We start from the raw sequence: 48,064 nt of genomic DNA, 5'->3' as shown, positions 1-48,064 counted from the left end.
TTAGGTAAGGAGGTGATCCAACCGCAGGTTCCCCTACGGTTACCTTGTTACGACTTCACCCCAGTCATGAATCACAAAGTGGTAAGCGCCCTCCCGAAGGTTAAGCTACCTACTTCTTTTGCAACCCACTCCCATGGTGTGACGGGCGGTGTGTACAAGGCCCGGGAACGTATTCACCGTAGCATTCTGATCTACGATTACTAGCGATTCCGACTTCATGGAGTCGAGTTGCAGACTCCAATCCGGACTACGACAGACTTTATGAGTTCCGCTTGCTCTCGCGAGGTCGCTTCTCTTTGTATCTGCCATTGTAGCACGTGTGTAGCCCTACTCGTAAGGGCCATGATGACTTGACGTCATCCCCACCTTCCTCCGGTTTATCACCGGCAGTCTCCTTTGAGTTCCCACCATTACGTGCTGGCAACAAAGGATAAGGGTTGCGCTCGTTGCGGGACTTAACCCAACATTTCACAACACGAGCTGACGACAGCCATGCAGCACCTGTCTCAGCGTTCCCGAAGGCACTCCTCTATCTCTAAAGGATTCGCTGGATGTCAAGAGTAGGTAAGGTTCTTCGCGTTGCATCGAATTAAACCACATGCTCCACCGCTTGTGCGGGCCCCCGTCAATTCATTTGAGTTTTAACCTTGCGGCCGTACTCCCCAGGCGGTCGATTTAACGCGTTAGCTCCAGAAGCCACGGTTCAAGACCACAACCTCTAAATCGACATCGTTTACAGCGTGGACTACCAGGGTATCTAATCCTGTTTGCTCCCCACGCTTTCGCACCTGAGCGTCAGTCTTTGTCCAGGGGGCCGCCTTCGCCACCGGTATTCCTCCACATCTCTACGCATTTCACCGCTACACATGGAATTCTACCCCCCTCTACAAGACTCTAGCCAACCAGTTTCAGATGCAATTCCCAAGTTAAGCTCGGGGCTTTCACATCTGACTTAATTGACCGCCTGCGTGCGCTTTACGCCCAGTAATTCCGATTAACGCTTGCACCCTCCGTATTACCGCGGCTGCTGGCACGGAGTTAGCCGGTGCTTCTTCTGCGGGTAACGTCAATTGATAAGGGTATTAACCTTATCACCTTCCTCCCCGCTGAAAGTACTTTACAACCCTAAGGCCTTCTTCATACACGCGGCATGGCTGCATCAGGCTTGCGCCCATTGTGCAATATTCCCCACTGCTGCCTCCCGTAGGAGTCTGGGCCGTGTCTCAGTCCCAGTGTGGCTGATCATCCTCTCAGACCAGCTAGAGATCGTCGCCTAGGTGAGCCTTTACCCCACCTACTAGCTAATCCCATATGGGTTCATCCGATAGTGCAAGGTCCGAAGAGCCCCTGCTTTGGTCCGTAGACATTATGCGGTATTAGCCACCGTTTCCAGTAGTTATCCCCCTCTATCGGGCAGATCCCCATACATTACTCACCCGTCCGCCGCTCGTCAGCAAGAAAGCAAGCTTTCTCCTGTTACCGCTCGACTTGCATGTGTTAGGCCTGCCGCCAGCGTTCAATCTGAGCCATGATCAAACTCTTCAATTAAAAGTGTTTGATGCTCAAAGAAATCGAAAACTTAGCTTATTCATTATATGAATTAACTTGTTAGTCACTCTTCAAGACTTGATACATCTAATTTTTTAGAAGATATCGTCTCTGCGAGTGCCCACACAGATTGTCTGATAATTTGTTAAAGAGCAGTGCAACTGTCGCTGCCGTTTCCGGTCTTCTGCGTTGTTGCGAGGAGGCGTATATTACGCTATTCCTCTGAAGAGTCAAGAGTTTTTTCAAACTTTTTTCTTTTCTCTTCCCTTTCCGTCGTTGCTGTTGTCAGCTCATCGTCGGTCAGTGGGTGCGCATTATAGGGGCTTCTCAGATTAGCGCAAGTGTTTTTTGAAAAAAATTCACCGTTCGATTAAAACCCCAACAATACGTACAAAAAACAGGTCACAACGAACAGATATCACTCAATTTTGGAAAATTTTGTCGCAAATTCGCTAACTTTATTCCAATCAGTATATTCGATCTCTTTTGTTGGATCGGTTTCACCCTTAGTCATCTTCATAATAAGCTGGATCATCACTCTATCAATCCATTTATAACGTGGGTAAAGAAGCGCGCCTGCAAAAACACCTGTTAATCTAGGCTTCCATGGAGTCTTATCTAAAAACTTACGCATATAAGCATTGGTTTCGGGTGTACTCTTTTCAGCTTTTCTTGCCGTAAGGTTCACCCCAAAAAAGGCGGATGGCATACTATTTAATTGAGAAAGGTGTTGGGTAATAAATTTATCCAGTACTTTATTAAAATAGCCATATCTAATTGATGCCCCAACTAACACTTTATTATAAGCAGATAAATTAAGGCTATGGTGAACAGCAGTTAAATCTCTTACATCACATTCATAGCCCTGTTGTCTTAGTTCATTAGCTATGTGCGTCATTATTTTTTTAGTTTGACCATCTGTACTGCAGTACAGCAACAGCGCGCTCATACATCACTCCTTGTTTTTGGTTAATCACGCCAAAATGTTGGTGTAAATAAAACCAATAATGTGAAAACTTCTAATCGGCCAAATAACATGGTGACAACAAGTATCCACTTAGCGGCTGGATTCATTGTTGTAAAGTTATCAGCAACAATACCTAATCCTGGACCCAAATTATTAAGTGTTGTAGCAATAGCAGAAAAAGCAGAAAACTCATCAACACCTGTCGCTATTAATAGCATTAAGCTAATAATAAACACTAAAGCATATGCTGAGAAAAAGCCCCAAACCGCTTCTATAATACGCTCTGGTAATGCTCGATGTCCTAGTTTAATCGTATAAACCGCATTAGGGTGTACAAGACGTTTTAATTCACGAGAGCCTTGTAAAAATAGCAGTAAGATACGGATTACTTTTAATCCCCCCCCCGTTGAACCAGCACAGCCCCCGATAAAGGCAGAGCACAACAGTAACAGAGGTAAAAAAGTTGGCCATTGGGCAAAACTATCTGTTGCAAACCCTGCGGTTGTTGCCATTGAAACAACTTGGAAAAAAGCTTGATTAATTGTTGTCCATCCAGAGTCATATACCGAATAGAGCCATAGAATAAGGCTACAAATAATCACTAATCCGAGCTGTATAAAGATAAACATGCGAAATTCAGGATCACGCCAATAAATATTGAGGCTTCGCCCTGTTAAAACCGAAAAGTGTAAAGCAAAGTTACACCCTGAAATTAATAGAAAAACACCAATAATGACGTTAATTGTTGGACTATTAAAATAGCCAATGCTTGCATCATGGGTAGAAAATCCACCGATTGCAATGGTAGAAAAACTATGCGAGATAGCATCAAACACGTCCATACCCGCAATCCACAACGCAAGGGCACAAATAATAGTGAGTAAGACATAAATCAGCCACAATGCTTTCGCAGTTTCTGCGATCCTTGGGCGCATTTTATTGTCTTTCAAAGGCCCCGGCATTTCTGCCCGATAAAGCTGCATTCCCCCAACGCCTAACAGTGGAAGAATTGCCACCGCTAATACGATGATCCCCATTCCCCCTAACCATTGCAGCATTTGGCGATAAAATAAAATCGCTTTAGGTAAGCTATCCAACCCAACAAGTGTCGTAGCCCCTGTGGTTGTTAATCCGGAAAAAGATTCAAAAAAGGCATCGGTAATCGATAGATGAGGTTGTTCCGAAAAAATAAAAGGCAATGCCCCTACGCTACCTAACACAGTCCAAAATAAAACCACAATAAGAAAACCTTCTTTGGGTTTTAGATCACTTTTATTGTTTCGATTGGGGATCCACAACATTAGCCCAATAATAAGAGCGACAATAAATGTCTGACTAAATGCTCGTCCTGCACCATCCCGATAGATCAACGCAACGATACCGGGGATGATCATCGTGACAGAGAATAAAATAACAAGTAGCCCAACAATTCGGGTTATTGAACGAAAATGCATTTAGCGATTTCCTTGGTAGCAACGATTATTCATTCGGTTCTAAACATATTAATTGCATACTGCCACGACTGATATCGCGTAGTTTACTTTCAACTTTTTCACTCTCTACGGCTGGCAATGATAGTTCAAAAGTGACTTTATCAGTATATTCACTAGAGAGGATCTTCCCTTGATATTCTGCAACAACTTGCTCAAGTAATGACACCAAGGAATATTCACACTCCACAAGAAATCGGCGCTGAGGTACTTTGGTTTTCGTTGGCAAAAGTTTTAATGCCTGCTGTACCCCATTGCCATAAGCACGAACTAATCCGCCAGTGCCTAATTTGATCCCGCCGAAATAACGTACCACAACCGCAGTCACCTCTCCCATACCACTCCCTAACAGGGGTGCTAGAATAGGTTTTCCCGCCGTGCCTGTTGGTTCACCATCATCAGAAAAACCTAACTGTTGTGAATCATCCGGTCTTCCAGCAACAAATGCCCAACAATGATGCCGAGCATCGGGAAACTGCGCTTTAATTGATTGGATATACGCTTTGGCAGCCTCAATCCCTTCAGTATGAGCAATAAATGTAATAAAACGGCTCTTCTTTATTTCTTCACTGAATTCTACCGTTTCAGCGGGGATCAAATAAGCTTTCATCAGGCTAAATGTAAGTCTCTTGTCATATTTTCAATTTTGTTATCGTGGATAATAATATTATCTTCAATACGAATGCCACCAAAAGGCTTGAAGTGTTCAATCAAATGCCAATCAAAATGACTACGATATTTCCCTTCACGCCAAGGTGCTAATAACGAATCAATAAAATAGAATCCTGGCTCAATGGTAAGTACCATTCCCGGCTCTACAATACGTGTACAACGTAAGAAAGGATACATGGCTGGCGCAGCTAAATGAGTCCCTTTATCATCCTGCATAAATCCACCCGCATCATGAACTTGTAAACCTAGCGCATGGCCTAATCCATGTGGTAAGAAGGGAGTTGTTAATCCTTCACTCACCATCTCTTCTTCGCTAATTCCCTTAACAATACCGTATTTATGTAATAATCCGGCAATACGTTGATGCATTTGAATATGATATTCGCTGTAGCGTACTCCCGCTTTCATTGTCGCTATCAATGCCTGTTGCGCATCATTCATATCTTTGACTAAAGCAGTAAATTCATGATTTTCTTTCGCTGAATAAGTACGCGTAATATCCGCAGCATACCCATTATACTCTGCTCCCGCATCAATAAGGAAACTACGATATTCATCTGGCGATTGATGATCTAATTTGGTGTAATGCAAAACAGCAGCATGTTCATTTAATGCAACAATATTGCCATAAGGTACATCTGTGTCCCGATGTCCTGTTGCCATTAAATAAGCCATATTAATATCAAATTCACTTAACTCAGCTTGGAATGCCTCACGAGCGGCGATATGTCCATTGACTGCCATTTTCTGCGCTTCGCGCATACATGCCAGTTCATAACCCGTTTTATAAGCACGATAATAATGATAATAGTTAAGAAGAGATTGGTTATTAACATTATCAAGACTGACACCTAATGAATCAGCCCGTTGTGTATTTGGCCCAATATAAGCAGTATTTTTATTAATAAAAGGTGCTAGCTCTTTTTGAATATCATCGACATTTTTTAAATGGATCAGCTCAATTTCATGGGTCCAATAGCTACTTGGTAAAGCTTCAACACTATGCCAATAATCAACAGGTGAATAGAACCAGAGTTTTGGTTTATTGACACCATCAACCAATAACCAACAATGTGGCACATCAGTTACTGGCACCCCCGCTTTAAAGTGTGCATTCACTTTAAAAGGGTAATCACTATCATCAAGGAAAACACCAATAGGTTCACCAGAGTGAATCAAGACATTATCAAGGTGGTGTCTAGATAAAGCATCACGAGTACGATTTTGTAGTGTTTTGATATGTTCTTGATACAGAGAAAGCAATTTTTCCATTACTAATCACCTATCTTTATTTATTGTTAATTATTCAGCTTAACACGCCAACTCTTTTACAGGGTAACACCATAGCAAAAATAGCTTACCATGACTTATTACTATGTTTTTACGATCCTTAATTATGCTGATTTATTCATTTAAACCAATCATATAAAAATCAATATATTAGATAATTTCATTGTGATCAGTCCTACATTTCCTTAATCAAATATTTGCAATTAATTAACATTGTATTCACACTCTAATTATCTGGTCATACCAGTTTATACTTTAGGGAGAATACAAATGCTCTATCAAAGCGAAAATATTCAAGCCGATTGGGTGAAGCAAGGTATTGTTGAGCTCGTTTTCAATGCTAGCGGTTCTATTAATAAATTAGATACAAAAACGGTGGCAATGTTAAGCGAAGCGTTAACAGTATTAGAAAACACATCTGATCTAAAAGGGGTTATTTTACGTTCAGAAAAACCCGCCTTTATTGTTGGTGCCGATATTACCGAATTTTTATCACTTTTTGATGCACCGGTTGAAGAACTGACACAATGGCTACATTTTGCTAATCATATTTTCAATCGATTAGAAGATCTCCCCGTTCCTACAGTTTCTGCCATTAATGGCTACGCCCTAGGCGGTGGCTGTGAATGTGTATTAGCAACGGATTTTCGTATTGCATCACCGGATTTACGCATTGGTTTGCCCGAAACAAAACTTGGTATTATGCCGGGTTTTGGTGGCTCTGTTCGGCTACCTCGCCTTATTGGCGTTGATAATGCCTTAGAAATTATTACCGCAGGTAAAGATATTAATGCCGAAACAGCACTTAAGAATGGCTTAATTCAAGCTATTGTCCCTGTTGATAAGCTAAAAGAAAGTGCCATTTCACTGATAGAGCAAGCCATTGATGGCAAATTTGACTGGCAAGCTGCTCGTCAACCTAAAACTGTGGCATTAAGATTAACGGAACTTGAACATAAAATGTCATTTGCTGTGGCAAAAGGCATGGTGATGAAAGTCGCAGGCCCTCATTATCCAGCCCCAATGACCGCCGTTAATACGATAGAAAAAGCCGCATTTCTAGATAGAAAAGCGGCACTTGAATTGGAAACAGAAAACTTTGTCAAACTGACCCGCACCGATGTTGCCAAAGCATTAGTGGGTATTTTCCTTAATGATCAATATGTGAAAGGTATTACTAAAAAACGTCATGCTAGCTTACCAAAACAAGCGGCAGTATTAGGCGCGGGGATCATGGGTGGCGGAATTGCCTATCAATCTGCACTAAAAGGCATTCCTGTTACCATGAAAGATATTAATGCCAACTCCCTTGAATTGGGTATGACAGAAGCACTCAGTCTGTTACAAAAACGTCAAGAAAAAGGACGTATGAGTGCCGTTGATATGGCAAAAACCCTCGCCTCTATTCATCCTACCCTAAACTATGCCAGTGTAGCTGATGCACAAATTGTGGTCGAAGCTGTGGTTGAAAACCCTAAAGTAAAAGCCTCTGTACTTGCTGAAACCGAAGCGCTCCTTGCTGATCATGCTGTACTTGCTTCGAATACCTCAACAATCCCCATTTCGCTACTTGCCAAATCACTAACACGCCCTGAAAATTTCTGTGGAATGCACTTCTTTAATCCCGTTCACCGCATGCCTTTAGTTGAGATCATTAAAGGTGAAAAAACCAGCGAAGAGACGATTAATCGCATTGTCAGTTATGCTAGCAAAATGGGTAAAACGCCAATCATTGTTAATGACTGTCCGGGGTTCTTTGTCAATCGCGTGCTCTTCCCTTATTTCGCCGGATTTTCTCTTTTATTGAGAGATGGTGCTGATTTTCTTGCTGTAGATAAAGTGATGGAAAAAGTCTTTGGCTGGCCAATGGGTCCGGCTTATTTACTGGATGTTGTCGGTATCGATACAGCGAATCATGCTCAAGCAGTGATGGCTCAAGGTTTCCCAGACAGAATGGGCAGTATTGATAAAGACGTTATTGCGCTTTTATATCAACAACAACGCTATGGTCAGAAAAATAATCATGGTTTCTATGACTACACTATTGATAAGCGTGGTAAAAAACAAAAGCAGGTAGATAACGATATTCACAGCCTTATTGAACATCATGTCGGCAAAAAACAGGAATTTAACCAAGACACTATTATTGCTCGTATGATGATCCCAATGATCAATGAAGTTATTCGTTGCTTAGATGAAGGCATTATCGCCTCACCTGCAGAAGCCGATATTGCATTAGTGTATGGTTTAGGCTTCCCTCCTTTCCGTGGTGGTGTCTTCCGTTACCTCGATACCATTGGATTAGCACAATTTGTTGCAAATGCAGAGCAATACTCAGAATTAGGGCCACTTTACCAAATTCCTGAGAGCTTAAAACAAAAAGCATTACGTAACGAAACCTACTATCCAAAGCCTGCAAAAGTAGATGTTAACATCAGAGAACTCGCTTAAGGAGAGAAGAAATGGAAAAGGTTGTCATAATTGATGGTGTTCGCACCCCAATGGGACGTTCAAAAGGCGGGGCATTTCGCCATGTAAGAGCTGAAAATCTCTCTGCGCAATTAATGCAAGCTTTGCTTAAGCGTAACCCTGATATTGATCCCAATGATATTGGCGATGTGATTTGGGGCTGTGTGCAACAAACTTTAGAGCAAGGCTTTAATATTGCACGTAATGCCGCACTATTAGCAGAATTACCGCATAAAGTTCCGGCAGTAACCGTCAATCGTTTATGTGGCTCTTCGATGCAAGCCTTGCATGACGGTGCTCGCCAAATTATGTTAGGAGAGAGCCAAGTTGCTTTAATTGGTGGCGTTGAACATATGGGTCATGTACCGATGACCTATAATGCTGACTTTAACCCAGCATTAAATCTTTCTGTGGCAAAGGCTTCATTCTCAATGGGGTTAACTGCAGAAATGTTAGCAAAATCATTTCAAATATCTCGTGAAGAACAAGACAAATTCGCCTATCGCTCACACCATTTAGCCGCCCTCGCGACCCAAAAAGGCTATTTTGATAACGAACTTGTTGCCATTAATGGTCATGATGCAGCAGGAGATTTTATACGCGTCAGCACGGATGAAGTTATCCGTTATAACCCAAGCCTTGATGAATTAGCACAACTTAGACCCGTATTTGATCCCGCCACAGGCTCCGTCACTGCGGGGAATTCATCTGCAGTCTCTGATGGGGCATCCGCGATGTTTATCACGAGCGAAAGTTATGCTAAGCAACATCATTTAAAACCCCGTGCAATTATTCGTTCGATGGCGGTAACAGGTTGTGATCCGGCAATCATGGGGTATGGTCCCGTTCCTGCCACTGAAATAGCGCTAAAGAAAGCAGGGTTAACCCTCAGTGATATTGATATCTTTGAACTTAACGAAGCCTTTGCAGCGCAATCCTTAGCTTGCATGAAAAAAATGAATTTACTCGATAGCATTGATGACAAAATCAATCTTAATGGTGGTGCTATTGCACTTGGGCATCCATTAGGTTGTTCTGGTGCCAGAATAACCACCACGCTATTAAATATTATGGAGCGTAAAGATGCACAATTAGGATTAGCGACAATGTGTATTGGATTAGGCCAAGGGATAGCAACCATTATTGAGCGAGTTTAATCAAGATGATTTTTCATTTTGAGTAATATCACTTGGTTGACATGTTTGATTGCTTGGTTTTTTAACCATTTTCCCGCCGTCAGGGGCGGGTTTTTTTATGGTTTTTTATCGTTATTGCTTGTTAAATAAATTCAAAAGCATCACTAAATAAGCGTTCTCTATCAGCATTACGCTCATTACAAAAACGATCTCGCGCTATTTTAGCCATTTCAAAACGTCCTGCGATATAAATATCATAGGATGATAAATCGCCAAAATCTTCACTAATTGCCGTTAATACAGTCCCTTTTCTACCACGCCAAGCGTCATCAGGTTGTTCAACAACAGGTACGACTGATAATGAGGGATACTTTTCCGTTAAATCTTGCAACTCATTAAGATCATAAAGATGTACCTGCTCTCGTCCTCCCCAATAAAGCGTTATCGCACGTTGAGGATTTTCTTGTAATGCCGCTAGCAAGATAGAGTGAGTATAAGAAAATCCTGTTCCTCCTGCGATAAGCAACAAAGGACGTTGGCTCTGTTGTCTAAACCACGCATTACCATGGGGAATATCAATCTTTAATTGTTGAGTTTCTAAAATAAGATCGAGCACAGCCATTGCGTAAAGATTCAGATCTGACGCGCCAATATGAAGCTCAATAAAGTCTTTATTTTCGGGAATAGAGGCAATAGAGAATGGGCGCTTATCTCGCTCATCCATAACCGCTAAAAGGTATTGTCCAGCCTGAAAATCAAATGGGCCATCAGGTAATAATCTTACCCGATACACCGTATCTGTTATCGGCTCAACGAGTGAGACTTTACAGTTCAGTATCGCCATGTTGTTCCTCTATTATTATTTAACAATATCGAGCTGTTCCCAAATAGTATCGACCCGCTGTTTTATTTCATCCGTCATTACGATAGGTCGCCCCCACTCTCTCTCTGTTTCACCGGGCCATTTATTGGTCGCATCTAACCCCATTTTGGAGCCTAAACCTGAAACAGGTGAAGCAAAATCAAGATAATCAATTGGCGTATTTTCCATCATAATGGTATCTCTTGCGGGATCCATCCTAGTTGTGATAGCCCAAATCACATCTTTCCAATCTCTTGCATTCACATCATCATCGCAAACAATCACAAATTTAGTATACATAAATTGTCGCAAATAAGACCAAACTCCCATCATTACGCGTTTAGCGTGACCTGCATACTGCTTTTTCATGGTCACAACCGCTAAACGATAAGAGCAACCTTCAGGAGGTAAATAAAAATCGACAATCTCAGGAAATTGTTTTTGTAATATCGGTACTAATACTTCATTAAGCGCAACGCCTAATACTGCCGGCTCATCTGGTGGACGCCCTGTATAAGTAGAGTGATAGATAGCATCTTTACGACGTGTTAGATGTGTTATGGTAAATACTGGAAAAGAGTCAATCTCATTATAATAACCAGTATGATCACCATATGGCCCTTCTGGTGCAAGCTCACCGGGTTCAATATACCCTTCGAGAATAATTTCGGCACTTGCCGGGACTTCCAAGTCATTGGAAAGGCATTTAACGACTTCTGTTTTATTACCTCGCAATAATCCAGCAAAGGCATATTCAGATAATGTATCTGGTACTGGCGTTACGGCACCTAAAATTGTCGCAGGATCAGCTCCTAATGCAACAGAAACGGGAAAACGTTCTCCTGGGTGTTTTTGACACCATTCTTGGAAATCTAACGCGCCACCGCGATGAGATAACCAACGCATAATCACTTTATTTTTGCCAAGCACTTGTTGGCGATAAATACCTAAATTCTGGCGCTCTTTAAATGGCCCTCGCGTTACTGTAAGTCCCCATGTAATCAAAGGTGCTGCATCTTCAGGCCAACAATGCATCACGGGGATCTTAGTTAAATCAACATCATCGCCAGTTAACACAACCTCCTGACAAGGGGCTTTGCTCAGGCGCTTAGTTGGCATATTTAAAACTTGCTTAAATTTAGGTAACTTATCAAAAAGATCACGAAATCCTTTCGGAGGATCAGGCTCTTTTAAAAATGCTAATAGCTTACCCACTTCATGTAAGGCTTTAACATCATCTTGCCCCATCCCCATAGCAACACGCTCAGGTGTACCAAATAAATTACATAGCACTGGCATATCAAACCCTTTAGGATTTTCAAATAACAGTGCAGGCCCACCAGCACGTAATGTTCTGTCCGCTATTTCGGTCATTTCAAGGTAGGGATCTATTTCAAAGGTGATGCGTTTTAATTCACCTTTTTCTTCGAGTAATGAAAGGAAATCTCTTAAATCGCGGTATTTCATCATAATCTTACGAGCCAGTGAGTGAGAGAAAAGAGGGCAAAGCCCTCTTTGAAACACTATAAGCTAAACGCATAACTCACTAAAAAGCAATGCCTTTTATATGAGATTGCAAATTATTATTATAAACAGCGAAATGGAACCCATTTTGCCAACATTTTTGTATCAAACTGTTCTGGAAAAGTTTTTCCATGTTGGAAAATTTTAAAGCCTTCATTTTTAGCGCTGTAATAACGTAACTCTTCACCCTGAATATATAAGTAACTACCTTCACGAATGGCAACCACTATCTCGTCTGGGTTCATCGCACAAAACTCCGCAATACGCTCATCTCGAGTTTCGCCCATATGTCCACTAATGGTGGCATCAATATAGTGCGGGTTAATTTGTACAGGGAATAATCCCAGTGAAGGCATAACAACAGAACAGCGCACAGGCATATCATTTGTAGTACGGATAGTCGGAGTGGCAACATTACAACCCGCACTCCAACCGATATAAGGGATATTACGTTCACGAACTGCACGCTGGATAGGAACCACTAATCCTTTTTCATGCAGCATTTGGTTTAATAACCACGTATTCCCCCCACTAACTAAAATACACTCAGCATTGTTAATGGCTTCCACTTCTGAATCAAAATGTTCAATACAAGTCACTTCAATACCTAATACTTCTGATAATTCACGAGCACGTTGGTCGTGATCAGAACGAATAACCGCATATGCAATAAGCACGGCAGAACGAATACCACGCTTTTTAATCATGCTGTCGATATTATCTTTGGCGTAACTTAACCATTGTGGGTCCCCGGCAATCTTCCCATTACTCAATAAAAAAACTTCCATTTGAAAACCTCTTTATAATTATGGATCAGGATCTAAGATAATTATCTTGGGAGTTTTTTCTTGTTTTTGCCATCATTTTTTTGTCAACTTGTTACCTCTATCTGAGATAAGATTGAAACTTCTCAAAACCACTGCATTTATTGCGTCTGAACACGGTTTCAGTGATCATTTTCTAGTATAAAATTGCATTTCACTTGTTACATTTACCGACAGATTACTGTTACCTTTATCATAAATTTGCTATTATCCTCCTAATTAGAATCAACTAACCCTTTGTCTCTATTATGAAAAACTGGCACCTTCTGTATTGTAAACGCGGACAAATCGCTCGGGCGATCGAACACTTAGAACGTCAGCAGGTGATCTGCTTTACGCCGATGGTGACAATAGAAAAGTTAATAAGAAATAAAAGAACTTTGGTCACCGAGCCTTTGTTCCCGAATTATCTATTTATTCAATTTGATCCAGAGGTCATTCATACCACTACGATAAATTCTACCCGTGGTGTTAATGCCTTTGTGCGCTTTGGACGCTATCCTGTCACAGTGCCACAAGAGGTTATAGATACCTTACAATCGCCGACACCGTCTTCGGTTATCTACAGTGAAGAAAATGTGCCGCATAGTGGTGATTATGTATTAATTACGGAAGGTGTTTTTCAGGGGATCAAAGCGATATACCAAGAGCCAGACGGCGAAACTCGCTCTATTTTGCTATTAAAAATATTAAATAATGAAGTGAAAAAATCCGTTGATAATAAAGAGTTTAAAAAAGAGCCTTTCTAAAAAGTTAACCCAGCCTTAGCTGGGTTAATAAATTATGTTTTTAGAAAACTCACTTCCTAAAATTATTTCTGCTGTTCTGTTGCTTGCGCCTCAGCCTCTTCAGCTTCTTCTTCTGGTGTTTTTCTTCTGCCATTATTGACATAAAAACGGGACACCAAGACACCAATCTCAAACAATAAATACATCGGTATTGCTAATAATGTTTGAGAAAAAACATCAGGTGGCGTTAATACCATGCCAATAACAAAAGCACCCACTAAGATATAAGGACGTTTTTTCTTTAATGCATCAGGTGTTGTGACACCACTCCAACACAGCAAGATGATCGCAATAGGAACTTCAAATGCGGCCCCAAACGCCATAAACAGCGTCATTACGAAACTTAAATACTTACTGATATCTGGAATAAAGTTAACCCCTTCTGGGGTAGTATTCACAAAGAAACCAAATGCAAGTGGAAACACAACAAAATACGCAAACGCCATACCGAGATAAAATAATACGGTACTTGAAACCAGTAACGGTAACATTAAGCGGCGTTCATGTTTATACAGTGCTGGTGCGATAAAAGCCCATACCTGATAAAGGATCACAGGAACAGAAGCAAAAACGGATACCATAATAGTCAATTTAATTGGCGTCAAAAAAGTAGAGGCAACATCAGTCGCACTCATATTTGACCCCTGCGGCAACTTATCAAGTAAAGGTGCCGAGATTAATTGATAGATATCGTTAGAAAAATAAACCAAAGCCAGAAAAACCACTAGAACTGAAACTAAGCTGTACATTAGACGCTTACGCAGTTCTATTAAATGGCTGATCAGCGGTTGGGTATCATTTACTGCCATGTTTTAGTGCTCACCATTTGCCTGATCAGTTGTTTTCTTCTCTACTGTTACTGTTTTAGTAACAGGAACATCTGGCTTAATAACATGTTCTGTATTTTCAGTTACCGTTTTGGAACTGTGTTGAACATCGTCATTCGCTTCATTCGCTTCAGCCAGTGCCGCTAAATCAGAAGGCGTAGGTTCCGTAGAGTCGGTTTTTACAGACTGCTCTGTCTCTGTAGATCCTGGCGTTGTAGGTGCTTGATAAGTTTCTTTTAAAGACTGTGCAGCCTCTTTTAACTCATCCATCGACGCTTTTAGCTCAGGGGATAATGTTTGCAAATTCGCTTTCTCTTCCACTTTCTTCAGGCTCTCTTGAAGCTCTTGAAGTTTTAGTTCTTGAGTTAGCTCATTTTGCACATTCGCCGCCAAAGAGCGCAATGCCCTTACCCAGCCAGCAATTGTTTTTACTGCTACGGGCAATCGTTCTGGCCCCAGAAAAACAAGACCTATCACCATGACCAATAGCAGCTGACTAAAACCAATGTCAAACACGGTTTACACCTGCTCTTTATTTTTGCTCTCAGTGGTTGACTTCTCTTCTGTCGAAGTCTTCTGCGCTAAATTTTTAGTATCAAAATCTGCGTCGTTCGTGGTTTTTTCTGCGTTGTTGGTCTCTTTTTGGTTTTCGTCACCCATCGCTTTTTTAAAGCCTTTGACTGAAGCACCCAAATCTGAGCCTAAAGTGCGCAGTTTATTAGTACCAAATAATAAGACTACGATGACAGCGATGATGAGTAATTGCCAAATGCTAATACCGCCCATTTTATGTTCCTCAACTATTTTAGGAGTTATACTTTACAACAGTGCCCATTATATACATCGAATTCAATTTTCGGGAATCTCGAATTCATATTATAAATTGTTCAAAGACAAACTTTGATGTGTTTTTATTGTGCATTACCTGATTTAAACCAGCCCCAAATCCATGCGAGAAGGCCTAAGCTGATAAAAACACTAAATAATGTTTTAAAACCAGAAACAAAAAACAGGCTACCGCATAAAAATAGCGTTGTTCCCATACCCAATAAAAAATAGGACTGTCTTTGTTTGACTCTCTGTGAACTTATTTGTTCCGTCAATTTTTCTAGCGTTAACTTCATATTTTTGTGTTGTTTCAGGCTATCATAAACCAATTCAGGCAATTCAGGCATCTTTTCAATCCAGTAAGGCGCCTTACTTTTGATACCATTTACCAACGCAGTAATACCAATTTGACTATGTAGCCAATCTTCTAAGAAAGGTTTTGCCGTTTTCCAAAGGTCAAGCTGTGGATAAAGCTGACGACCTAAGCCTTCAACATACAACAAAGTTTTTTGCAGTAAAACCAATTGCGGTTGTACTTCCATATTAAAACGACGAGCCGTATTAAAAAGATTCAGTAGCACATGCCCAAAAGAAATTTCTGACAAGGGTTTTTCAAAGATTGGCTCACACACTGTGCGAATAGCAAACTCAAAATCTTCTACATTGGTATCAGCAGGTACCCAACCAGAATCAACGTGTAACTCAGCCACACGACGATAGTCACGATTAAAGAATGCTAAGAAGTTTTCCGCTAAATAACGTTTATCTTCTTTAGTCAGTGAGCCGACAATACCACAGTCAATGCCAATATAGTATGGATTTTCCGGATGATCATAACTGATAAATACATTACCCGGATGCATATCTGCATGGAAAAAACTGTCTCTAAATACTTGAGTAAAAAAGACTTTAACCCCACGCTCTGCCAATAGCTTCATATTGGTATTTTGGGCATTTAACGCATCAATATCTGAAACAGGAATACCATAAATACGCTCCATCACCATTACATTTTCATGGCAATAATCCGAATACACTTCCGGAATATAAAGCATAGAGCTATTTTCAAAGTTACGACGCAATTGAATGGCATTTGCCGCTTCACGTAATAGGTTTAGCTCATCAAGTAATGTTTTTTCATATTCGCGGATCACTTCTTTAGGCCGTAACCGACGCCCATCGGGTAAAAATGGCAATAAATTCGCTAACCGATACATCAAACGAATATCCGCTTTAATAACAGGCTGAATATCAGGACGGATCACCTTTAATACCACTTCTTTACCATTTTCTTTCAATGTAGCGGTATGGACTTGTGCAATAGACGCAGAAGCAAGAGGTGTTTCGTCAAAATCATCAAACCATTTATCGATAGGGCCACCAAATGATTTTTCAATATATTGTCGCGCTTTTTTACCATCAAAAGGAGCTACTTTATCTTGCAGTAACGCCAACTGATCAGCGATATGAGGAGGAAAAAGATCACGTCGAGTCGATAACATTTGACCCAGTTTTATCCAAACAGGCCCTAATGTTTGTAATGCAAGTCGTAAGCGCTCACCTAATGGTTTATCGGCATGCTGATTTTTGATCCAAAATAGTGCTCGGCACCCCAATCTTGCTGGCAAGGTAATTCGATGTTTAGGAATTAGCTCATCAAGCCCATAAGATAAGAAGACTTTAATAATATGATAAAGGCGCTTTAACTCACTGAGGAGCATTATTTTTTCTCCAAGGTGCTTAACCGTTTTTCTAACTCGGCTGTTTGCTGTGCCAGTTGTTCTATTTCATCATAAAAATGGACAGTCTCTAATGTTGAGGGGGCGGTTTTCCACTCTTCAATCAAAGCGTCTCTTAAATAAGCTTTTTGTCGGCCAAATAGTGTAGTGAATAATTTGAGCCCTTTACTTGCTGCAAGCGATAATCCTTCTGCAGCCAAATCACCAATATAAGGCGCTAAATATTGCGCAGGCTCCCAGGGTGCCATATCCAGCAAGGCAGACCAGTTTTGTACCACCTGCATATCGCCTTCAATGGTAATATCACCACGATTAATTAATTCAGACAACTTTTGTCGGTCAGTGAGTTTAATTAAAGTTAATAATTTAGTTTTTATCGTGCAATCAGTCTCATCATTCCATTGAGTTAACACATCAACTTGCTGTTCGCTGAAAATTAAATAGATAGATTGAGGAAACTCATTAATAGAAAGCGCCAAGACTTTGCCCGCAAGGCGATTGCGGGCAGGTTTAAGCACATTTTCCTGATATAAAACATGATTAAGTGCCGTTTCCATCGATGCAGTTATCAGTGGATAGAGCACTTGAGAAGCAATATCATGAGAAAAAGTGGCTTTTTCCATCTTAGAATTTAAACCCTTTGTGTAATGCAACTATACCTCCAGTCATATTGGTATAGGAAACCTGATCAAACCCAGCTTCTTCCATCATTCCTTTTAATGTTTCTTGGTCTGGGTGCATGCGAATGGATTCGGTTAAATAGCGATAGCTATCTGCATCATTCACAATCACTTGACCAATTCTTGGTAATATATGGAAAGAGTAAGCATCATAAATCTTACTTAGCGGATCAAGAACGGGTTTAGAGAATTCAAGGACTAATAGACGTCCACCGGGTTTTAGCACACGGAACATAGAACGTAACGCTTTGGCTTTATCAGTCACATTACGTAAACCGAACGAGATAGTGATACAGTCAAAGTAATCATCAGGGAATGGCAGCTCTTCTGCATTCGCTTGTACATAACTGACATTACCAACAATACCGTGATCACGCAGTTTCTCACGTCCCATTTTTAACATGGAGTCATTGATATCAGCTAAAACCACTTCACCATTCTCTCCTACTAAACGAGAGAATTTTGCCGTTAAATCGCCGGTTCCACCTGCCAAGTCAAGTACACGTTGATTACGTCTTACACCACTTGCCTCAATGGTATAGCGTTTCCAGACACGATGGATGCCAAAAGACATTAAGTCATTCATTAAATCGTATTTAGATGCAACAGAGTGAAAAACCTTGGCCACCATGGTTTGTTTTTCATCTTTGTCAACGGTTTGGAAACCAAAATCTGTTGTTTCCTTAGATTGTTGAGTCATATTATTTGCCCGCTAATTAATCAAAATTTAGTAAATTCAGTACATTTCTTGCCCGGAAACCGCTATTTTTATTTATGTAAATCAATCAGAAGCTGATTTTTCAACCAGATCATTATCAATGGTCTTTTTTATCTCAACCCCTAAGGATTTAAAGCCTTCTGCTTGGCTGATAAGGTTTCCACGACCTTCAGAGAGTTTTTTCATCGCTAATAGATAGCCCGATTGCGCTTTTTGAATGCTATTACCTAGCCCTTGCATATCATCAACGAAAAGTCTTAATTTGTCATACATTTTAGCCGCTCTATCAGCAATTTCTTGCGCATTTTGGCTTTGGTATTCATAACGCCACAATGCGGCTATTGTACGCAAAGCAACAAGTAAAGTAGATGGCCCAACCAACATTATATTATTTTTCAATGCTTCTTCTAATAAATCTGGAGAATGACCAATAGCAACGAGGTAAGCAGGCTCTATCGGTATAAACATTAAAACGTAGTCTAACGAAGTCACTCCCGGTAGCTTATGATAATCTTTGAGACTTAAGCCTTTAATGTGCGCTCTGATAGAGTTCACATGAGCATGCAGCGCTTGTTTTTGTTCATTTTCATCACTGCTATTAAAGTATCTTTCATAAGCAATCAGCGACATTTTAGCATCAATAATCACATCTCGACGATGCGGTAAATGCACAATCACATCGGGTTGATAACGACTGCCATTTTCATGGCGAATACTGACTTGAGTTTCAAACTCGTGCCCTTCGCGTAAACCAGATGACTCTAAGATCCGCGCTAATACCGTTTCTCCCCAGTTGCCTTGGATTTTATTATCCCCTTTTAAGGCATTAGTCAGATTAACGGCTTCTTGCGCCATTTTGACATTGAGTTGTTGCAGTTGGCGAATTTCATGTACCAGTGTATGCCTTTCTCGCGCTTCTTGTCCAAAACCTTCTTGTACCTGCCGACGAAAACTCTCTAGTTGCTCTCGAAATGGAGAAAGGAGATGGGTTAAACCTTGACGATTAAGCTCTTGCGCTTTACGTCCACTTTGCTCAAAAATGCGGTTAGCCAGATTTTCAAACTGAGTGGCTAGTCGTTGTTCACTATTAAGCAGTAAACGCTGTTTCTCTTCAGCGGATATTCGGCTCTCTTCCCAACGCGTGGTCACTTCCCTTAATTCGGCTTCTTGAGAAGTAATTATTTCACGTTGTGCACGTAACTCTTGCTCTAAGTGCGCTATCTGTTGTTGTAAAGAAGGGATCACCAATGCTTTTTGTTGTGCAACCGCAAGCTGAGTATAATTTTCACGTAATAGGTTTTCTTTTTCGGCTAAGCGTTGTTGGATAAGCCACCAAACGGCGATCCCCCCCACCAAAACACCGCCTAATAAACCAATGATCCCGTATAACAACTGAATATCCACTCAAGTAACCTTTTTATTTTCTAGCGGGCTACGTTAAAACGCATCAGTAACATTGTCTAGCAACAATTTACATCATACGCTGATTTGCGATAAAGGACGCAATTATCCTATCCATTTCGCCAGCCATTGCAGACCAAACGCCCCTGGTGCCAGAATACCAAATGCCCAGATCATCGCAGAAGCCAAATTCGCCAACTGAAAATAGCGTTGTGGCATAGCACAAATACCCGCAACTAAAGGCACTATTGCCCGAAAAGGCCCAAAAAATCGCCCAATAAATACCCCCCAAACACCCCAGCGATTAAAAAATTGATGCCCTCTTACCAAGGTCTGCGGTGAGCGAGAAATCGGCCATAAGTTTCTTACCCCCTCTTTATAGTGATAACCCACCCAATAGGAGATCCAATCACCAAAAAAAGCGCCTAGGGCGGCGGCAAGCCAAATCGGCCAAAAGAGTAGACCACTTTCACCTATTAATGCTCCTAGGCCTAATAGGATTACAGTGGCAGGTATTAATAACGAGATAAAGGCAAGTGACTCACCAAATGCGAGTAAGAACACGATAGGCACAGCCCATATTTCGTGCTCTTTTACAAACAGAGTGATGGTATGAATAATGTCTTGTACTGTCACAATAGAGACCTTAAATTCGGTTAATTTCAGTAAAAAAGCACAACATCTTTAACCGAATATAAATCACTTCACTATTCGAGAAAATAGTTTTGTAAGCTTTCTCTACTTTGCGCATCCAAGCCAATATCTTTTTCAAGCCAAGTATCGATATTGCCATAGTGTTGATTAATACTGGCAAGGGCTGTTTGCAGGAACTCTTCTTGTACTGAATAAACATACGCAAATTTATTCACCACATTTTCACTCAGTGTTTTAGCATGCTCTTCTAAAAGATAAGCGCGGAAAGGCGCTAATGTTTCATTGGTGAGTAAGTAATCTTCCATCACCACATCTAATGAGGCCCCTAAGGCAAATAGAACTAAAGCAGAGCCCACCCCCGTTCTATCTTTACCTACTGCACAATGTTGTATGACACCGCCTTTTTCTGGTTGCTTCAACAACGTTGCCAACTGTTTATAAGCCGGATTATTAATAGGTAGTAATTTATATAGCTGAAACATAAATGCTTTAGCATCAAACTGTTCCAGTATTTCTGGGGTAAGTTTTTCAAGGTTAGCTGACACTTCTTTCGATAATGGATTGGCTGGAGCATGGTAATATTGTGCCCCTTCCCATACTCGATCCGGCTTATCAACAATTTCACCTGTGTCACGATAGTCTAAGATTTGAAAAAGATTTTTATCAATAAGAAGCGCTTGATCGGTATCCGTTAATCTATCCAGTGAACCGGAGCGAAAGAGTAAGCCGGGTTTGATAATACCGCCATTACTGAGCTTTTTTCCCCCTAGATCACGAAAGTTAATCCCACCTGTTAAAGGCAACACCGAAGGATGTGTTTGTAAGATATCAGTCATAATGCCTCTTCTCATTGTTGTATTGTTAAGACCATCAAGACCTTAACAGAAATCTATGACGGTTGACATATTAACATGATGAATTACCGCACAAAAAAAGCCTTTAATACACCAATGTATTAAAGGCTTTAGTATTTCATTTAGAAAACTTATTTCATTAAAGTGCGAGCAGCTTCAATCACGATACCTAATGCATTATTTTCAGTTTTCTTCAGTAATTCAGCATCGGGGATCTCTTGTTGAGTACGGTTAACAATAACGCCTGCAACCATACCTGCACGTAAGCCTTGGCTTGCACACATGGTTAATAATGTAGCGGATTCCATTTCATAGTTCATCACACCCATTTCTTGCCACTCTTTCATAGAGCCTTTAAAACGACGAACGACTCGACCAGTATAGGTGTCGTAACGCTCTTGGCCTGGGTAGAAGGTATCAGAAGAGGCTGTAACACCAACGTGAACCGTTGAACCATTGTCTTTAGCCGCTTTATACAGTGCATTCATACATTCAAAGTCAGACACTGCAGGGAATTCCATTGGTGCAAAGTGCAAACTTGCACCATCTAAACGAACCGCTGCTGTGGTTACTAAGATGTCACCAACATTGATGTGCTCTTGAATAGCGCCCGTTGTACCAATACGTAAGAAAGTACGAATACCTAATTGTGCTAATTCTTCCACTGCAATTGAGGTTGATGGACCACCGATCCCTGTAGAACAAACGATCACTGCTTTTCCATCAATTTCACCACGCCATGAGGTGTACTCACGTAAAGAGGCCAGATGAACTGGGTTATCCATTAATTTGGCAATTTTTTCAACACGCTTAGGATCACCTGGAACAATTGCTAAAGTGGCACCCTGTAGGTCATTTTTGGTTAAACCTAAGTGAAATACATCAGACATATCGGACTCCTCAATGGGACAAAACCAATGTTCATTAAATTAAGTGTTACTTTATCAGTTTTTTAGACCTTTTTAGTGACTGACATCACCTGTCAGGTAATAAAAAAAGTAACAATTTCATAAAAACGTGATAGTTATCACAAATAACAGTGTCGAATAGCGACGCTATGGCGGCATTATCAATATCGCTTTGGCGTAATAAAATCCTGCATTCTATTCTTGCTTAGTCGGATAAATATCACTTGAGTATAGATGAAGATACTAACTTCACGTACACTACTCGCCTTTAAAATTAACATCTCAATATAACGTAATAATGCGTTGATAGTTATTGGAGCAAGCATGAGCTTATTTAACCAAATCGCAAGCCTGTTGGGCGGTGAGAAAATTAATCAATTTAAAACAGTACTCGAATGGGTAGAAACCCAAGGGGGAATTGAAGGCTTGGTTAAACAGTTTAATAGCGCAGGATTAAGTGAACTGATCCAATCTTGGATTAGCACAGGCAGTAATTTACCTATTAATGCCGAGCAAATCGTACAAGTTTTTTCATCTCCAGTGATTAATGAATTGGCGGCAAAGATCAATATGAATACCGCTGAAGCCTCTGATATGGCTGCACAATATTTGCCAAAATTGGTTGATAAACTCACGCCAGAAGGTGTTATCCCCAAAGAGTTAGATTTAATGAGCGCCGGTATGGATATGCTTAAAGCAAAAATCTTTGGTGGCTAATAAATTAAATGATGGCTATGGCGCTATTGTTTCTTAACCAATCAAGCGCAATAGCCATCTTGTTTTCTATAATCAATCGCTCTCATCACTGCATTAAAGCGTAATTAGAGAATACCTTCCTCTATTAATGCCTCATGAAAACGTTGTTTTTCTTCTTCTGTTGCTTGAATTCGAGCTAAGGGAACATCTAATACATAAGGAATATTTTGTTGTGGCTCGTACACCGCCAAAACATAAGTTTTGCCTTCCATTTCTAATGTAATAGGTGGCGTTTTCTTATTACCTGAATAAGTAATTGAAGTCTCTTTTCCGGCAACATTGGTTTTATAGGTAGCAATAAATTGTTTATTACTCACAACGACCTTAGCGGGGATAGCCGTTAATTTTAAAGGTTTGGTGCCTACTGAAAGCAATGCTTTTTTAACTTTATTGCTGATCATTTGACGATAAATAAAAAAGATCACGCAAAAAGCAAATAATGCAGTAAAAACTAATGCACTAATTAAGCGTAACCAAATATTATCAATTGCCACATCGACGGTCATTTTAGTCAGATCGTTTTCATCTGCTACGGGCTCAACCAATATATCTTTATTGCCAAAATCAAGAAAAGTAAAATTTCGTGAAACCTCGTTACCTTTATAACGTAAGTCAACACTACAATTGGTTAAAACAAATAGTTTTGAACGGCAAGAGCCATCAACATCGGCATCAATAAACACGGGGTTTTTACTAATTTGATAATCATAAACAATATTAGGAATTTGATAAGCACTAAATACTGTCATCCCTAACATTGCAATCACTAAAAATAAGGTACGGAATAAACCGCCATCCCCTTTTAATGGAGATAATGTTAAAGCTCGAGTAGGAAATGCATTTAATATTTTTTCTGACAGGTGAATACCATTTTGCACAATATCTATATCCATAAAATTAAGTTTTGTGCAGTATAGCAATATTAAAAAATATCAATAATAAGATTATCTCTTATTTTTATTTACCTATTAATAAACATTTTTGATTAATAAGAAAAAAATAGCCTATTATATTGATAACATCAAAATAACAGGCTACTAAAATGTATTATTTAAATATTATTATACGTTCTGGCGTAAATATTTAGCCGCTTCAACCATATTTGCCAATGCTGCACGGGTTTCACTCCACCCCCGCGTTTTTAAACCACAATCTGGATTTACCCATAAACGTTCCGCAGGGATACGCGATTGCGCTTTTCTTAACAATCCAACAATCCATTCTACATTCGGTACATTAGGCGAATGAATATCGTATACCCCAGGACCAATTTCATTTGGATAATCAAAATGTTCAAAGGCTTCTAATAACTCCATATCTGAGCGTGATGTTTCAATGGTGATCACATCCGCATCCAATGCAGCAATCGCCTCCATAATGTCATTAAACTCGCAATAACACATATGTGTATGAATTTGTGTCTCATCATCAGCGATAGCTGCACTGAGCTTAAAGGCATCAACAGCCCAATCTAGGTATGCTTGCCACTCATCACGACGTAACGGTAATCCTTCGCGTAATGCAGGCTCATCTATCTGAATAATACCGATACCGGCTTTTTGTAAATCATCCACCTCATCACGTAACGCTAACGCAATTTGTTTAGCGATAGTTTCACGGCTGACATCCTCACGCGGGAAAGACCAACATAAAATAGTCACCGGCCCAGTTAACATACCCTTAACTGGCTTATCGGTTAATGATTGAGCATAAGTTGCCCAATCTACCGTAATCGGTGCAGGACGGCTAATATCACCAATGATCACCGGCGGTTTTACGCAGCGGGAGCCGTAGCTTTGTACCCAGCCATTTTGAGTAAAGACATAACCTTCAAAATGCTCGCCAAAATATTCAACCATGTCATTACGCTCAGCTTCACCATGAACCAACACATCAAGCCCTAAGCGCTCTTGTTCATCTATGGCTTGCTTAATATGCTCGCTAATATTAGTGCGATAAGCAGTGGTATCAATACGCCCTTTTTTAAAGTCTAAACGTACTGTGCGGATCTCGGTAGTTTGTGGGAATGAACCTATGGTTGTCGTTGGCCACAGAGGGAGATTAAACCGGGCACGTTGCACTTTAGCTCGTTGTTGATAAGGCGATGTTCTCTCACTGTCTTGTGCATTAATCGCCTGCAAGCGTGCGGCCACTTTTGCATTATGTACACGACTAGAGTGTTCACGTTGACGAATGGGGGCACTGTATTGGGCAAGTTGTTCGTCATATTCACCTTCTGGTGCATTTAATGCTTTTGCGAGTAACGCCACTTCTGCACATTTTTGCACCGCAAAGGCAAACCAGCTTTTCACTTCATCATCAAGCTTAGTCTCCGCACTTAAATCAATTGGACTATGCAACAAAGAGCATGATGTGCCAATCCATAATGGACGCTTACCTTTTAATGCAACTACTTGTTGATAACGGGTAGTTAGATCCGCTTTCCAGACGTTGCGACCATTAATGACCCCTAACGATAACACCCAGTCTTTAGGCAATGCTTGGTGTATAACTTGCAATGCGTCCTGTCCTGCACATAGATCAATATGTAGCCCATTTACCGGTAAGTTTTTAATAATATCAAGATGATGAGTAATACCATCAAAATAGGTAGTCAATAATAGTTTAACCTGTCCAGTCAATGCTTGATAAGCAACTTGATAAGCATTTTGCCACTCAATGGGTAAATCAAGAACCAGTGCAGGCTCATCAATTTGTACCCACTCGATACCTTTTTGCTGTAACTGACTCAATACTTGCTGATAAACAGGTAAAATAGCGTCTAACAGTGACAATCTATCAAACTCAGGTCCTTTAACTTTTCCTAACCATAAGTAGGTGATCGGCCCCAAAAGTACCGGTTTCACATTATGGCCTAATGCTAAAGCCTCATCGACTTCATCCAGTAGCTGTTGCCACGCCAGTGTAAATGATTGTCCTTGCTGAAATTCTGGCACGATATAGTGATAGTTAGTATTAAACCATTTTGTCATTTCTGAGGCGGCCGCAGGTTTACCCGTTGGTGATCTGCCTCTCGCCACTCGAAATAGAGTATCAAGATCTAGGCGACCATCTTCATTACGATGGCGTGGCGGTATATTGCCTAATAGGAGACTAGTACCCAAGACTTGGTCGTACCAAGCAAAATCGCCAACGGGTAATAATTCGACTCCTGCATTAGCTTGCTGTTGCCAATGACGAGCGCGTAATTCTTTACCAACTGCCAGAAGTTCTGCCTGAGAAAGATCACCAGCCCAATAGCTCTCTTGTGCCTTTTTTAGCTCTCTATTTAAGCCAATACGTGGGAAACCTAATGTGTGATTGCGAATTGTCATAATAAAAAATCCTGTTTTTAGCCGTCTAGATGTTTACACATCCATAATCTACAGGTAGTGTATAAACCACAAGCGCAAATTTTTCATTCACAACCTGAAGGTTTCTCATGATAGAAATAAAACACTTAAAAACGATATTGGCACTTAAGCAAACAGGATCTCTTGCCAATGCGGCAAATCAGTTACATCAAACACAATCCGCGCTCTCTCACCAGTTTAGTGAATTAGAGCATCGTCTTGGTTATCGTATTTTTGTCCGTAAAAGCCAACCACTACGATTTACACCACAAGGCGAAGTGTTATTAAGATTAGCGCAAGAAGTCCTACCCATTGTGCGCCGAGCGATAGAAGAGTGTAATGAGCCGGGTAATGCTCATTTAAATATTGCTATTGAATGCCATAGCTGTATTCAATGGTTAACGCCCGCATTACAGCAATATCGCCAAACATGGCCGGATGTGAATGTCGACTTTCATTCAGGTGTCACTTTTGATCCACAACCGGCTTTATTACAACGAGAATTAGATGTCGTACTCACTTCTGATATCTTGGATAACCAACGCCTGCACTATACTGCGTTGTTTGATTATGAAGTTAAGCTTGTGTTATCTCCTGATCACCCGCTGGCTAATCGCTTACATATTCAACCACAAGATTTGATCTCAGAAACACTGTTTATCTATCCCGTCCAAAGAGAGCGTTTTGATATTTGGCGTCATTTTTTACAGCCCGCAGGGATCACGCCACATTTTAAACATGTAGATAACACCTTACTTCTTATTCAAATGGTGGCAGCAGGAATGGGTATAGCGGCACTGCCGCACTGGGCCGTAGAGAATTTTGAAAAACAAGGATTAGTGGTCACAAAGACCTTAGGAGAAGGATTATGGAGCCGGTTATATGCAGCTAACCGTACAGGTGAGCAACATCAACCGGCAATACGAGAGTTTATACGCTTAGCAGGTCAACATGCCGTTAATCATCTGCCTTTTGTAAAACAGGTTGGTGTATCCAACGCCGATGGAACCAAAGTGATGCAACAATCAGGCTCGCGCCTATGATGAAACTTGGCCAATTAGGATGCTGTTGCCAAATAGAGAAGTTGACTAATAATCCCGCTGGAACCATCATATTATTCATAATCGCAAGGGTTCCAGCATCTACCTGTGTCGCCCCATAGTTCCACATAAAATAGCCTATTCCAGAAGCGCCAATACCTAACCAAAGCAATACCCCCCACTGTAACGATGTGGTTGGCATTTTTTGCCAATCGGCAAAACATAACGAGCCGACTAACACAACCACCACCGCCCCGATATAAAACCAAGAGAATGCGTGATGTTGAGGAAGTGGATGCATTTCCATTAATCGTTTATAGCCTACCTGTCCTATGGCGAAGAAAATATTGGCTAACTGAACCAATAATAATCCCAGCCAGAAGTCATCACTAAGATGATCATAACGAATAATGGCCGCCCCTAATACCGCCAGTAGTGCGCTAAAGGCATAGCCCCAACGTAAACGTTGTCTTTCAAGTAGATCATAAATTAAGGTGACATAAAGTGGTGTTAATACAGTAAAGAGTAAAAACTCAGCTACGGTTAAATAGTTATAAGCGTGGAACACAAACAGGTACATAATACCCAATTGGCATGCGCCTACTCCCATATACAATAAAATCACTTTAAGGCGAATGCCTTTCCAACGTAGGAAAGGCAAAAAGACGATGGCAGCTAACACCACTCTAATCAATACTGAGATCCAACTATCAACCTGACCTGCGAGATATTCACCAATCAGACTAAAAGAAGCCGCCCATAACAACGTTGTAATAACCAGTAGCCACATAATTAACTGTCTTTCTCAACTAACAGCGCTTCCATTAAATCTAATTCATGAAGCAAAAGTTGTAGTGTTTCGTTACTAATTTTACGCGTTGCACGTAAGTGATAAAGCTCACCACGCTCTGCACGCAATGCCGTTAGGCGAAAACGTCTTTCCAGATCTTCCACCAACATATTGTGCATCATCTCGTCCTGATCCGCGGTACGTCGTCTTAAATAACCGGCAACTCGAGAAGCTACTTCATTAATTTCTTCCGCATCAAGTTGCTCTTCTGTACTTGCAGCTAAACGCTCTTCCATCTTATTGAGGCTAACAATAGCGACTTCTGCCATGACTTTCTTGGCATAACGTACTTCATTTTTATCCGCTTCTTTATCGGTAGCTTTAATCCCTTTTAGTAAGAAAGGTAATGAAATAATACCGACCAAAATGGATAACAGGATCACCCCTGCCGCAATAAAGATTATCTGATAGCGCCCAGGGAAAGTACTGCCATCAGTTAAAAATAGCGGTATAGAGAGCGCACCGGCTAAGGTGATAGCACCACGTACCCCAGCAAAAGAAGATAGCCATAATTCTCTCGTCGTATAAGTGGCAAAATCAAGGGGATGCTTTTTCATAAAGAGATGGCTGATTTTCTTCATTAGCCATAACCATGTAAAACGTAAAATCAGTAACGCAAAATAGATAACAAAGACGGCGGCAAACAGCATCCATACTTCAACTTCAGGATCAAGATCAGCTTGAATAACCGAGCTTGTCCAAATAACAGGAAGCTGTAAACCCAGCATAATAAAGACCAGTCCGTTAAAGACAAACTCTAACATTGACCAGACACTATCTGCACGCAAGCGCATCGCCAATGGTGCATTGCGGATCACACCTGATTTACTGATAGTCATACCTGCGGCCACGGCAGCAAGGATCCCGGAAAAGCCAATATGTTCAGCAATCAAATAAGAAGCAAAAGGCAACAGCAACATAAAGACAATTTGAGTGGCAGGATCATCACCACTCCAACGGCTCATCAATCGCAGAGATTTACTATAGACTAACGTTACCGCAATACCCGCTAATAAACCGCCTATTGCCACTTTAAAAAACTCAAAGGTTGCGCCACCCACGGTAAATATCATCGTGCCCATAGCCACAGCAACGGCAAATTTCAGCGCCACCAGACCCGAAGCATCATTCATTAAGGCTTCGCCTTCTAAAACCCCCATGATCCGCTTCGGTATTCGCCCCTTACCGACAATCGAGGATAATGCCACCGCATCAGTTGGCGAGAGAACCGCGGCGAGCGCGAACGCAGAAATAAGTGGAATACTAGGCATTATCCAGTAAATAAGGTAACCAATACCTACTACTGTCACCATTACCAAAACCAGCACAAGGATAAAGATCTCTCGACCATTTTGGATAAATTCACGTGTGGGGGTTTTCCATCCATCAACAAAAAGTAAAGGAGGGATCAGTAAAACTAAGAAGAGTTCAGGATCAAAGGTGACATGTAAACCAAACTGAGGCCAAGCCAAAAGTGCCCCGATCACAATCTGGATTAATGGTAATGGAATGCGAAAAGGAATAACTTTGGTAATGACACCTGAAACAGAAACTACCAATATTAAAATTAAAATAGTAAAGAAAATTTCCATGCTACCCTTACATGCTTATTTTTATCTAAGAATCTGCCATCTTTCCTGATATGAAAAGAACCCTTGCTGAATGATAAAGAAACGCATCATAAAAGTTTATCTACCATGCCTATCTTTACCTTTCCTATTTTAAACTGAACCCACATCGACTAATGAAGAATGATATAAAATTAAGATTAATCGTATCTTACAAAAAAGCTAACATATTAATGCATAGTGTTATCTATTAACGGCATCAGAAAGAGAAAAAGTATGCTGTTATTGCTGTTTTCTGTTCTAGTCATACTCTTAAGAGGATCAAAAAGTAAAATAGGCTCTATCATTGAAAAATGAAAACAGCGTCAAGCCCCCACAGAGTTATTCGATATTTTTTAGCTGAGCCATCATCACAACATCACAATATTTACCTTCTCTGAAGGCTGCATTACGACGAATGCCTTCCACTTCAAAACCTAATTTTTTATACAAATGAAGGCCTCTTTCATTATCAGCATAAACTTCTAGCTCGATACGTGTTGCAGCCAACCAATTAAAAGCATAATCAATTGCCGTATTAATGAGTGCTTTACCTATACCTTTTCCTGAAAACTCAGCACCAACACCAATACCAAAGCTGACGATATGCCGACGACGAGGATGATTGTCGATGATCAACGCCAAATGACCTGCGATTTGACCGTCAAAAGAAGCAACAAAATGTGGAATATTTTGTTCAGAAAATTCAATTAGCCTTTTTTTCCACATAGTGACTGATGGATAAGGGAACTGACAAGTACAAATATATAAGTCTGGATGTGTATACAATTGCTGTATTGCTATAGCATCTTCAGGCTCACCATGTCGTATTTCTATCTGATGCATTTATTTTACCAAAAAATTAACAATGAGTCTTAACCTCGACAATAGCGAATAAAACTAGATAAATAAATAGCAAAAAAGCGGAATAAAAATATATTCCGCTTTTTATGTTTAAACCTGATGATTTTAATTAAATTGCCCAGTGTCCGGCATAAAATGCCACTAAAGCAATAGCAATTAGAACTGTACCAATATTAAGTTTACGCCACTCACCGGCAAAAATACGGCCAATCACTAAACAGCCAAAACCCAACATAATGCCTGTAACAATATTACACGTTAATACGATAAATACCGCGCACACCATACCTGACATCGCATCGACAAAATCACTAAAATCTAACTTAGTGACATTACCTAACATCAATAAACCCACATACATTAATGCAGGGGCTGTCGCATAGGGGGGAACTAAATAAGATAGTGGTGATAAAAAGAGGATCAATAAAAAGAGAATACCGACCACAGTTGCAGTGAGCCCTGTTTTACCACCAGCTGCAGTACCCGCTGCAGACTCAACATATACTGCTGCAGGTGCTGCACCAATTGCCCCAGCAAATATACTGCTCACGGAATCAGAAGTTAACGCTTTACCACCATTGATAATTTGTCCTCGTTTATCAAGTAAATTAGCTTGTCCCGCCACTGCGCGAATGGTTCCTGTCGCATCAAAAATAGCCGTCATCACTAAAGCTAATACACTAGGTAAAACAAGTGGTTGTAATGCGCCTTTAATATCCATGGCAAATAATAGTGCAAGGCCCTCTTCGCCTAATTGTGGCATTTTAAAGAACCCTTGGTATTTCACGTTAGGATCAAAAATCAATCCAATAATCGAAATCGCAATAATGACTAATAACACACCACCGGGAACTTTACGTTTTTCTAGACCAAAAATAGCAGCAAGACCGGCCAATGACATTAATACTGAAAAAGAAGTAAATTCTCCCATCGCAACAGGTAATCCGGCTAATGGATTTTTCACCACTAACCCAACACTATTGGCTGCGATCAAAAGTAAAAATAGCCCGATACCAATACCGGCGCCATGAGCGATACCAATCGGAATATTTTTTAAGATCCACGTTCTGATCCCTGTTAAAGAAAATAGGGTAAATAGGCACCCCATCAAAAACACCGCCCCCAAAGCAACAGGTACAGAGATATGTTGACCAAGTACCAAACTAAAGGCGGTAAACGCCGTTAATGAAATGGCACAACCAATCGCCATAGGTAGATTTGCCCACAATCCCATTAACAGAGAACCAAATCCTGCCACTAAACAGGTTGCGATAAATACCGCCGTGTGGGGGAACCCCGCTTGCCCTAGCATACTGGGTACGACAATAACGGAATAGACCATCGCCAAAAAGGTTGTTAAACCGGCGATCATCTCTTTACGAACCGTAGTGCCCCGGGCGGTAAGCTTAAAATAATTATCCAGTTTACCTGTGGTTGCTGATTGATTAGCAGACATTACATTCCTCTGACATAAAAAACAGTTCACCCTCCCCAACGAAAACGATTACGTCTAAAATTATTATCACCTCCAATGGTAAAAAATCATCAGAGGAGTGAAAAAGCAAACGTTTGTTTATTAATGTGGATAGAGTGAGAGAATTTGACGCAAACGATTATCTGGTGCTTTTAGGGTAAGAATCAAGAAAAAAAATACTTTTTTAGCAAAAATGTCATAAAAAGACATTCTAGTGTTCGCAGAAAAAAGAAAAGAGGAGAATAGTGATATATTTCTCCTCTGGTTAAACTGTTTTAGCAACGCAATCACCCTAAAAGGTGAAGCGTACTTATAATCAACTGTTTTTATTAATATCATTGATGTTTATATTAATAATGCTTGGTTTGATACTATAAATATTAATTAAATATTTCTTATGTTTTTATCATTTTTGAACTTACTGTTTTAACAGCATCTTCCCTTGTTTGGCGATAATATTGACTCAGTATTCATCACACTCTGCTTGAAAAACACACACCTCCTTGTGATAAAACTAGATGAAAATAGTGCCATTTAGCAAATCTTTCTTATTTCATTTTATTATTTCTGGATTATTCTTAATAAATCACCAATAAAAACCTTTGAATAGTATGTATTACATTGATTATTAAAATAAAGATAATAAAAGAAAAAATAATTGAATGGGTGATAAAACAGCAGGAAATTATTGTCTAATTTAATGAAAATAGCGCCCTCTTTTACCTACAATAAGGTAAAAAAGAGCATGCAATTATGATGTATGACGATTTAGAGTGTCGACATGCAAGTTAAAGCGATCCATCGTCGAAACTAAAAATAATCCCGTCATAACCACCAATAAAAAAGGTAACGCAGATGGAGAGATTTCAGACATAGCACCGGCTAAAATGGGACCAGAAAGATTACCAATGCCCCATAACATCGCCGCTGAAGCATTTGCTATCATCAGATCATTTCCTGAAAAGTATTGCCCAATTTGTACCAATGCAATGGTATAAATGGCTCCCGCCGTTGCACCAAGCACTAATAATAGTGGCCAAATAACTAAAGTATGTGGCATAGCAATGGGCAATAATAAGCTTGCTAATAATGTAATGACTCCACAAATTCGGTATAGCCGTGTTCTATTCATATGATCAGCAAGCCAACCAAATGGCATTTGCATTATGGCATCTCCCGCCAAAATAGCACTGATCATCATGGCGGCAATCGCTTCACTATGACCAACACTTAGCCCATAAATAGGGAACATAGACAACACTGTGCCATCAAAAAATGCAAAAAAGATAATGCCACCACATATCGCAGGCGCCACTTTAATAAAACGAAGAATAGAAAAGTGCGACTCTTCTGAGTCTTTAGCTAATTTATCGCCCACTTTCTGATCCATCATTAAAAATAGCACGATAGAGATAATATGAAGCAGTACGCTAATTAAGATCGGTGTTTTATCAGCAACGCCATATAACGCAATAATTGAAGGGCCTAGCAACTGGCTGATAGTAAACACGGTCGTATAAATCGCTAAAATACGACCTCGCTTATTATCCGGTACAAGTTCATTGATCCATGTCTCCCCCAAACAGATCATCACACCACTGGCAATCCCGGTGATTAGTCGTAATGGGAACAGGAATTCTAATGGCAAACTCCCCATTAAAGGCAATAGACTAATGGCTGATATAATCGTTGCTAATAACATCGCTAAACGTTTACCAAGCCATTGCACAATATAGCGTGCAAAGGGTGAGATGATTAACATTCCCATTGCAGGTGCGGCTGAAATCAGACCAATAATAGATTCACTGATCCCCGCCAAGTTTAGCCGTAAAGCCACCATCGGAATAGTTAATCCAATAACAATCCCTATCACCGCAATACTGACTGTAATAGTAGTAATAGCAAAAAGCTCGGACTGACGATAATTTTGTTGCAACATATTATTTTGTTTCTACACGCTGTAGAAACCTCATCATAGTGAATATTGAATGAATGGAAAATATTGCCTTATTATAGAGGATAAGAAATAGATAAACATGCTTTAAAATATCGCCTGATACGCGCACCCTGTTCACAAAATATTGTCTAAATAGTCTGTGCTTTTCCCGTCTGTGAAGAATTGATGTTATCATCTACAGGAAATTATACTTTTAAACTGACAATATTTTGAATTGGCAATGAACCCACAATCACCGAAAAAGACAAACGAATACCTTGGTAATAAGGTTAAGCAGTTAAGACAATCTCGAAACTTGTCACTTAATGAGTTATCAAGAAAATCAGGCATATCTAAAGCGGCATTGTCCAAATTAGAGTCTGGCGATTCTAATCCTCGCATCGATACCTTAGAAGCTATCGCGATAGCCCTTGGATTTCCATTAGGTGATTTATTTAGTTTTACCCGCGAAGAATATCCTCGCTTAGAGCGACATAAGCCTATCGTTGGCGACTATGCACAAGAATTTAAATTCCGTATTGGCATCGGCAATATTACTGAAATTTGGCATATTGAGATGAAGCACGGGGCAATTATTAATAGCCCAGCCCATGCCGACGGCACCCAAGAGCATATTATGGTCTATTCTGGCAAACTGATGATGCGTTTTGCTAACGATGAAACCGTATTATTAGAAACCGGCGATTTTTATGCCTTTCATGGTAATGCGCCACACTCTTATATTTGTGTGGAAGGCCATATGCGTGCATCAGTTATCATGTCTAGCCCCAATCAACAACACTATCATCATCGTCCTTAAGACAAATACCCATTATATTTCACCGCCATTTAAACTATTATTCTAAGTATTATTAATAATGGCGGGGATAAATAGCATGAGTGCAGGCCACGAGCACGGTGATGTCAAAGCGCTACCTGAATCACGTCTGTTAATTGCTTTTGCATTAACAGGCTCTTTTATGGTGATTGAGTTTATTGGTGGCTACTTAACAGAAAGTTTAGCCTTGATTTCTGATGCAATGCATATGATGACAGATGCATTTGCACTCTTACTTGCTCTTATCGCGATCCACGCAGGTAGAAAAGCAGCAGATCTATTCAGAACTTATGGCTATGCTCGTTTTGAAATATTGGCTGCTGCGATGAATGCACTGATCTTAATGGCGGTGGCTTTTTATATTCTTTATGAGGCTTATCAACGACTCTCTTCCCCTCCTGACATTCAGTCTATGGGTATGCTTGTTGTGGCAATAGCAGGGCTTATCATTAATTTTATCTCAATGAAAATGCTCACCAGTGCAAAAGATGAAAGCTTAAACGTTAAAGGGGCTTATCTTGAAGTGTGGGCGGATATGTTAGGCTCAGTGGGCGTCATTATTGGGGCGGTAATTATTTGGCTAACCGGTTGGCAATTAGTTGATTCTATTATTGCGGTATTAATCGGCTTTATGGTCTTTCCGCGCACGTGGATCTTATTAAAAGAGTGCCTGAATATTTTATTAGAAGGCGTGCCTAAAGGCATTAATTTAACTGAGGTAACAGACACCATTAATAATACCGCAGGGGTGGCTAGCTCCCATGATTTACATTTATGGGCACTGACGCAAAGCAAGTTGATCCTCAGTGGTCATATTGTCTATCAACCCAATGTAGATAGTGAAGCATTACGCCTTACTATTGATAAGCAACTACGTGAACAATTTCATATCAATCATATTACCTTACAGATGGAAAGTGAGGATAAACAACATCTGGAAGATAATCATCATTAGATATTTAGGTTCTGGCTCTCTCGTACCTAAAAAGAGCCAGAACAAACAGTGCAATTAATTTAAATAACTTTCCATCTGTTCAAAAACGCGCAGATCATCACTAAAACGCACTTCTTTTACGTCCTCAAGTTTTTCCACTTGACTCACCATCTGCATTAAACGCTCATCTTTTTGTACTAATAACCAAATACGACTTTTATCGCTGTTTTTCATTGGTAAACATAAAATACCATCGACGTTAAATGCACGACGCGCAAATAGCCCACAAATATGGGTCATCACACCGGGATGGTTACGAACAATAAGTTCTAGTGCGATAGGTTGTGATTGTAGTGACATAAATTAAGCTCCTATCATCTCGATATTTGCCGCCCCCGGCGGAACCATTGGAAATACTTTTTCGTTAATATCAATCATGGCATGAATTAAACAAGGCCCAGGTTTAGCAATTGCCGCTTGTAGCGCCGCCTGAGGATCTGCTTCTTGATTTAAATCACAAGTATCCAACCCAAATCCTTGAGCAATACGAATAAAATCCGTTTGATAAGGGTAGGCTGCGGCATAAATACGCTCATCAAAAAAGAGTGTTTGTTGTTGGTGTACTAACCCTAATGCTTGATTATTTATCAAAATAATCTTTACATCTAACTGATGCTCAGCGGCTGTTGCTAACTCCTGAATATTCATCATGATGCTACCATCCCCTGAAAAACAGAGGATCTTTTTATTTGGCTCTGCCAATGCGGCCCCTATCGCTGCCGGCAACCCAAATCCCATCGTCCCCAAGCCTCCTGATGTTAACCATTGGCGCGGTCGATTCAGTGGATAAGCTTGAGCAACCCACATCTGATGCTGCCCTACATCGGTGGTAATAATCGCTTCATCATCAACACAATTTGCCGCAGCAAGTACGATGCCGTAACCGCTAAGAATATTGTGTGAGTTTTTCATTTCTAAGGGATATTCCTGTTTTAAGGTATTAACTCTATCTATCCATTCGTTGCGCTGATTAATATTAATTAAAGGTAATAACAGCGACAGCACCGCTTTAGCATCTGCATGAATGGCAATATCAGGACGTTTGATCTTACTTATCTCTGCCCTATCAATATCAACATGAATGATCTTCGCATTGGGGCAAAACTTTTCTGCTTTACCAATTGCCCTATCATCAAATCGCGCCCCCAATACGATCAGCAGATCGGCTTTTTCTAAAATAAAGTTGGTACTCCGTGCCGCATGCATACCTAACATCCCTAAATATAGCGGGTGTGTTGGTGGCATTAAACCTAATCCCATTAACGTCATCGTGGTGGGTAGGCTATTTTTCTCCGCCAACTCAATCGCTTCTTTACACGCTTCAGAGCTAATAATACCGCCCCCTAAATAAAGCACAGGATTTTTCGCTTGGTTAATCATTTGCGCGGCTTGGATCACCAAATCGGTATTAAAGGCTGGAGCTGCATCTTTTTGTGGTATCGGTGGCAATTGATCTAAGGTGATAGTCGCTTGTTGAATATCTTTAGGTACATCAACCCATACAGGTCCAGGGCGACCTGACATTGCCAAACGAAACGCATCACAGATAATTTCCGGCAACTGTGCGATATCGCGGACTAAATAGTTGTGTTTGGTAATAGGAATAGACATCCCATAGGTATCAACTTCTTGAAACGCATCAGTCCCAATCATGGCAGAAGAGACTTGCCCCGTAATGCAAACCAAAGGAATTGAGTCTAATTTTGCATCAGCAATGGCTGTAACTAAGTTTGTCGCCCCCGGTCCACTTGAGGCAATACACACCGCAGGCTGACCATTTGCTCTAGCCATACCTTGGGCAATAAAACCCGCCCCTTGTTCATGACGTGTCAAAATATGGCGAATAGACTGACTTTGGCTTAATGCATCATACAAAGGAAGAGCGGCTCCGCCGGGGATCCCCGCAACCGTAGTGATACCTTGCCGTTCCAGTAAATAAACAATTAATTGCGCACCAGTGAAGGTTTTTCCTGTGGCATTATCTTGTTGAGCACCCATTGTTCTGTGTCCTTTTTACTAAGCCGGACTTTATGGGCGGTAGATATGAAAAACCCCGCCCGGTTAATACGCCGGCGGGGTTGCGAAACTGTGTTGATTCGGACCCGTTACGGCGCTTTGCCGACGACCACCACCACACGCACAACAACCACAGCCGCGATGTGCGCTGTTAGTCGTAGAGTTTGTAGTAGAGTAGTGATGATCATGGGTTACCTATCAATTAATGTAATGATGTGTTTGTCTGTTATCTGTATCTAAAAAAACATAACTTCTATAAATTAACAACCTTTTTTTTCAGTTTATTTTTTATCACCGCTCAAAACGAGAGCTAGATCACTTGTTAATCCAAGTAGTAACTCCGTGTTGTAACAGCATAAAAAACCAGAAAAAAACACCAACAAAGAATAAAGAATCGACGCAATGCCATAGTATGGCTATCAGTTAAAACAATCTCGCCAACATCATGAAAGCGCTGCATAAAATTAAAAACAACGTTGCATACTGAAATACCCTATCCGGCATTTTAATTAATAGCCATTTTGATAGAGGAATAGAGATCAAAGAGCCAAGAAACAGCAGCAATGCTAAATGAATATCGGTATGACCATCTTGCATATAAGCTAATGCAGAAGAGCCTGATAATAGGGTGGTCGTAAAAATCGAAGTACCTATCGCTTGTTTTATCGATAGATTGGCGTAACGCAATAATAAAGGTAACACCACCACACCACCACCGACCCCTGTGGCACCTAAAACAACACCTGCTGCAATCGCCGGCAATAACAGTGCCTTAATATTAAGAGGCGCTAATGGGGTTATCTGTTTAGCTATCACAGGTGAAGAGAAAAACATTCTTTGAATAAATAAAAAGAGAGAAAAAATAATGGCAGCCACCACCAGCGCATTAATCCCCCACTCAACTTGCTGCTGATATTGCGCTAATGAACCTAAATAATTGACGAGTAAACTCGCTAAAAAAGTACTTGGCAACATAATGGCAAGGACTATCATGGCTCGTTTAAAGGGAATATTCCCCAAACGGAAATGCATATATGAGGATGTCACTTTCATCAACATTGAAAGTAAATTTGCGGTTGCCACCGCCATTAATGCATTCATACCAAAGAAATACGTTAATATAGGTAAAACAATAACACCACCACCTACCCCCGTTGTGCTAATAATTAAGCCAATCGCCGCACCAACAGCTAATATGGTGATAAATAACATTATTGATTTCCTTGCATTACAGCTTGTCGCCCTTTTAATAGCGCTTTTTCCGCTGAGCCTTTTGCCAGTGTCATATATTTAAAAAACAGCACATCAAAAGCGACCATTTGCAATACTTGCGGTGTGATCACCCCCAATTGTGAATGTTGCTCATCATAAAAATAAGGTAATGTGTAATTCGCTAAGCGCGTAGCTTCATCTTGCCCAAAACGTGTTAAAGCCACTGTGATACAGCCTTCTTGTTTTGCCGCTTTCAGCATTCGATTAATATCCGCAGTATTGCCTCTTGCAGTAACAGCAATCGCCAAATCATCCGCGGATAAATTCGCTGAATAAGCAAGTTGCGCATGGAGATCTGCACTAAATAAGGTGTTTTTATTCACTCGGATCAGTTTATGGAAGATATCGCTCGCAACGATCGCAGATGCGCCCACACCAAATAAAACGATCCGTTTAGCGCTGATCATTTTCTCAGCGAGTAGATCTATCGTCGCTGCATCCAGTAACGCTATCGAATCCTGAATGGCGGTAGTAAATAGATGTCCTGTTTTAGCAATAATCTGCTCAGTCGAGTCTGTTTTGGCTAAATTGGCATAAAGAATATCACTACTGCTTTTTTGTTGTTTTTCCTCTGAGAGATAATCAATTTTAAATTCAGGATAACCGCCATACCCCATTTGGCGGGAAAAACGGATAACAGAAGCACTACTGACACCGGCTTTTTGTGCCAATTCTGCGGCATTCATACTGGCAATATTATCGCTATTTTCTAATAAATAGTGGGCGAGACGTTGCTCTGTCCCTTTGCCTTGTAAGCGCAAATTTTCAAGTTTCTTAGTCAGTGTTGACATTCTATTATCCTTTTTCTTTTCTTCTTCTGACTTATTTTTCTGGATCGGTAAATCCGATTAATATACTGGCAATAAAACCGACAACCCAAGCCCCCAATACTGCGATAAGGAATTTGATGATCTGCCCATCCCCCACCAGTGGAATTAATGATAACCCAGCAGTACCAAATGGAATAATGATCCCAACCTGAAAATAAGCCATTAATGCACCACCCGCAGCCCCGCCAATACAACCAGCAATAAAGGGCTTACCTAAAGGTAAAGAGACACCAAATAATAAAGGCTCACCCACGCCGAAAATTCCGACAGGCAACGCACCCATTAACGTTTTCTTTAAGCGTTGGTTTTTAGTACGTAAATAAACCCAGAAACAAGAGCCTACTTGCCCCATTCCGCCCATTGCTAAAATAGGGAATAGGTAATTTAACCCAAAGGTATTTAAAATTTCAGTGTGGATCGGTATTAAACCTTGGTGTAGACCGGTTAGTAATAAGAATAAGAAACTACCCCCTAACGCTGCGCCTGTCACAACCGCACCGCCACCATGATTTAATAGTGATAAGGAGACGCCTTGCGCTAATAGTTGATTCAGATAATGACCAATAGGTTGGAATACCATAATCGCCACTAACGCAGAAACTAAAATAGTAACAAAGGGGGTTAAAATAAGATCAAGACTCTCTTTTACAATGCTGCGAAACCATAGCTCTAATTTTGAAGAGAATACCACCACCATTAAGACCGCGAAGATCCCACCACTATTAGGCTGTAATTTCTCACCAAATAATGTGATATCAGCCAGTCCCGGCATGGCTAATAATCCCGCCATAACAGCACCTATGGAGGTTGAAGCCCCTAACTCTTTAGCCGTATTTATACCTATCATAATAGAGAGATAAGCAAATACGGTGCTTCCGATCAGTTTAAATAGCTTAAAGAGTTCAGGAAACTGATCAACTAAGCCGGGAGCCACTAAACGGATAATATTAATTAGCCCCATAATTAAACCACAGCCAATTAATGCTGGGATAGTAGGAACAAAAATAGCCGCCAACGTATTTAGCATACGACGAATGGAAAACCCTTTTTTCACTGGTGTTGACGCAGGGGTTTCTTCGCTATTATCTGTGTTTTTTTGCATACGTTTATTCATGATTGAATAAACTTTGGCGGCTGTTCCCATTCCTACTATGACTTGATGTTGCTCGCCATTAAATACCACGCCTTTGACACCGTCGACTTGTTTTAATGCTTCGGTATTAAATAGCGAACTATCTTTTAAGATCAAACGAATACGGGTCATGCAATGTGTTAAGGTTGCGATATTGCTAAACCCACCAGCCTGTTTTTCTATTTCTGATGCTAAGGTGTCGAGATGTTCTATTTTATTAGCCATAATTGTGCCTGCTAGAGTTCAGAGGATTGACTGATATTGTTATTCATTAAATAGGGCTAACTGTTGTTGTAAAGAGTGGTAAGGATAGCGTTGTGTCATTTGCTCAACCTTCTCTACACTCAGATGAAGCTCATACATTAAAATGGCTTTTCGCGGATGATAATTAACCATTTTTAATAACTCCGCTGCTTTTTGTGTTGTGATCCCACACACTTCACTCACAATACCTTCAGCACGTCGCTGTAATTTTTCATTACTGGCCACCACATCGACCATCAGGTTTTTATGCACCTTACCTAAACGAGTCATTACACTGGTACTTAGCATACCTAAGATCATTTTTTGAGCCGTGCCACTTTTCATTCTTGTCGAGCCTGTTAACACTTCGGCGCCGACATCTGGCGCGATGGATAAATCGGCTATTTCACTCATCATACCTTTACCGCGGGTAGTAATTGAGAGCGTTAATGCATTGATCTGCTTTGCATACTGTAATGCAGCCACTGTAAATGGCGTGCGACCACTGGCAGCGATACCAATAACGACATCGTTAGAATTTACCTCACGGCGTTGCAACTCTTCGATAGCAGCTTGTTGATTATCTTCAATATTCTCAACGGCTTGAAGCATAGCATCATGCCCACCAGCAATAATGGCTTGTACCAGTGAGGGAGAAACGCCAAAAGTAGGCGGACATTCCGCGCTATCTAATACCGCTAATCGGCCACTAGTTCCTGCGCCGACATAAAAAATGCGTCCCCCTTGACGTAGACGTTCACAAATTTTGTCTACGGCTTTCGCGATTGCGGGTAATTCTTTCTTTACGGCATAGGCCACGGTGATATCGGCACTATTAATTAACGAAACTAACGCTAAGGTACTTAGCTCAGAAAATTGTGTGGTCTCTTGGTTACTTTCATTTTGAAGACATAAACTCAATGCATCATCTTTCATTGTAATAACCTTAATGAAATAGTATTTCAATTAAAATTACATCTAATGAAATTTTAATTCAATCTTATTGATGACTATTTTGTGAACAAAATCACAATACCGTAAAAACATTCAACTAAAAACAAACTTAACGCGATGTAAAAAAGATAACTTATTGATAATAAAGCTCTCCTGATTTTAAACAGGAGAGCTGTGAGAGGTATGGCTCATTGATGGCTATTTTGCTGAGCTTAAAAATTCGCTAAATTCTTCAATACTAGGATAAGAAGATTGAGTGCCTTTTCCTGTGACACTTAAACCCGAAAACATAACCGCTTTATTTAACGCTTCTTCAATATTGTCGGTATGCACATAGTAATGAGAAAAACAGCCAATAAAAGCATCTCCAGCACCGCTGGTATCAACGGCATTAACTTCAATGGCGGGGATATATTTCTCAATTTCCCCATTCACCCATAACGCCCCTTTTTCACCTAATGTAACAATAATATTTTTAAACCCTTTTTCGAGTAAAAAGTAGGCTGCTTCTCGAATTTCATCCAACGTATTAATTGGCATACCCGTTAAAATTTCCAGCTCTGTCTCATTGGGGACAAAAAAATCACATTGTGCGGCGATAGTGAGATCTAAAGCTTTCGATGCTGGTGCAGGGTTAAACAATACTGGAATATGATGTTTATTACCGAACTCAATCGCGTGATAGACCGTTTCAAGCGGGATTTCTAATTGCAGCACAATCATACGACATTTTTTTAAACTCACCGCGGCTCTATCGATATCTTCAGCCGATAGATGCTGATTCGCGCCTTTTACGATCAAAATACTATTGGATGATTGAGAGGTAACAAAAATAGGTGCAACACCGCTGGTGGTTCCGGGCACTTTTTCAACATAACGAGTATTAATACCATAAGACTCTAAATTCATGATGGTGTTATCTGCGAAAATATCATCCCCCACTTTGGTTAACATCATCACCTTAGAATTTAATTTTGCAGCGGCAACCGCTTGATTTGCCCCTTTCCCACCGCAACCAATCTTAAATGCTGGCGCCTCGAGGGTTTCTCCCTCTTTTGGCATCCTATCTATATAGGTGATCAAATCCACCATATTTGAACCAATCACTGCAATATCCATAGTGCCCCTCTCACCCTAATGAAAAAGTTAAAATGTTAGAATAGTTACATTTAGATAGATATATAACAATATCATGTTATTTAAATATCATTTGTGATTGTTATCCCGTTAAAAGCTCACTATTATGTTGCCAAACTAACATGAGTGATAAATAACAATCTTCTCTTAAGGAAACGATTATGCGTCCATTAGCTAATTATATCGATCATACTCTACTTGCTGCAGATACAACTGAAGCACAAATCAAACAATTATGTGCTGAAGCTGTTGAGCACGGTTTCTTCTCTGTGTGTATTAACACTTCTTATATCCCTTTAGCAAGAACTTGCCTAACCGGAAGTGATGTTAAAGTATGCTGTGTTATCGACTTCCCATTTGGTGCAGGCCTAACAGCAACCAAAGCATTTGAAGCGGCAGAAGCTATTCGCCAAGGTGCTCAAGAAGTCGATATGGTTATCAACATTGGCATGTTAAAAAGTGGTCGTTTTGATTTTGTAAAACAAGATATTGCCGCGGTAAAAGCCGCTTGCGGAAATACAACACTAAAAGTTATTCTAGAAACATGCCTATTAACTGACGACGAAGTACGTTTAGTTTGTGAAATGTGTTGCGAAGTCGGTGTTGATTTTGTTAAAACATCAACTGGATACAGTACAATGGGTGCCACAGAACACCATGTCGCTTTAATGCGTCAAACTGTCGGTGACAAAATGGGCGTAAAAGCGTCAGGTGGTGTACGTGATCGCCAAACAGCCTTAAAGATGATCAAAGCGGGGGCAACACGTATTGGTGCAAGTGCCAGTGTTGCGATTGTAACAGATTCAGATGCACCAGAATCAAATTACTAATAGCCTAGCGTATCGTTATATGGGATACGCTATTCGATAATAGAAGGATCCTTAGGTGATAGAGACCAAACAGCATGAACGTTTGCGTCGCCTTAGCGAATGCATAAAACGCTCAGGCCGCATCCATCTCAAAGATGCCGCGAGGATCCTTGAAGTATCTGAAATGACCATTCGTCGTGATCTCAGTTCAGATGTTGAAAACCCCTATCCGATGTCACTGCTTGGTGGCTATATTGTCGCGTTGGCACAACCTCATAGCAACCTAATCACATCGACTAGTGATATTATCACCCCGGATCAAACCCAAGAATTACATATTCCTAATCTTGCTGCGGGCATGGTGTCTGAAGGTGATGTACTATTTTTTGATAATGGCCAACTTATTCCGACATTAATTGAGCTTATTCCTGAGAGTTTACACTTTACTGGTATTTGTTATTCGCACCGCGTTTTTCTGGCATTAAGCCGAAAGAAAAATGCGACCGTACTACTGTGTGGTGGCGAATATCGCCCTAAAAGCGACTCATTTTATAATCCCCTCCAGCCTTGTTACCTTGATAACATAAACCCGAAAAAAGCCTTTATTTCCGCAGAGGGTGTCCACCTCGATTTTGGTGTCTCTTGCTACAACATTGATGATCTTCATATGAAGAGAAAAGCGATGGATAAATCGATTCGTAAGATCTTACTCACCAAATACCACGCCTTCGATGAAACTGCCACAGGCAATATGGGTGATTTAGCGCAATTTGATGTCGTGATCACCGATAGAAAACTAACGGATGATTATGAAGCCTATTGCCGAAAAAGCTCAGTTAAAATTATTTATTAACCCAAAAGAAAAATCTCACTGTTCCCTAATTTACTTTTTTTGGTAAACAGAAAGAAAAATCACGCTACTTTTTTAATTGCTAAAGTGAAAAAAAGTGATTACTATTCGCCTGATTTATTATTTTCCATTTCACAGAACTGCAAGGAGGTATCCCATGACAACAACAAATATGAATACTCTTTGCGGACAATCTCAAAAGTAATCCTTTCTTTTTACTGTCCGCCAATCACGTTATTTTTTATCCTTTACAATATATGGATTGGAATATGGACAAGTGTGTTCATTATTTATCTGATCGCGTTTGTTATATCGCCTCAGATAAGACTTGGATTGAAAGTAAAGCAATCCAACAACTAGTAACAACCGCTCAACTTCCTGAAATGGCTTATGTCACTGGCATGCCAGACTTACACCCCGGTCGTGGTTATCCCATTGGAGCGGCTTTTTTTTCTGTTAACCGTTTTTACCCTGCTTTAGTCGGTAATGACATTGGCTGTGGTATGACACTGTTTCAAACAGAATTTAACCATAGCAAACTCAATTTAGATAAAATAGAAAAAAAATTGAGCGAAATGAGTGATATCGCGCCCATCGAATGGTTGATAGATAATTTACCTGCAGATATGCAAAATCATCCATTTGCTCACTCATTAGGCTCTATTGGTGGTGGAAATCACTTTGCTGAATTCCAACAAATTGACCAAGTTATTAATCAAGCATTGTTTACAAACAGTGGTATTAATAAAAAACAATTATTGCTATTGGTGCATAGCGGTTCACGTGGTTTAGGGCAATCTATTTTACGTGCTCACACAGAGCAATTTGGCCATCAAGGACTGGTCGCGAATACAGACGCTGCCAATGACTACTTACAAGCCCATGACCATGCTCTTAATTATGCTAAGCTCAATCGCCACTTGATTGGCCATAGAATGATGGAACAAATTCATACACAAGGAACGGTTATTACTGATGTTAACCATAATCTGGTAGAGCCTTGCGAATTATATAATCAACAGGGATGGTTACATCGCAAAGGGGCGACGCCCGCCCATCACGATATTGTGGTTATTCCTGGTTCACGTGGTGATCACAGTTATCTCGTTAAACCTATTATCTCTGAATTAAGCCTCCATTCTCTACCACATGGTGCGGGTAGAAAGTGGATGCGAACTGAGTGTAAAGGCCGTTTATCACATCGATTTACGCCATTACAGCTCTCACGCACAGCACTAGGTAGCCGTATTATTTGTGCTAATAAACAATTAATTTATGAGGAAGCGCCTCAATCGTATAAATCAATTGAAACTGTTATAGAAAGTATGAGGAGTCTTGGTTTAATTGAGGTTATCGCCCGCTTAAAACCGGTTATTACTTATAAAACCAGTGGGGAGATAGCATAATGTTATTACAATTTTCTTCAGCACAAGGCCCCGAAGAATGCTGTATAGCGGTAGAAAAAACATTGAATTATTTTCTAACCGTCACAGAGCAGCGGCAAGTTGATGTGATAATTCTTGAGCAAGAGCCATCTCGTTATGGTTTAAAGTCAGTATTAGTATCGCTTAAAGGTGCAGAGGCTAAAGCTATCGCACAACAATGGTCAGGCACTGTGCAATGGCAATGTACAAGTACTTTAAGACCTAAACATAAACGCAAAAATTGGTTTATCGGTATCGCTTATTTTGACCCACCACAAGAAATCCAAGACACCGAAATTTTATTTGAAACCATGCGTGCCAATGGCCCCGGAGGACAACATGTTAATAAAACGAGTTCAGCTGTCAGAGCGACGCATATTGCAACAGGCATTAGCGCCAAGATCCAGTCTCAGCGAAGCCAACATGCTAATAAAAAATTAGCGAAACAGCTTATTGCTTGGCATCTAACTCATTATCTATCCCAACAGCAAGCTTCATTTAATAACCAGAGACACCTAGCTCATCACCGAGTGATCCGTGGTAATGCAACTCATTGTTTTTATGGACGTGAGTTTTTACCAATAACGAAATAACTCATATAAAACTAAAGCCACGTTATTAAATCGTGGCTTAACTGACTAATAAATCTAATAATTAAACCATCACTGTGATCCTAAATAATAAAATCGGTTATACACCTTAGTAGATAGCGAAAATAAAAACGCATCAGCGATGTTAAATGCCATCAGTATAAGATAGAGGGTTATTATTAATTCACTTTAGTGACGATTAGCCATCTATCACGACTTTTAATTACTATTTCATTTAACATTAGACCTGATTTTATACTATAAAAACAAAGCATTAACACTATAGAGTGGTAATAGAAAACATTTTAAAACGATCAAATATGCATCATCAATTATTGATTTATGACGTTCAATAAAGATATATACTTATATTTTAATATCAAAGATGCCTAAAAGTAATTTCTTATCATTACTATATTACTCAATAAACTACTACTATATGAGTATTTTTTAACAAAGCGCTATTGTGATAATATTATTAGTGATAATAATTATTTAATTGGCTATCCCTATTTTGCTGACTAACAGTTGATTTTAGTAATAAACTTTGTGGTGACACTTTCAAAATAATCGCAATACATATTAATTCATCAACGGTTATCTTAGTATAACCATTTTCTAATTTTAGATAATATTGCTCTGTCATCCCTAACTGTAATGCAATTCTCGAACTTGATATATTTAATTCTTTTCTTCTATTTTGTATTCTTTTCCCTACCACTGTATTGATCATCATATACGCCCCTCAATGACAGGTAACCCTAATGATGATTCTAGTACAAATTGATAAAAACGATCAATAAAAAGATTACGATAGCCAACAGCTATCAAAAAACAAGCATTGATCGGTAGTAACAATACTTAGATAGATATACCTATAAATGCGTTTTTTAAGTATTAAATTTTAATAATTTAC

At 40.2% G+C, this 48,064-nt stretch carries 44 protein-coding genes and 1 rRNA gene; 11 read left to right on the top strand and 34 right to left on the bottom strand.

From position 1 onward, the window contains the following. Window positions 1–5 precede the first annotated feature (5 nt). The 5 genes from AACU98_RS04550 to pepQ all read right to left on the bottom strand — a co-directional run bounded on the left by AACU98_RS04550 (window position 6) and on the right by pepQ (window position 5,949). A 16S ribosomal RNA gene (locus AACU98_RS04550) occupies window positions 6–1,548 on the bottom strand. 418 nt (window positions 1,549–1,966) lie between these two features. Beyond that, window positions 1,967–2,497 (bottom strand): menaquinone-dependent protoporphyrinogen IX dehydrogenase, encoded by a 531-nt coding sequence (gene hemG / locus AACU98_RS04545; RefSeq protein ID WP_004246101.1) that lies wholly within the window; start codon window positions 2,495–2,497, stop codon window positions 1,967–1,969. Between the two features lie 20 nt (window positions 2,498–2,517). Further along, the gene (gene trkH / locus AACU98_RS04540; RefSeq protein WP_004252906.1) at window positions 2,518–3,969 is read right to left on the bottom strand and encodes a Trk system potassium transporter TrkH; all 1,452 of its coding nucleotides are present in this window, start codon (window positions 3,967–3,969) and stop codon (window positions 2,518–2,520) included. Between the two features lie 25 nt (window positions 3,970–3,994). Beyond that, entirely contained in the window at window positions 3,995–4,615 is a 621-nt protein-coding gene (locus AACU98_RS04535) for an IMPACT family protein (RefSeq protein WP_017827623.1), read from the bottom strand. Beyond that, window positions 4,615–5,949, bottom strand: coding sequence for a Xaa-Pro dipeptidase (pepQ, locus tag AACU98_RS04530; protein WP_161680102.1), 1,335 nt, complete (start codon window positions 5,947–5,949; stop codon window positions 4,615–4,617). The genes AACU98_RS04535 and pepQ overlap by 1 nt, the downstream gene beginning before the upstream one ends. 288 nt (window positions 5,950–6,237) lie before the next feature. Between pepQ and fadB the strand changes: the two genes are divergently transcribed. Both fadB and fadA read left to right on the top strand, forming a co-directional pair. Further along, complete coding sequence (gene fadB / locus AACU98_RS04525; protein ID WP_049210017.1) at window positions 6,238–8,418, top strand: fatty acid oxidation complex subunit alpha FadB; 2,181 nt, start codon at window positions 6,238–6,240, stop codon at window positions 8,416–8,418. 11 nt (window positions 8,419–8,429) lie between these two features. Then, window positions 8,430–9,593 carry an acetyl-CoA C-acyltransferase FadA gene (gene fadA, locus AACU98_RS04520; RefSeq protein WP_004246106.1) on the top strand — a complete coding sequence of 388 codons (1,164 nt, stop codon included), beginning with the start codon at window positions 8,430–8,432 and terminating at the stop codon, window positions 9,591–9,593. Between the two features lie 121 nt (window positions 9,594–9,714). Here fadA and fre read toward each other — a convergent pair whose 3' ends face one another. The 3 genes from fre to pepE all read right to left on the bottom strand — a co-directional run bounded on the left by fre (window position 9,715) and on the right by pepE (window position 12,746). Continuing rightward, window positions 9,715–10,416 carry an NAD(P)H-flavin reductase gene (fre, locus tag AACU98_RS04515; protein WP_004246107.1) on the bottom strand — a complete coding sequence of 234 codons (702 nt, stop codon included), beginning with the start codon at window positions 10,414–10,416 and terminating at the stop codon, window positions 9,715–9,717. Between the two features lie 15 nt (window positions 10,417–10,431). After that, on the bottom strand, window positions 10,432–11,901 hold the full coding sequence (gene ubiD / locus AACU98_RS04510) for a 4-hydroxy-3-polyprenylbenzoate decarboxylase (RefSeq protein WP_012368791.1): 1,470 nt from the start codon (window positions 11,899–11,901) through the stop codon (window positions 10,432–10,434). A gap of 119 nt (window positions 11,902–12,020) precedes the next feature. After that, window positions 12,021–12,746, bottom strand: coding sequence for a dipeptidase PepE (gene pepE, locus AACU98_RS04505; protein ID WP_004246111.1), 726 nt, complete (start codon window positions 12,744–12,746; stop codon window positions 12,021–12,023). Window positions 12,747–13,030: 284 nt separating this feature from the next. On the opposite strand from pepE, the gene rfaH reads away from it, so the two are divergent. Next, complete coding sequence (gene rfaH / locus AACU98_RS04500) at window positions 13,031–13,531, top strand: transcription/translation regulatory transformer protein RfaH (protein WP_004246114.1); 501 nt, start codon at window positions 13,031–13,033, stop codon at window positions 13,529–13,531. 62 nt (window positions 13,532–13,593) lie between these two features. Here rfaH and tatC read toward each other — a convergent pair whose 3' ends face one another. The 10 genes from tatC to udp form a co-directional block, all read right to left on the bottom strand. After that, window positions 13,594–14,379 carry a Sec-independent protein translocase subunit TatC gene (tatC, locus tag AACU98_RS04495; protein ID WP_004246116.1) on the bottom strand — a complete coding sequence of 262 codons (786 nt, stop codon included), beginning with the start codon at window positions 14,377–14,379 and terminating at the stop codon, window positions 13,594–13,596. A 3-nt stretch (window positions 14,380–14,382) separates the two neighbouring features. Further along, window positions 14,383–14,913, bottom strand: a complete 531-nt coding sequence (tatB, locus tag AACU98_RS04490) for a Sec-independent protein translocase protein TatB (protein ID WP_004249526.1) — start codon at window positions 14,911–14,913, stop codon at window positions 14,383–14,385. 3 nt (window positions 14,914–14,916) lie between these two features. After that, complete coding sequence (gene tatA / locus AACU98_RS04485; RefSeq protein WP_004246118.1) at window positions 14,917–15,183, bottom strand: Sec-independent protein translocase subunit TatA; 267 nt, start codon at window positions 15,181–15,183, stop codon at window positions 14,917–14,919. 125 nt (window positions 15,184–15,308) lie between these two features. Next, window positions 15,309–16,946, bottom strand: coding sequence for a ubiquinone biosynthesis regulatory protein kinase UbiB (gene ubiB, locus AACU98_RS04480; protein WP_161735617.1), 1,638 nt, complete (start codon window positions 16,944–16,946; stop codon window positions 15,309–15,311). Next, complete coding sequence (locus AACU98_RS04475; RefSeq protein WP_004246120.1) at window positions 16,946–17,587, bottom strand: ubiquinone biosynthesis accessory factor UbiJ; 642 nt, start codon at window positions 17,585–17,587, stop codon at window positions 16,946–16,948. The genes ubiB and AACU98_RS04475 overlap by 1 nt, the downstream gene beginning before the upstream one ends. 1 nt (window position 17,588) lies before the next feature. Next, window positions 17,589–18,344, bottom strand: coding sequence for a bifunctional demethylmenaquinone methyltransferase/2-methoxy-6-polyprenyl-1,4-benzoquinol methylase UbiE (gene ubiE / locus AACU98_RS04470; RefSeq protein ID WP_004246121.1), 756 nt, complete (start codon window positions 18,342–18,344; stop codon window positions 17,589–17,591). Between the two features lie 81 nt (window positions 18,345–18,425). Then, a complete protein-coding gene (rmuC, locus tag AACU98_RS04465; RefSeq protein ID WP_004246122.1) occupies window positions 18,426–19,766 on the bottom strand; it encodes a DNA recombination protein RmuC in 1,341 nt (446 codons plus the stop codon). Between the two features lie 102 nt (window positions 19,767–19,868). Continuing rightward, window positions 19,869–20,399: a DedA family protein gene (locus AACU98_RS04460; RefSeq protein ID WP_004246124.1), complete on the bottom strand. Its 531-nt coding sequence runs from the start codon at window positions 20,397–20,399 to the stop codon at window positions 19,869–19,871. Between the two features lie 71 nt (window positions 20,400–20,470). Continuing rightward, window positions 20,471–21,253, bottom strand: coding sequence for a tyrosine-protein phosphatase (locus AACU98_RS04455; protein WP_004249528.1), 783 nt, complete (start codon window positions 21,251–21,253; stop codon window positions 20,471–20,473). Between the two features lie 149 nt (window positions 21,254–21,402). After that, the gene (gene udp, locus AACU98_RS04450) at window positions 21,403–22,161 is read right to left on the bottom strand and encodes a uridine phosphorylase (protein ID WP_004246127.1); all 759 of its coding nucleotides are present in this window, start codon (window positions 22,159–22,161) and stop codon (window positions 21,403–21,405) included. A 342-nt stretch (window positions 22,162–22,503) separates the two neighbouring features. Between udp and AACU98_RS04445 the strand changes: the two genes are divergently transcribed. Then, entirely contained in the window at window positions 22,504–22,896 is a 393-nt protein-coding gene (locus AACU98_RS04445; protein ID WP_004246129.1) for a YidB family protein, read from the top strand. Between the two features lie 104 nt (window positions 22,897–23,000). On the opposite strand, the gene AACU98_RS04440 is transcribed toward AACU98_RS04445, so the two are convergent. Both AACU98_RS04440 and metE read right to left on the bottom strand, forming a co-directional pair. Continuing rightward, window positions 23,001–23,828, bottom strand: a complete 828-nt coding sequence (locus tag AACU98_RS04440; RefSeq protein WP_004246130.1) for a hypothetical protein — start codon at window positions 23,826–23,828, stop codon at window positions 23,001–23,003. 168 nt (window positions 23,829–23,996) lie between these two features. After that, a complete protein-coding gene (gene metE / locus AACU98_RS04435) occupies window positions 23,997–26,270 on the bottom strand; it encodes a 5-methyltetrahydropteroyltriglutamate--homocysteine S-methyltransferase (protein WP_161735615.1) in 2,274 nt (757 codons plus the stop codon). Window positions 26,271–26,377: 107 nt separating this feature from the next. Between metE and metR the strand changes: the two genes are divergently transcribed. Beyond that, window positions 26,378–27,331, top strand: coding sequence for an HTH-type transcriptional regulator MetR (gene metR / locus AACU98_RS04430; protein WP_004246132.1), 954 nt, complete (start codon window positions 26,378–26,380; stop codon window positions 27,329–27,331). Here the strand turns inward: metR and AACU98_RS04425 are convergent. From AACU98_RS04425 to AACU98_RS04405, 5 genes are all read right to left on the bottom strand, one after another. Then, window positions 27,246–28,118 (bottom strand): carboxylate/amino acid/amine transporter, encoded by an 873-nt coding sequence (locus AACU98_RS04425; protein ID WP_004246133.1) that lies wholly within the window; start codon window positions 28,116–28,118, stop codon window positions 27,246–27,248. The two genes, metR and AACU98_RS04425, sit on opposite strands and share 86 nt — an antisense overlap. Before the next feature lie 2 nt (window positions 28,119–28,120). Then, window positions 28,121–29,770: a Na+/H+ antiporter gene (locus tag AACU98_RS04420; RefSeq protein WP_004246134.1), complete on the bottom strand. Its 1,650-nt coding sequence runs from the start codon at window positions 29,768–29,770 to the stop codon at window positions 28,121–28,123. Window positions 29,771–30,127: 357 nt separating this feature from the next. Then, complete coding sequence (locus AACU98_RS04415; RefSeq protein ID WP_004246135.1) at window positions 30,128–30,631, bottom strand: GNAT family N-acetyltransferase; 504 nt, start codon at window positions 30,629–30,631, stop codon at window positions 30,128–30,130. A gap of 127 nt (window positions 30,632–30,758) precedes the next feature. After that, complete coding sequence (locus AACU98_RS04410) at window positions 30,759–32,105, bottom strand: NCS2 family permease (RefSeq protein WP_004246136.1); 1,347 nt, start codon at window positions 32,103–32,105, stop codon at window positions 30,759–30,761. Between the two features lie 769 nt (window positions 32,106–32,874). Further along, the gene (locus tag AACU98_RS04405) at window positions 32,875–34,062 is read right to left on the bottom strand and encodes an MFS transporter (RefSeq protein ID WP_004246137.1); all 1,188 of its coding nucleotides are present in this window, start codon (window positions 34,060–34,062) and stop codon (window positions 32,875–32,877) included. Window positions 34,063–34,300: 238 nt separating this feature from the next. Between AACU98_RS04405 and AACU98_RS04400 the strand changes: the two genes are divergently transcribed. Both AACU98_RS04400 and AACU98_RS04395 read left to right on the top strand, forming a co-directional pair. Then, on the top strand, window positions 34,301–34,879 hold the full coding sequence (locus AACU98_RS04400) for a helix-turn-helix domain-containing protein (protein WP_004246138.1): 579 nt from the start codon (window positions 34,301–34,303) through the stop codon (window positions 34,877–34,879). Window positions 34,880–34,955: 76 nt separating this feature from the next. Beyond that, on the top strand, window positions 34,956–35,852 hold the full coding sequence (locus tag AACU98_RS04395; protein ID WP_017827617.1) for a cation diffusion facilitator family transporter: 897 nt from the start codon (window positions 34,956–34,958) through the stop codon (window positions 35,850–35,852). Between the two features lie 54 nt (window positions 35,853–35,906). Here AACU98_RS04395 and ilvN read toward each other — a convergent pair whose 3' ends face one another. From ilvN to rbsK, 8 genes are all read right to left on the bottom strand, one after another. Next, a complete protein-coding gene (gene ilvN, locus AACU98_RS04390; protein ID WP_004246140.1) occupies window positions 35,907–36,191 on the bottom strand; it encodes an acetolactate synthase small subunit in 285 nt (94 codons plus the stop codon). A 3-nt stretch (window positions 36,192–36,194) separates the two neighbouring features. After that, window positions 36,195–37,889, bottom strand: a complete 1,695-nt coding sequence (ilvB, locus tag AACU98_RS04385) for an acetolactate synthase large subunit (protein ID WP_161735613.1) — start codon at window positions 37,887–37,889, stop codon at window positions 36,195–36,197. Window positions 37,890–37,996: 107 nt separating this feature from the next. Further along, on the bottom strand, window positions 37,997–38,095 hold the full coding sequence (gene ivbL / locus AACU98_RS04380; RefSeq protein WP_004249539.1) for an ilvB operon leader peptide IvbL: 99 nt from the start codon (window positions 38,093–38,095) through the stop codon (window positions 37,997–37,999). Window positions 38,096–38,330: 235 nt separating this feature from the next. Further along, window positions 38,331–39,119, bottom strand: a complete 789-nt coding sequence (locus AACU98_RS04375; RefSeq protein ID WP_004249542.1) for a sulfite exporter TauE/SafE family protein — start codon at window positions 39,117–39,119, stop codon at window positions 38,331–38,333. Next, complete coding sequence (locus AACU98_RS04370; RefSeq protein WP_004246144.1) at window positions 39,119–39,970, bottom strand: MurR/RpiR family transcriptional regulator; 852 nt, start codon at window positions 39,968–39,970, stop codon at window positions 39,119–39,121. The genes AACU98_RS04375 and AACU98_RS04370 overlap by 1 nt, the downstream gene beginning before the upstream one ends. A 31-nt stretch (window positions 39,971–40,001) precedes the next feature. Further along, on the bottom strand, window positions 40,002–41,366 hold the full coding sequence (locus AACU98_RS04365; protein WP_046335042.1) for a PTS transporter subunit EIIC: 1,365 nt from the start codon (window positions 41,364–41,366) through the stop codon (window positions 40,002–40,004). A gap of 39 nt (window positions 41,367–41,405) precedes the next feature. Beyond that, a complete protein-coding gene (gene murQ / locus AACU98_RS04360) occupies window positions 41,406–42,320 on the bottom strand; it encodes an N-acetylmuramic acid 6-phosphate etherase (RefSeq protein WP_004249544.1) in 915 nt (304 codons plus the stop codon). A gap of 216 nt (window positions 42,321–42,536) precedes the next feature. Beyond that, window positions 42,537–43,457, bottom strand: coding sequence for a ribokinase (rbsK, locus tag AACU98_RS04355; protein ID WP_161735611.1), 921 nt, complete (start codon window positions 43,455–43,457; stop codon window positions 42,537–42,539). 179 nt (window positions 43,458–43,636) lie between these two features. Between rbsK and deoC the strand changes: the two genes are divergently transcribed. The 4 genes from deoC to prfH all read left to right on the top strand — a co-directional run bounded on the left by deoC (window position 43,637) and on the right by prfH (window position 47,151). Beyond that, the gene (gene deoC, locus AACU98_RS04350) at window positions 43,637–44,305 is read left to right on the top strand and encodes a deoxyribose-phosphate aldolase (RefSeq protein ID WP_004246148.1); all 669 of its coding nucleotides are present in this window, start codon (window positions 43,637–43,639) and stop codon (window positions 44,303–44,305) included. Window positions 44,306–44,360: 55 nt separating this feature from the next. Further along, window positions 44,361–45,137: a DeoR family transcriptional regulator gene (locus tag AACU98_RS04345; RefSeq protein ID WP_004246149.1), complete on the top strand. Its 777-nt coding sequence runs from the start codon at window positions 44,361–44,363 to the stop codon at window positions 45,135–45,137. Between the two features lie 266 nt (window positions 45,138–45,403). Next, window positions 45,404–46,540 carry an RNA ligase RtcB family protein gene (locus AACU98_RS04340; protein ID WP_026090512.1) on the top strand — a complete coding sequence of 379 codons (1,137 nt, stop codon included), beginning with the start codon at window positions 45,404–45,406 and terminating at the stop codon, window positions 46,538–46,540. Further along, window positions 46,540–47,151, top strand: a complete 612-nt coding sequence (gene prfH, locus AACU98_RS04335; RefSeq protein WP_161735609.1) for a peptide chain release factor H — start codon at window positions 46,540–46,542, stop codon at window positions 47,149–47,151. Before AACU98_RS04340 ends, prfH begins: the two co-directional genes overlap by 1 nt. A 475-nt stretch (window positions 47,152–47,626) precedes the next feature. Here prfH and AACU98_RS04330 read toward each other — a convergent pair whose 3' ends face one another. Then, window positions 47,627–47,884 carry a helix-turn-helix domain-containing protein gene (locus tag AACU98_RS04330; RefSeq protein ID WP_036919663.1) on the bottom strand — a complete coding sequence of 86 codons (258 nt, stop codon included), beginning with the start codon at window positions 47,882–47,884 and terminating at the stop codon, window positions 47,627–47,629. Window positions 47,885–48,064 lie beyond the last annotated feature (180 nt).

Source organism: Proteus sp. G4380, assembly GCF_963885725.1.
GTDB classification, from domain to species: Bacteria; Pseudomonadota; Gammaproteobacteria; order Enterobacterales; family Enterobacteriaceae; genus Proteus; species Proteus mirabilis.
This window is presented reverse-complemented; position numbering and strand designations above follow the sequence as displayed.

What these genes read in the sequence shown, in the direction of transcription:
- hemG (WP_004246101.1), bottom strand. Translation starts at nt 2,497, where the DNA reads ATGAGCGCGCTGTTGCTGTACTGCAGTACAGATGGTCAAACTAAAAAA.
- trkH (WP_004252906.1), bottom strand. Translation starts at nt 3,969, where the DNA reads ATGCATTTTCGTTCAATAACCCGAATTGTTGGGCTACTTGTTATTTTA.
- AACU98_RS04535 (WP_017827623.1), bottom strand. Translation starts at nt 4,615, where the DNA reads ATGAAAGCTTATTTGATCCCCGCTGAAACGGTAGAATTCAGTGAAGAA.
- pepQ (WP_161680102.1), bottom strand. Translation starts at nt 5,949, where the DNA reads ATGGAAAAATTGCTTTCTCTGTATCAAGAACATATCAAAACACTACAA.
- fadB (WP_049210017.1), top strand. Translation starts at nt 6,238, where the DNA reads ATGCTCTATCAAAGCGAAAATATTCAAGCCGATTGGGTGAAGCAAGGT.
- fadA (WP_004246106.1), top strand. Translation starts at nt 8,430, where the DNA reads ATGGAAAAGGTTGTCATAATTGATGGTGTTCGCACCCCAATGGGACGT.
- fre (WP_004246107.1), bottom strand. Translation starts at nt 10,416, where the DNA reads ATGGCGATACTGAACTGTAAAGTCTCACTCGTTGAGCCGATAACAGAT.
- ubiD (WP_012368791.1), bottom strand. Translation starts at nt 11,901, where the DNA reads ATGAAATACCGCGATTTAAGAGATTTCCTTTCATTACTCGAAGAAAAA.
- pepE (WP_004246111.1), bottom strand. Translation starts at nt 12,746, where the DNA reads ATGGAAGTTTTTTTATTGAGTAATGGGAAGATTGCCGGGGACCCACAA.
- rfaH (WP_004246114.1), top strand. Translation starts at nt 13,031, where the DNA reads ATGAAAAACTGGCACCTTCTGTATTGTAAACGCGGACAAATCGCTCGG.
- tatC (WP_004246116.1), bottom strand. Translation starts at nt 14,379, where the DNA reads ATGGCAGTAAATGATACCCAACCGCTGATCAGCCATTTAATAGAACTG.
- tatA (WP_004246118.1), bottom strand. Translation starts at nt 15,183, where the DNA reads ATGGGCGGTATTAGCATTTGGCAATTACTCATCATCGCTGTCATCGTA.
- ubiB (WP_161735617.1), bottom strand. Translation starts at nt 16,946, where the DNA reads ATGCTCCTCAGTGAGTTAAAGCGCCTTTATCATATTATTAAAGTCTTC.
- AACU98_RS04475 (WP_004246120.1), bottom strand. Translation starts at nt 17,587, where the DNA reads ATGGAAAAAGCCACTTTTTCTCATGATATTGCTTCTCAAGTGCTCTAT.
- ubiE (WP_004246121.1), bottom strand. Translation starts at nt 18,344, where the DNA reads ATGACTCAACAATCTAAGGAAACAACAGATTTTGGTTTCCAAACCGTT.
- AACU98_RS04455 (WP_004249528.1), bottom strand. Translation starts at nt 21,253, where the DNA reads ATGACTGATATCTTACAAACACATCCTTCGGTGTTGCCTTTAACAGGT.
- udp (WP_004246127.1), bottom strand. Translation starts at nt 22,161, where the DNA reads ATGTCTGATGTATTTCACTTAGGTTTAACCAAAAATGACCTACAGGGT.
- AACU98_RS04445 (WP_004246129.1), top strand. Translation starts at nt 22,504, where the DNA reads ATGAGCTTATTTAACCAAATCGCAAGCCTGTTGGGCGGTGAGAAAATT.
- AACU98_RS04440 (WP_004246130.1), bottom strand. Translation starts at nt 23,828, where the DNA reads ATGGATATAGATATTGTGCAAAATGGTATTCACCTGTCAGAAAAAATA.
- metE (WP_161735615.1), bottom strand. Translation starts at nt 26,270, where the DNA reads ATGACAATTCGCAATCACACATTAGGTTTCCCACGTATTGGCTTAAAT.
- metR (WP_004246132.1), top strand. Translation starts at nt 26,378, where the DNA reads ATGATAGAAATAAAACACTTAAAAACGATATTGGCACTTAAGCAAACA.
- AACU98_RS04425 (WP_004246133.1), bottom strand. Translation starts at nt 28,118, where the DNA reads ATGTGGCTACTGGTTATTACAACGTTGTTATGGGCGGCTTCTTTTAGT.
- AACU98_RS04420 (WP_004246134.1), bottom strand. Translation starts at nt 29,770, where the DNA reads ATGGAAATTTTCTTTACTATTTTAATTTTAATATTGGTAGTTTCTGTT.
- AACU98_RS04415 (WP_004246135.1), bottom strand. Translation starts at nt 30,631, where the DNA reads ATGCATCAGATAGAAATACGACATGGTGAGCCTGAAGATGCTATAGCA.
- AACU98_RS04410 (WP_004246136.1), bottom strand. Translation starts at nt 32,105, where the DNA reads ATGTCTGCTAATCAATCAGCAACCACAGGTAAACTGGATAATTATTTT.
- AACU98_RS04405 (WP_004246137.1), bottom strand. Translation starts at nt 34,062, where the DNA reads ATGTTGCAACAAAATTATCGTCAGTCCGAGCTTTTTGCTATTACTACT.
- AACU98_RS04400 (WP_004246138.1), top strand. Translation starts at nt 34,301, where the DNA reads ATGAACCCACAATCACCGAAAAAGACAAACGAATACCTTGGTAATAAG.
- AACU98_RS04395 (WP_017827617.1), top strand. Translation starts at nt 34,956, where the DNA reads ATGAGTGCAGGCCACGAGCACGGTGATGTCAAAGCGCTACCTGAATCA.
- ilvN (WP_004246140.1), bottom strand. Translation starts at nt 36,191, where the DNA reads ATGTCACTACAATCACAACCTATCGCACTAGAACTTATTGTTCGTAAC.
- ilvB (WP_161735613.1), bottom strand. Translation starts at nt 37,889, where the DNA reads ATGGGTGCTCAACAAGATAATGCCACAGGAAAAACCTTCACTGGTGCG.
- ivbL (WP_004249539.1), bottom strand. Translation starts at nt 38,095, where the DNA reads ATGATCATCACTACTCTACTACAAACTCTACGACTAACAGCGCACATC.
- AACU98_RS04375 (WP_004249542.1), bottom strand. Translation starts at nt 39,119, where the DNA reads ATGTTATTTATCACCATATTAGCTGTTGGTGCGGCGATTGGCTTAATT.
- AACU98_RS04370 (WP_004246144.1), bottom strand. Translation starts at nt 39,970, where the DNA reads ATGTCAACACTGACTAAGAAACTTGAAAATTTGCGCTTACAAGGCAAA.
- AACU98_RS04365 (WP_046335042.1), bottom strand. Translation starts at nt 41,366, where the DNA reads ATGGCTAATAAAATAGAACATCTCGACACCTTAGCATCAGAAATAGAA.
- murQ (WP_004249544.1), bottom strand. Translation starts at nt 42,320, where the DNA reads ATGAAAGATGATGCATTGAGTTTATGTCTTCAAAATGAAAGTAACCAA.
- rbsK (WP_161735611.1), bottom strand. Translation starts at nt 43,457, where the DNA reads ATGGATATTGCAGTGATTGGTTCAAATATGGTGGATTTGATCACCTAT.
- deoC (WP_004246148.1), top strand. Translation starts at nt 43,637, where the DNA reads ATGCGTCCATTAGCTAATTATATCGATCATACTCTACTTGCTGCAGAT.
- AACU98_RS04340 (WP_026090512.1), top strand. Translation starts at nt 45,404, where the DNA reads ATGGACAAGTGTGTTCATTATTTATCTGATCGCGTTTGTTATATCGCC.
- prfH (WP_161735609.1), top strand. Translation starts at nt 46,540, where the DNA reads ATGTTATTACAATTTTCTTCAGCACAAGGCCCCGAAGAATGCTGTATA.
- AACU98_RS04330 (WP_036919663.1), bottom strand. Translation starts at nt 47,884, where the DNA reads ATGATGATCAATACAGTGGTAGGGAAAAGAATACAAAATAGAAGAAAA.